A 44709-nucleotide genomic window follows, 5' to 3' on the forward strand; every position below is an offset into this window, starting at 1 on the left:
TCTCCGAATTCGGCATCGAAAGCCTTCAAAACCTCATCGCCATCCATCGCGACGGAAACAAATAGGTCCGTCCGCGTCCCTCACCGGATGGATACAATATTTCGCTCGGTGCCGGATCATATTCTGATTCCCATATGCATTTTGTATGTACTCATAACGGCTTCATATTTGTTATGCATGTCATGAAGTTATAAAACGTATGGACTGACTCTCGTTGGCCCGTCGGAAAGGGAATGAGCGCAGCCCACTGGCACAGTTCGCTTCGATGTGCGCTGCCCAGACGTAGCTTCGATAGGAGCGAGCACCTGAGCCCTAGATGGTGGGAAAAAATGCGGATCCACCCAGCCTTGCACCACCCAGCTACGGAATGGCAAGTCGGCCCGCGAGGAAGCCCGCACACTCTGCAGTGCAATGCCGCCTGGCCCCAGAAGGATAGAGGTCGGCCGGACGCCGAGACAATCCGCCATAAGACCGCACGGAGCCGAAGTGATATCTGATGGGACGGTATTCGAAACGGCGCTTTCGCGCCTTTGCTCTGATCGGACAGCGATCGAGTCGGTCCCGGTGCACCTGGGCTCATGGCGCGGTGAAGTTGTTCGCATGGTGACACCTACACAGGCGACTCTCTTGGAACAAGCAAAGGAAGAGCGCACTTTCGGTTTTTCCGAGGCGATGGAGTCGAAGGGGCTAGCAGCCCGCAAAATCTCCGAGGAGCGCAGAGCGCCGCCGCTCAGCGCAGTCCACGAGATAGAATCCTATTTCGAACGTCTCCCGTGTTTCGACCGTGCCGAGTTGCAAGGGCTGTTGCGCGATATCCGCAGCGACGATTCTGCCTTGCAGGATATACTCCGAAAGGTCCGCTGGCGGTTCGCTGACCCCTCTTGTGCCTATGCGGAACTCGATCTAGCGGCGCGAGAGTTGCGACGCGAGGGCCTCGACAAGCTTGCCGTACGGACGGATGGTGCCAAGGCCCAACTCATGGCCGAGCAGGGGGTGGCTGTTCGTGCCGGCCTCAATATTTCCGTTGCAGCGTCTGAACTAGCGGCGGGAGATCAAGGACTCGCTGCAGAGCTGCGTGATTTCTATCGGGCCACGGTCTCCAGCGATCCAGGACCGTTCCAGGTTTACAGGGAGATTCTCAGAAAGTCTGGAGTCGAGGGCTTTGCATGGCGTGTCGCCTTTCTTACGCGTGCGCTCGGCGAGGACATCGCCTCTGCTGGCCCGTCGGTCGAGCCCGCTCGGCTATATGAGATCCTCAGCGGATTATCGGCGCTGCGGGTGCTGGATACTGTGCACGAATCCTGCGAAAAGATGGTCGAACGGATGCGGCGGCGAAATATCATCAATATCACCGCTGCAGGCGTGATGTGGCACTTATTACCGTTAGTCGAAGATCCCGTTCCTGGTCCGTCGAAGGTCATCCCCTTTCTGGAACGGTTAGGAATCCCTCCCGTTCACCTTGATTTGCAGATTGCCGCACTGTGCGACTGTCGAAATCTTCTCGCGATGATTCCGGTCGGGGTCTACCGCGACTTGGAGGCAAGAGAATCGACGTTGCGGGCAGTAGAGGAAGCGATGGACATCCGCATTGAACAGGAAGAGAGTGCATGAGCGCCCTCGCTTCTATTCAGGCTTTTTGCTCGGCGATGGGACTTCCTCCGCAGGCGCCCCCATTAACGCTGCGTTTTGAACGATCGGGCGATCTCCACATCGAGTGTCGCGATGGCTCTGTCGTAATGTACATAACGCGCCCCTTGCCGCTTCACCGCCAAGGGATCGCCGCGGCAGCTCTCAAGGCGGTACACCCGGATCGTGCGCTTCCGCACATGGTGAACGTCGCCTTTTATGGCGAGGCGTTGTTGGTCCTGCTCATCAGCATTGCTGAGAATCGCATCGATCTTCCAACTCTAGAAACCGGAGCGCAGGTTCTCGTGCGGCTCGTCGACGAAATTGATGCCGCAGCGCGGTGATATATGATTAGAATCGATTCCGGTAGCTTGAATTATTCTGCTCCAACCGTCTCTGGATCGGCGGAACTGCGCCGAACAGGCCTCATAGTCGATGCTCGGTCGGCTTTGCAATTCGATCAGCTATACGACGCTCCCACCGTCGATGACCTGATGATGGCCGCCTTCGCGCCTCCGATCGCCAATCCCGGAATTCTCGAGTCGCCGACTTACGCCGTGACGCTCAAAGCCGCACATGCATCGCTGGCCGATTTGGCTGCGCAAACGGGAGACCCTGATCGTGCCGTGCTCCGGGATGCGCTCTCGGTACTCGATCGGGCGCAATTCGACCGTTTTCTTTTCGACGACGCCTGCCGTGCTTTGATGCGAGGATAAACCTGAATGATTGAACCGTTTATCAGTGCCGACAAGCGCGATGCGCTATCGGTGCTAGCGTATCTCTACATTAAGTTTGGCCTTCTTCACGATGCAGCCAAGCTCCTACTCGCTCTCGAGCATCTCGACTCTGCATGGGGCTGGGCACGACATGCACGCTGTCTGGCATTGCTGCGAGCGGGAGACTGCGAGGAGGCCGCTGCCGAGGCGGGTCGGCTTCTTCTGCACGCGCTGAATGATGAGGAGCGATTCCGGATATTGCAGGTGCGGGTCAAGGCTTATTGGAAACTCGGCCTCAGATCCGAGGCGAGAGCCTGTCAGCGAATGGTCACAATACTGCTGACACAGGCGGCCGTGCCGGGTGCGTCGCGGGGAAGGACATCGTGAATTTTCTCAACAAGGTCCTGGCAGTTGCGACGGGCCGGAACGACATTATTCTGGCGGGGCTATTGGTTGCCATCATTTTTATGATGATCATTCCGCTGCCGGCCGTCCTGATGGATGTGCTGCAGGCTATCAACCTTGGGATTTCCGCGCTGCTGCTGATGGTGGCGGTCTATATTAAGTCACCCCTCGCGTTCGTCTCCTTCCCGTCGGTGCTTTTGCTGACGACGCTCTTTCGGTTGTCCCTCGGTATCGCTGCGACACGCATGATCTTACTGCACTCAGACGCCGGCCAAATCATCAAGACTTTCGGCGATTTCGTGGTGGCTGGGAATCTCGTGGTGGGCGCAGTTACTTTCTTGATCATCACCATCGTGCAGTTCGTCGTCATAACGAAGGGGTCCGAGCGCGTGGCTGAAGTCGCCGCACGCTTCTCCCTGGATGCGATGCCAGGCAAGCAAATGAGCATCGACGGCGACCTGCGTGCCGGCGCCATCGATATTCAAGAAGCCCGTCGCCGCCGCATCGCCATCGAGCGCGAGAGCCAATTGTACGCCGCGATGGACGGTGCAATGAAGTTCGTCAAAGGTGACGCAATCGCAGGTGTGATCAGCATCTTCGTGAACATCATGGGCGGCATTGCGATTGGTGCCCTGCAAAAGGGCATGGGCTTGTACGAAGCGCTCGAGATTTACACCATCCTGACCATCGGCGACGGGCTCGTCGGTCAGATTCCGGCTCTCTTCACCTCAATCACGGCAGGATTCATCGTCACGAGGATAAGCGACAGGGAAAAGGGCTCAGATCTCGGCAGTGAGATTGGAGACGAAGTCAAAGCCCAGCCACGTGCCCTGATCGCAGGATCCGTCATCCTAATTCTGTTCTCTTTGGTACCTGGCTTTCCTTCGGCAATTTTCGTGATATTGGCAGTATTGGCTGGAGGCGGCGGCTGGTTATTGCAGCGCAGGCGGCCGCTTTCAGCGCCATCGATTTCCTACTCGGTCGCCGGCGTCAGGGCGCCGGTGACGGCGTCGGACGGGCCGGCTGAACGGAGCGGCGAAGGCTGCGATGCCATCACGCTCACGGTTCCTCTGATGCTCGACATTGGTCGAGACGTTCAGGGCATCGTCCGGCCAGACTGGCTGAACAAGGAGTTGGCCGCTGTGCGGCAGGCGCTTCTTCTCGATCTTGGCGTTCCCTTTCCAGGCATTAATCTGCGTGTCAGCGACAGCAACAAGGATGGCGCTTACACGATCATGGTAAATGAAATTCCATGTGGTGAAGGATCGTTACGGGCGCAGCACATTCTGGCTCGTGATATGCCCGAGAACCTCGACCTTGTGGGCATTCCGTATGTTCTCGATAAGCCATTCCTGCCTCAGATCGAGACCACGTGGGTGGACATCAAACATCGCGAGTCGTTGCAAGCCGCCAGTATCCCATTTTTTGAACCGGTTCAGATCCTCAGCTACCACATTGGACACGTCCTGCGTCGGCAAGCAGATGAGTTTATCGGAATCCAGGAAACAAAAATTCTGCTGAATCAAGTGGAAGGATCTTTCCCGGAACTCGTAAAGGAGGTGCTGCGGACCGTTCCTCTGCAGACCATTTCTGAGATCTTGAAGCGACTGGTTTCCGAGGAGGTCTCGCTGCGCAACATGCGCGCTATCCTAACCGCGCTGGTCGAATGGGGACCGAAGGAAAAAGACACAGTTCTGCTCACTGAGCATGTGCGCTGTGCATTGAAAAGGCAAATCTGTTTCCGGCATTCTGTCGGCAGGACCCTGTTGCCCGCCTACATTCTTATGCCGGAAGTGGAAGATAAGGTGCGTAATGCTATCCGGCAGACTTCCGCGGGCAGTTATCTCGCCCTCGACCCTGGCATCACTCGGCAAATCATTGATAAGGTGCGGGATGCGATAGGCGATGTCGGCCAGCAACCGCATAAGCCAGTGCTACTGACCTCTATCGACATCCGCCGATACTTGCGCAAGATCATCGAAGTCGATCTCTACGGGCTACCCGTGCTCTCCTATCAGGAACTTGCCCCCGATATCTCCGTACAGCCGCTGGCAAGGATATCGCTGTCGTGAGAGGTACGAACATGGAATATGTTGGTCTGGCTAGCGATGATGCCAAGCTGAGCCTACGCGTGCTGTCCGGTCCCAACCGGGGTGCAGAGACCCCGCTCGAGGAAGGCGTCTGGCTGATCGGTGCCAGTTATACCGATGACCTCACCTTCGCTGATCCGGAACTGGCTGCCACACATCTTCGCATTACCGTCGAGGCGGGACGCATCCATATTATTGCGCTCGCAGCGGGGGTGCGCATCGGGACCAAAGATCTCCCCGTAGGGAACTTGACGGTGCTCGATCGGCTAACACCGGTACAGGTCGGGCGGACGATTTTTGTGATCGGGCCGGCCGGGAGCAGCTTTCCCGAGGCGGACTCCATAGGAAACGGGGAGCCGGACACTTCCGCGCCGCTTGCCCCTCCCGAGCTGGCGTCGGCCTTGATCGGCCGACGGATCCATCTCATGGCAGGTTCGATACCGCGGCGATTACGGCTCGGGGCGGTAGCTTGCACGCTCCTGATTATGCCCTTCGTCGTGTTTTGGGCCGCCATAGGGCGAGTTCCCCCCTCCGCCTCAGGAACGTCTCCGGCCACTGACCCGATGAGGATCGTGCGACAAATCATTCACGAATTGAATGGCGCTCGAAACGTCAACATTACCTGGGTTGATGACAAACTCGTCATCCAAGGAGACTTCCGAGGCGGAGACGATGCTGAACTACGAGTCGCCCTGAACAACGCTGGCCTTGAGGCGGAAGTGATATCCAAACCACCGACCACTCTATCGGCTTCGCAGCTCATCGACCTCGTGACGACGGTCATAAGCGGCTTCGGAATCGAGGGCAGCGTCCGCGTGATCGGCGCCGGAGAGATCACGATAACAGGATATGGACCCAGCGATGCGAAGGTCGAAGCAGCGCTTCATCGACTGCAGCAGGATATTCCGGGGATAACCGAAATTGAAAACGCGATCGTGACACCCGACGGCGCTCGCGTTTTTCTAGAGACCGCGATGACGGCCCAGCTGCGGCGCTCCATTCACGTCTTGACGAAGGCAGACGGCGTTCTCGTTTCGGGGGCTCTGGCTCCGACTGCTTTTGAAGCGTGGCAGAATGTCGCTTCTCGATTTCAGGAGAGGTTCGCACCCTACATCCCGCTCGAGACGCAGTTCACGCCGGTCATATTGCCGGCGCCCAGAGGCGTACACCTTGGCCGAACGCCGTTCATCGTCATTGAGAATGGAACGCGCCTGAAGATTGGCGACAGTCTCGGGAGCTTGGGCCAAATCGTTGACATAGACCGAGGCGGAATTTCTGTGCGCATCGGCGGGGATGAGATGCATGTTCCTTATCCGAGCAAGCCAAAATGGACGGTGGAGGAGGAAAACGGGTGAGCGAAGCCATAGCCATGTTTGACTTTCAGAGACAGTTGCAAAGGGATTTCGACGGCGCAAAGAGATCCGCCCTAGAGAAGGAATTCGATACCTGCCGGCAATTGTTGAAACGTGAAATGGATGCTGGCGTTTCGAAACAGGAATTCGAAGTTTTGGCGGCGATAGTGGACGCGATAGGCGCGGCGACAGAGGTGATCAATACAATATGAATGGTGGTACCGTAATAAAGAAATACCGATACCTTGGAGATAACTATGTCGCCTATTTCTGGCCATAACCTTACCGTCAGCAGTATCAGTAGCAGTCTCGGTAATGCTACTGTTGAAGCAGAAAGAAGTCTTAACAGCCTCATGGCATCCATGGAACCGGACAACCCGACCGATCTTATTAGAATTCAATCCCTCGCTCAGCAATGGAGCCTGAGCCTGACTTTGGAATCCGGCGTTATCAAATTGCTTTACGACGCTCTCAAGGGAGTGTCCCAGAAAATAAGCTGAACATTTGGTAGATTGCACCATCTTGCCACTTTTCTGGCCTGGGTTGCAGCAGTACTTCATTGATGCATTCTCAGGTTGGCGCCCGGATTGCGCAGATCGTCTTGCGCTAGACCGGCTTTTTTGGGCTCCGCGCCCACGGCAACCGGTCAAAAGATCCGATGAGGAGGCGTGGACAGCGACCTGCGCTCTGGCAAAGCGAGTTGCAAAAGTAAACCATCTTTACGCTGGAGGACTAGCATCAATGAACGCCAGGAACACGCGCGGGCGACAAAGTCTTCGTGGATTATTCCGGCAAGAAGATACCGATCGTTGATCGACACACTGGCGAGATCCGCGAGGCGGAGATCTTCGTGGCGGTCCTGGGAGCATCCAGCTTCACATATGCCAAAGCGACCTGGACGCAAACACTTCCCGACTGGATCGGTGCTCATGTCAGGATGTTTCGTTTCTTTGATGGCGTTCCCCGACTGATCGTTCCCGACATTTCAAGTCGGGCGTTAGCTGCGCCAGCTTTTACGATCCCGAGATCAACCGCAGCTACGGCATGATGGAACGTTGAAGCCACGAAGGGGGAAATTTCCTGCGCTTAAGTGGCCGAGAGCGCAGGCAAGCCATGGCTAACATCTCGACCCGCGTCTTCGATGGCAGCGGCGGCGAAGCCCAATACATATGAGTTGCCACCTGCCGTGATGTCGAGAGATCGTCACTTATTTGTTTCGCCGAGATGTCTGCGCTACTCTGACGGGCAATTCTTTCGAGTGTCTGCGGTGCGCCGCCGGCTGCACCCGTGGTTTCTCTGAGCGAATAACCCTCGCGGCCGTGGTTCTGACCTCGGCAAGGAACTCCGAGGGTCGGAGGTCTCGTATTCGCGATCGGATTCAGCACTTGCTGACAACTGCCTGCTCGACATGTTTCACTGAATAATTGAAGCCCTGCCGAGGCTTTGCAAGTCTTGGGCGCATTGGCGCACCCGCCGCCCGCTCTCATCTGCTGCGCGCTTCGGCCTGTGGACAGCAGACAGCGAAGCCTCCGCGGCCGCGAAAATCTCGCGACGGCGGCTCGATTCCGGGACCGGGCCGCCATTTTGGGGAGGTGTTCCGTGCAGGTACCTGGCGTGGATCACGCCATGCATCTCCTGACCGCATCATTGCCAACGCCCTCCTACAGCCCGGCCGAGCCTCCCGACCGCCGCATCGATGATGACGATCCCCTGGAAGAATAGTCTCTTTTGAAGAGTGTGACGGTCTGCGCCGTCTTTCCGTGTTTCAACCTATGCCGTGGCCTCCTGCCGCACACGGCGAAGCGGTCATTGTACCGTGCAACACCAACTGGAAATACGACAGGCGGATCACAATAATCAGGTCTGGGCTAAAGATTTTTCGCGCAAACCCCGAAAAAAGAAACCACAGCTCTTGGTCTTCACGCCGCCGCTTGGACTTAGTTGGAGAGGTCATCAGTCCGGCCGTTCCGAAGCGGCCCAGTTCCCACTCTTTGATCCGGCATCGTCGCCGAGATGTCGACGGGCGCGTTGTAGAGCGTGACTTTTCGTCGGCTCGTGGTCGAGTAGCTCAGCCATTCGGCTTTCGCCCTCACAGATCCGCGCGGGCGGATTTCCCGCAACCGGCTCTTCCCGCGGGTAACCCGCGTCATATGTTGCCCCGCCGCCAGCCGACAGCGCGGCAAGGATTGAGAGCGACGAAGCTTCGCTAACGCCTACATTTCTCCGGTATTCAGACGCTCCAGGCGGAACTTCGCATTGCGAAGTTCATGTCCGGCTTCGAAACGTCGATGGCTCCCCATGGGTGTGGTCGCCATGAAGTCGCGCTCCAGTTCGGCTATGCGCGCGGGCACCTGCCAGGCCTCGCCCTGACGCAACGCTTAGATCCATTCACGCCCGCGCTTCGGTCTTCCTGCCAACACCCAAAGACCTTGTGGGGCTATGCCACCGAGACCCTAATTTCCGGCAAGCCGAAAGGTTCTAAATTTGACAAGTCCAGTCGCATCGGCATCGCCGTCGGCGTTGGCGGCTTGACGCGCGCATCGACAACCGCAAATCGCGTGATGCGTTCGACGGCCAGCCACGCGCGCTGCACAAGCACGTGGTGGAAATCACCGGCCGCCCGGTTGGCGGCGTTTGCCCCTTCGGCCTCGCCTCGCCACTGCCGGTCTATTGCGATGTGTCGCTGCGCGCCTACGATCACGTGGTGCCGGGGGCCGGCGCAACCAATGCACAGTAAGAACCGGCGCCAAATGATGCGACACTGCTAAGAGGCGGACCTGCGGCGGATACAATAATCGAGTGACAACGATGGGCTGCCAAAGCGCAGTGACAGGCCGTTAAGCGCCCGGCAGCGTACCCTTCGCTGACATCTGGATGACATCGAGCAGGATGGCCAGCCCGACGCCGCACGCGGTCAGGATGAGGCCCGCCATGAAGATGCGGTTGGCGCGTTCGTAGATAGGTCGGCGCAGCGAACTCATGTCGAGCAGCTTGGACAGGGCCCGCATCTGCAACGCGATGCCGACCAGAATCGGCACAACGGCGAACAGGTCGTAGAGCCGCCATGGCACGGGGTTTGCCGCCCAATGCGTGACGAAGCCGAGCGAAAAAGCAAGCAGGATGCCCACCACGGTGATTGTGCCGTTGCGGAAAATCGTCTCGATCAGCTCTTCCTTCGGATCGTGCTCGTCCAAGCGTCCCTCCCCTCCCTCAGCCGTAAGAGGGCTTTGCACAGTGTGAGACTAAGCTCTCGGGAAAGCCTGTACATCGCCACCAATTAGTCAAGAGAGCTTCTGGCAAAGCGAACAGGTAGCTGTGCAGGGAATTAGCGGAACTGGGCGGTGAAACGCCGTTGACTTTGGCACAGACTGAAACCGGCGACCGAGGCCTTGTGCCCTATCGCCTCATATGGGGCGCTCCTCGTTGTAGTATCTCCGACAATCCTCCAACTTTTCGAACTCTTTTGGCCTGACTTGCGCCAGTTACCAGCATGATGCCATCGCAACGAGCTGGGGACGGAAGCATTGCCTGCACTTTGGGATCATGCCAGGCATTGCCTTCTCAAAGAGGTCGCGATCGTCTCCTACCAGTAATGGTCCCAATCATTCTTGATTGCGACTTTCCGTAGTCAGCTCCGGCCATTATTTCCCTAAGATCTGCGATGCAGGTCGAGGCGTTGTCGCCGTTTCGGCGGGTAAGATAGGCAAGACGACATCGGGTACCTTTCCGGTCAGCGAGTTAAGGAAGGCAACGAGCAGGTCGACTTCTTCGACCTTCAATTCTTCGCCGAGCTGGGTAGTCCCCATGATGGCCACGGCCTGTTTCAGATCCCAAACCTTGCCCGAATGAAAGTATGGCGCGGTGAGTGCCACGTTGCGCAGCGGCGCCACGCGGAAAACATAGCTATCGTCGGCTGAATTGGTGACGGCAAAGCGGCCCTTGTCTTTTTCCGGCCGTACCTCGGCGCTGGGCTTTTCAATAAGCCCGAATGCGTAATAGGCCTCCCCGCCAACGTTGATGCCGGCATGGCAGGACGAGCACCCTTTCTCCATGAAAAGCGCCAGGCCCTGTTTCTGTTCGGAAGTCATGGCGGCGTCATCGCCATTGAGGAAAGCATCGAAGGGGGCCGGCGTTACCAGTGTCGCCTCAAAGGCTTCAACTGCCTTGGCTAAGTTGTCGAAGGTGACGCGATCGGCCTCACCTGGGAAAGCTGCATTGAACCAATCGACATATTGCGGCATCGACTTGACCGTCGCGATGACTTGACCCGGTGTGTTGGCCATTTCGACACCGGCTTGGACCGGTCCCTTGGCCTGAGCCTTCAGGTCTTCGGCGCGACCATCCCAGAACTGAGCGATGTTGAAGACAGCGTTCAGCACCGTCGGCGCGTTGCGCGCTCCCTTTTGCCAACCATGGCCGATCGAGGTTTCAAGATTGTCGTCGCCCCCGGTGGCCAAGTTGTGGCACGAGTTGCACGACAAAACGCCTGACGCCGAGACGCGCGGATCGAAGAACAGTGCCTTGCCGAGGGCGATCTTTTCCGGTGTGATCGGGTTGTTGGCGACTGCCGGCGTGGTGGATGGCAAAGCCTTGAAAGTGCCCAATGCCGTTTCTCTGAGGTCGGCGGGGATCGGTTCGGCAGCAAAAGCGGTGGCGGTCGGCAAGGCGACAGCCACCGCAGTGAATAACATTTTCATAAAGGATCTCCGAGCGTTGTGCACCGAAGCCATTGTGGGATATGCGCTTCGTGGACGCCCTGCGCTAGATCAACGGCGGGAGAGGCCCGGGCCTGACGGCCAGACTTTATCGGGCTTGTGATCGAATGGCGGAAACCGCCACCCAGGCTGTGACCAACGCACCGATTGTGGATCCCAACACGGGGCCGGCGCCATCGCAATTTGCTCGCGCTGACGGCCGGGTTGACTCCTTGGGGGTGGCGACGACCACCATGACAATGTCAAAGCGGAAAGGCATCGCGGAGACTTTGAGGGTCGAAGCCATGTATCCGATGACGTACGAAGCCTTCAGCGGCGCGAAATAGCTTCGGCTTTTTCATTTTGCAGAATTCAAACGGAGGCGATCGAGACTCAAAGCCAACTCCGACCAAGTTACGGGACAGCCAACACCGAGCGGATCAACGTGCATGACGGTGGGATGCGGCGCTATAGACCGCGATGCTGGGTGAACATCGCAATAATCCTGTGGAGACAATTGTTGCGTTCAGCGGCAACCCCCACTATGAAGCGACGCTTCGCCGATATGTTCCAGCCGCCCGGAGATTTTCATGACAGAAGAAGCCGACAAAAACATCGACAGCCTCATCGAGCTCACCGCCGATGTCGTCTCAGCCTATGTCTCCAACAATCCGGTTCCGGTGGGGGACCTCCCTGCTCTGATCGGCCAAGTGCATGCGGCTCTGAAAGGCACGGCTGGAAGCGTCCCCGCAGAAGAGCCACTTGTCGTCAAGCCTGCAGTCCCGATCAAGAAGTCGGTGACACCGGACTACATCATCTCCCTTGAGGACGGGAAGAAATTCAAATCGCTAAAGCGCCATTTGTCGACCCACTACGGGCTGACGCCGGACGAATATCGCGCGAAATGGGGCCTGCCGGCGGATTATCCCATGGTCGCCCCGAACTACGCCGCAGCGCGCTCGGCATTGGCCAAGACGATGGGGCTCGGCCGCAAACCGAAGGAGCCGGAAACGCCGGCGCCGGCGAAGCGGACCCGCAACAAGGTCGCGGCTTGATCTCGGCAACCGAGTTCGTTTTGGAGTGCGCTGCTGCCATTGGCGTGATCTGCGCGGAATATGAAAGGCGGGGAGCAACCCCGCCTTGTCTTTGCAGACAGCCTGGTCTCAGGAATTCGCGACGGCTTGCAGCAGTCTGCCGACCGATTCTCCGGTCAAGCCATGTTCTCGCCCACACTTGTCGAGCGGGTCAGCCCACCCTGCCGCGTGCTTCCGGCTCTTGCGGGACGCAGCCGAAAAATCAGCCAGCTTTGCTGAGGTTGCCAGCGGATGACTTGCCAGTGCGACGGTCCTGTTCGATCTCATAGTTGATCGTCTGACCGTCATTGAGGGTCGAAAGGCCCGCGCGTTCGACAGCGGAAATGTGGACGAAAACATCCTGACCGCCATTGTCGGGCTGGATAAATCCAAATCCCTTGCTGCTGTTAAACCACTTCACTGTTCCGGTCGCCATATGCGTATTCCTTTGTAACAATTGCAACGTGGGCCATTTGCCCAGTCCGATTCATAGCTGAGACTGGCAAAGCAAAAACGAAAAAATTGCAGGACGCGGCGCGGCTCGATCTGCTGATGGTGGCTCGTGCCACTGGGTCAATGCCGGGTGGTTGACGTCGGCACCTTAGTGCATACCCTGGCGAGGGCTTGAAGGAGTTCGGGATTGGATTGTTTCGAAAGGATCGAGGCGTTGATCGATGCGGCCAGCGCGGATGCGATCGATAGGGCGCGCGTTTTGCTGGACCAGTTCGATGATAAGTCACAAACAATCGCCCAGGCGATCGACGACTTCCTGCTTGATTTGATGACCCTGGTATTTGTTTTAGAAAACACCCCAGAGATGTTCCATTATCCGGCGCGGCGGTTGGCACATTTGAAATTGACCAGGGTCAGGCTGTTATTGGCATCATAGCCTTGAGCTTAGAGCCGGCCCCGGTTAGAAGGCTCGATCTGTTCGGCGGCTCACCCAGCGCGCAAAAACTGCCTGCATCGCTTCTGCAAAATTCCGTCGCCCTTCGGCCAGCGGCGGCTGCAACTGCTCACCTTTCCAGCATTTGCCGCTCCGATCGGAAAAGAAAACGGTCAACGCCACACGGACTTCAGTGAATAGCGCACTCGGCATGGCGCCCACGAGAGCACCTCCCGTCGCTGCCTTGTTTTGTTGGTTTTTCAAAACGGCAATGCGCTCTTTGTCGGCTTGGTGCACGGCCCAGCGTCTAGTCGGGAGGTGTACACACATTGCCTCGCGATCTCGAATAGCTTTGGACAACTCTGACAAGCACGCTTCCCAGGTCAGACCCGGCGATGCGACGCTCTAGCCAGGTGCCCTTGAGCCTACTTGACGTCGGCCTGGCAAGCTCCCCTCGCCTCTCCGCCACCTCAACTGCGAATAGCCTGGCGGCCAGCTCTTTCCACCGGCCACGCTCCTGACCCGCTGCTCGCTCAGCGTTGCCCTGGACTGCCTGTCGAGGAAAGCGTTCCGAATCGTTTTCGTTCCTCAGTGCCGCCGCCAATTCGAGAAGCTTCCTATCCTCCGCCGCGGCAGCGCGCTCAATCGTTTTCCGCACGAGCAAGATATTGTCGCAAACGCTTCGCGTTCGGGGGTGTCCGATGTCCGACAATGTCGAATACGCAACATAGCAGAGTCCGATTAATCACACTGCCGAAAGGCTTTTCTAGTTTGGCATGGCACTTGCGCTGTCATCCGCAAACGCCTCACGGACCAAGGAGAAGCCGTCCCATGATCACGTCATCGAAAAATACTGCGAGGGGTTTCCCGGATGCATCCAAAGACGAGGCTCGAGCAAGGCCTGGCAACACGAAGACGGTTGCTTATCAGGCTCGGCGCTGCGCGACGATCCACCTTCTCGCGCAAGAGGAGACGGGGGCGCAGAGCCTTCAAAATGAGGAACAAATGACTTTGCCTCGACCCCTGCCGAGGCCACCACAACCGGAGCCATCCACCAAACCTCCGTCTCGGTGGCTGAGGGCATTAATTGCGACCGCCTTGGTCTTCGCGACGACCGCTCCGGTTCTGGCCGCCAACGACGACCGCATGGTGAGAAATTTCCTGCTCGACAACGGCATGGAGGTGGTCGTCATCCCCGATCACCGCGCGCCGATCGTCACCCATATGGTGTGGTACAAGGTCGGCAGCGCCGATGAGCCGCCGGGCAAATCCGGCATCGCGCATTTCTTCGAGCATTTGATGTTCAAGGCCACGGCAAATCACGGTGCCGGCGAGCTGAACCGCGCGGTGTCCGAGATCGGCGGCTCGCACAACGCCTTCACCTCTTACGACTATACCGCCTTCTATGAGACGGTGGCGCCTTCCGCGTTGGAGCAGATGATGGGCTTCGAGGCCGACCGTATGCGCAACCTCAGCCTCACCGACGACGATATCAAGACCGAGCGCGACGTCATCCTGGAGGAGCGCCGCTCGCGCATCGACAACGATCCGCGGGCGGTGCTGGACGAGGCGGTCGACGCCACGCTCTGGCAGAACCAGCCCTACCGAATACCTGTCATCGGCTGGATGCAGGAGATGGAGAAGCTGAACCGCACCGACGCCGTCGCCTTCTACAACAAATATTATAACCCCAACAACGCCGTGCTGGTGGTGGCCGGGGACGTCGCGCCGGAGACGGTAAAGGCGCTGGCCGAGAAGACCTATGGGAAGCTACCGCGTGGACCCGAGCTGCTGCCGCGAGTCCGGCCGGTCGAGCCGGAGCAGAACACCAGGCGCACGGTGACGCTGACCGACGCGCGCGTGTCGGTGCCGAACTTTTCGACGCATTGGGTTGTGCCGTCCTATCGCACCGCTGAGCGCGGCGAGGCCGAGGCGCTCGACCTCCTGGCCGAAATCCTCGGCGGCGGCAGCCGCAGCCGGCTCTACCAGCAGCTCGTGGTCAAGCTGGGCATCGCCGCCGAGGCTGGCGCCTGGTTTCAGGGCACCATGCTCGACGCCACCAATTTCACCGTCTACGGCGCGCCGCGCGGCGACGCCAAGCTCGCCGACCTTGAGGCTGCGGTCGATGCCGAGGTGGCCCGCATCGCCAAGGACGGCGTCACCAATGACGAACTGGACAAGGCTAAGGACCGCCATGTCCGATCGGTAATCTTCGCCCGCGACAACCAGGACGAACTCGCCAGCATGTATGGCTCCACGCTTGCCACCGGCGGCACCGCAAACGACGTCGAGGAATGGCAGGACCGCATCCGCGAGGTCACCCCCGATCATGTCAAAGCGGTTGCCGCCCGCTATCTCGGGTCCGACCATTCGACCACCGGCTATCTCTTGCCCAAGACGGAGAATTGATGTGACGATGAACCAACACCGTGCCGCCTTTGCACAAGCCCTGCCTTTTCCGCGTTCAGCGGCGCAAGGCAGCGTCGCGCGCCTCGCCACCCCACTGCCCATCGTCCTCCTCGCCATCCTCTTCCTCGTCCTGCCGGCGCTCAGGGCCCATGCGGCGATGAATATCCAGGAGGTGAAATCTGAAAAGGGCATCATCGCCTGGCTGGTGGAGGACCATACGGTGCCGATCATCACCATCCGCTTCGCTTTCGACGGCGGCTCTACCCAGGACCCGGTCGGCAAGGAGGGGCTGGCGAACCTGATGACCGGCCTGTTCGACGAAGGCGCCGGCGGTCTCGACAGCGATGCCTTCCAGGTGAAGCTTGACGACGCCGGCGCCGAGATGAGCTTCGACGCGGGGCGTGACGGCATCTATGGCTCGATACGCCTGCTTTCCAAGCGCCAGGACGCCGCTTTCGATCTGGTCAAGCTCGCGGTGAACAGGCCTCGCTTCGACAAGGAGCCGGTCGACCGCATCCGCGCCCAGGTGCTCTCCGGTATCATCGCGAATGAGCGCGACCCCGAGGCGATCGCTCAGCGCAAATGGCTGCGCGCGATCTATGGCACCCATCCCTATTCCCGGCCGGACGAAGGGAACATAGTGAGCCTCGCCGGAATCACGTCGGCCGATCTCGGCGCCTTCCACAAGGCCACTTTCGCTCGCGACGGGCTCCATGTTGCCGTGGTCGGTGACATTGACGCAAAGAGGCTGAGTGAAAAGCTCGACCAGCTGTTCGGCGATTTGCACGAGAAGCAGACGCTCTCCCCCGTTGCCGATGTCGCCGCGAAACTCGGACAGCAGGTGGAGGTAAACTACGAGCTTCCGCAGACCTCGCTGCGATTGGCTTTTCCCGGCATCGGGCGCAGCGACCCGGAATTCTATGCCGCGCAGCTGATAAACGATATACTCGGAGGCTCGCCATTTACCTCACGTCTTTTCCAGGAAGTGCGCGAAAAGCGCGGCCTTGCCTATGGCGTCGGCTCTAATCTGGCCGGTTACGAGCATTCTCATGCGCTGCTGGTTACGACGGCGACACGCTCGGACCGCGCCGCCGAGACGCTGAGCATCGTGCGTCAGGTGGTGAAGGATATGGCGGAGAAGGGACCGACGAAGGCCGAGCTCGAGGCGAGCAAGAAGCATCTGATCGGCGCCTATGCTATCAACGATCTGGATTCCTCCAGCTCGATTGCAGCCACGCTCGTCGGATTGCAGCTCGACAATCTCGGCACCGACTACATCCAGCGCCGCTCCGCTCTCATCTATCAGGTGACGCTTGACCAGGCCAAGGCTGCGGCGAAGAAGCTGCTTTCGGCCGAGCCCGCCATTATGGTCGTTGGCCCGCCGCTGGGGAGCAAAGGATAAGCCAAGGAGCCTAATTGTCTTCCTCGTGCCCTTGAGGCCTTTTCGCGTGGGGAGCGAAGTCCGGTTCGGTGGCTAGTGAGGTTTTTTAAAGGCCCGCGGAGCGGTTTTCGCGGGCCTTGAGAGGCATTTGCCGGTTCAGGCGGTCGATCCGCCTAATTGTGGCGCGCTCCTTCTCACCCTAACCTTTCTTCAGGCGGCTAGAGAACGGGGATCGTGGCCCGCAGACTGGGCGTAGGCCGCCAGCATCCACTGCGTCTGGATGGCCAAGCCGATGTCCATTGTTCATTCGTTCGACTAATGGAACCGCGAGCCATCTTTCGGAGAATTCAAAGTGTTCTCCCTCTCCCGTTGGGTACGGTGGTCTACCAGCTGCCCGGCCGAGGCCCTAAGGAACCCGGACGTCGCGGAATACATCGCAGCCTGCTACATACACTCGCTGTGTTGAAGAGGAATCCGGTATTGCCCCTTTGCCTGCCGATGATCCGCCACCTGAAAGCCCCCGAGCTGTTTGGACCCATTGATCGCCTGCCGGTACTTGGCACGCGAGTTAGCAAGCGGACATTCGAGGTCCTCAACCCGTCGACCGGCGAAGTGCTGGCGGAGCTTCCCGACATGGGTGACGAGGAGACGCGCGCTGCGATCGACAAGGCCTATGTCGCGCAGCCTGGATGGGCAGGATTGACCGCACGTGAGCGCAGCGACGTTCTGTGGCGTTGGCATCAGTTGATCATCGACCATGCCGACGATCTCGCCGCAATCCTCACGGCGGAGATGGGCAAGCCGCTTGCCGAAGCCAAATCGGAGGTATCGCATGCTGCGGCGTACCTGCAGTGGTACGCCGAGGAGGCCAATCGCATCTATGGCGAGACCATCTCCGCACCATCGACGGACCGTCGGATGATGGTGATCAAGCAACCGCTCGGCGTCGTCGGGACGATAACACCATGGAACTTTCCAGCCTCCATGGTGGCACGCAAGATCTCGCCAGCCTTGGCCGCGGGCTGCACCATTGTCCTCAAGCCCGCTGAACAGACACCGCTCGTGGCTGGCGCAATGTTCGCCCTCGCTCATCAGGCTGGCTTTCCCGAAGGCGTCGTCAACCTGATCTATGCATCCGAAGGTGATGCGGTTGGCCGTGAACTCTGCGCCAATCCCAAGGTCCGCAAGATCAGCTTCACCGGGTCGACCGAGGTTGGCCGGCTGCTGATGCGCCAGTGCTCGGACCAGATCAAGAAGGTCAGCCTCGAGCTCGGCGGCAATGCACCTTTCATCGTCTTCGACGACGCCGATATCGACGCTGCGGTCGAGGGTGCGATCCAGGCGAAGTTCCGCAACGCCGGCCAGACTTGCGTTTCGGCGAACCGCCTTTACGTCCAATCGAGCGTTCACGACGAGTTCGTCGAGAAATTCGTGGAGAAAGTCCGGCGTTTATGGGTTGGTGACGGCTTCGCTCCCGGAGTGGACATCGGGCCGCTCATCGACAAGCATGCTCTGGCCAAGATCGAGTCCCATACCGCAGATGCCGTCGAAAAAGGCGGCACAATTCGATGCGGGGGCAATCGCATCGGCAAGGATGGCACGTTTTTCGAACCGACGGTCCTCACCGAAATTTCCAGCGTGATGGCGGTTGCGCAGGAAGAGACTTTCGGGCCGCTGGCGCCGATCATTCGCTTCGACGATGCGGATCAGGTCGTGCGTGAGGCCAACGACACGATCTACGGCCTCGCCGCCTATTTCTTTGCCTCAAACCTGAAGCGTGTCTGGCGTGTCGCCGAGGCCTTGGAATATGGCATGGTTGGCATCAACACCGGACGCATGTCCTCGGAAGCGGCACCCTTCGGCGGGATAAAACAGTCCGGTATTGGGCGGGAGGGTTCCCGCCATGGCCTCGAGGACTACCTCGAAATGAAATATCTCTGCATGGGCGGGATCTGAAGAACCTGCTTCAGGGCTCGCAGATGGGGCAATTGCACGAGCGATCTCCGAATACGGGAACGAAGTATCGTTGCTCGACGCGGTGCCGGCGTGCGGCTCCGCACCCGTGCAGACACAATCCTGAAGTACTACCCTGGCTGGTTGTATTTCTCGACGAGACGAGCGCCTGCATTGTCGACGAAGAGGGCGCGCATGTGACGGAGGACGAGCTTGCGAGCGATCAGGCGTTCCTTGCCGAGAAGGCCTCGAGGTTTCGAGTTGCAGTTAGGTAAGTGGTCCAGCAAGGTCCCTTGTTTGCAGTGGCGCGCCGCGTGGGCCGGTACATCAGCGGCTTCACCGGTCCGCCCGTGGCGGCGAACCCACTGCTCGATCGACTGAAGCTTCTGGGGGCGGCCTGATCTTGATCCGCAGACGATTGCCGGTAGCCTACGGCATCGCGTGGCTCGCCTGCGTCCGGCAGGGCGAACGCTACTTGACCGATGCTTGCGCGACATCAGCTCAGATTGGCATCGGGCGATCCTTGGGGTTGCGCCTGGAATAGGAGGCAGCGATCGGGACATTATGGTCGAGACCCGCGGTTGGATGTGGGGAACATCTGGCGCGAAGCAAAACGGCTGGATGATGAACGGATTGCGATCCCAAGGCCGCAGTCCCAGATACGTTGCGTGCCCCGCTCCGGGAGGTTCGTCCACAGCAATACTTGGCCGATGAACTCTTTGGCACTGTCGTGCGAGGATATCATCGCTTCCGCCGCCACCGGTGGGATCACTTGCTTTGAAGGCCTTTGTGGATAATGCGGAGCCGCTGGGGAAACTCGAGCTCGGCGGCCAGAAACTCAGCAAGGACGATATCCTCAAGATCCTAGATGCCAAGGGCGCGGCGCAGGCGGTGCAGGCCTTGCTGGAGAACGCGGAGGCGCTGGCGAAGCTGGAGTTCTCCGATTGGGGTCGGTGAGGTCAGGCTTTCCCGTCTTTTCCGAACGATGTCGCCCCGTTGGTCACTCGCTTCTCTTCGCGGTCCGCGCCGGACCGGCCGCATGATGGGCTAGGAGAGCGAGGCCTCTCAATCTGTTGAACGAGCCTGGGAGGGTCCATCCAGGATCTAGACTGCCAACGAGATCGCTTGCCCATCGTCCCCTTAGGAGCGATCCGGATCACCCCTCGGGTAATCACTGTATGTTCCTTTTCGTTTATCTGTGTCGTATCTCATGCCACGCGGGGCCGCCGGGACTGACGCTGCTGGATCGAAACTGTGAAGGTATCACAGCGCCAGCGCCCGCTTGAGGTCGTCGTGCTCGAAGGCGCTGGCCATGCGGTTTATCTCGGCCGAGCGGGCGCCGACTGCCTGGGCGGCATCCCGCCATGTCGCGGTCACGGCCGCGACTCCTTTGATAATCGCACGGGCTTGCGCCAGCGTGAGCGCAAAAAACTCCGACGCAGCCTCCAAAAGATCGAGCGAACAGGTGCCCTCCTCGAGATCAGGTCGTGAGCACCCGCGCCTTGAGATCGGTCGGGATGGGATTGAGGTCGTATGCCGGTGAGAGTGACCATCCCGCCTTTCCCAGCCACAGGAAGCCGTGATTGCGCAGGTGATCGTCGACATTGGAGATCAGCACGTTGAAAACGACACGCCGATAGAGGGCATGGGCGTCCGTCTTTCCCTGTGCGCCGTGTTGCGCAAGGGCATCGACGATCTCCGGATAGCTGCCACGCTCGCCATCCTTGGCGCCCATCATCGCCATTGCCGATAGGAACGGGATGCGGATCGCACCATCACGATCGAAATGCCGCGACAGCATGACCGCGTTTCCGGCGACATCGATCAGCTCGTGCAGGGAGTGGCGATACCTGCCTGACCGGCCAGCCGTAGCGCGATCTCCTCCCAGGTCTCCATGCTGTAGTCGTCGGTCTCCTTCGGAAACTTGGCGATGGAGAGGCGACCATGTTGGTCGATGACCGACGCCTTCGGCCGGCCGAGGAGGAGCCAGGGGCAAAGATGAGCTGCATGTCTTCGTCCGTTTCCTCGTCACGAAGAATTCGCCCGGTGATTTGGAGCAGCCGGCCAAGCTCGATCAGGGCGGGAACGCCATCGCGGGTCGGTGCCTGAAAAACCTCGTCGCCAACCCAGCGCAAGCGGAGTGCGCCAAGGCGGGTCTCGTCGGCGACGCCAAGCAGATAGTCGCTTTCCGTGAGGGTGCGAACGGCGCGTCCTTCGCGTTCCGCCTGGCGGCGCTCGGCGCGCTGCATAAGGCGGCGACCCCAAGTATCTGGCGCCGAGTCGCTGATGGACCTGAAAGTCGCAGGACCGGCAGAAGGAGCGAAGGCCCCGCGGGTCAGAGCAAGAGCTGGCTCCAGCGAGAAGCGGTCCGGCTCCTCAAGCCTTGCGCCGTCATACTCGAAAAAGGATGGTCTCCGAGCCTCGGACGCGATTGCTCCTCTCGCCATTCCGATCGGGTGTATGCGACCGTCCAGATCGATATGCACCTCGAAGTCAGTCATCGCGCGATGATCCGGCTGGCCGCCTGAGATGGACGTGCTTAGGCAGATCGGCGCTGGCCAGCGCCTGTCCGACGCTGTCGTTTCTGATGTCGGCGACTTGACTCAGGCCCTCTAGCAGGCCGAGCGCCTGCAGGACGCCGGCATAAATGCCGATGCTGACGTTGTTGTCCCCGGCTTCGACCCTTTGGAGTGTCGAGCGAGACGTGAAGGCGCGGTCGGCCACGACCGCCATCGGCAGCCGTCGCCGTCGACGCGCATCGTGAATGTCCGCCCCAAGCTTACGCAGGGCGCGCCGCACTGGAGGGTTGTGTGGGGTTGGTATTTTGACACCTTCGCACTACAAAACGGCCAAATATGTAGCACGAAGGTTACAATTTTTCTAACCCCGTCAAGGGCGCCGCCCCAGCAGGGAGCGAAGGTTTGATCGTACCGCCGTCGCGACGGCATCGACCGGGAGATTCTGAACGTCAGCGATCGCGGCGACAGTGGTTTTCACGTCAGCGGGCTCGCTGGGACAAATATCAATTTGAGTGAAGGGGCCATCTGCCTCAGGATCCGATCGATCGGGAATTCGGTGACGAGGGCGCCCCCGATTCGAGCGGGGTATCTCAGCAGCGACGGACAATTAGCAGCCGAGCGTCGCGTTTGATTGGGCGCAGGAGTTGTCGTCGTGGATCTGTTCATGCGGCGATGGACATGGAGATCTCGCGCCAGCTCACGGACGGCGCCGACGCGATCATCCCGTCGAACAGACGCCGGCTTCGGTCGCTCAAGACGGCGAACAAAAGCTCTTCGACGACGAGTTCCTCGCCCCTGGGCGCTGAGTCTATCCGGCGCTTCTTAATGCCGTCGGCAATCCCACTCGAGACGGTTGGAGATTGCCTTCCCATGTTCCATTCGCCGCAATCCTCATCAGCCGAACATTGCCGCCGCCCAACTTCAACTCCTGAACACCAGGGGCACATACACCCTGAAACCGAATGCCCGGCAGGAGCCTGAGCTCGCTGCCGGGCCGGGTACGCCTTGGGAGGTGGCGTAAGTCAGCGGTTTTTCGGGGCCATGAGACGACTTCTCCTCAGTCCGAACGCCTTTTGCCGTAGACCTTGCATGTACCGTGCCAGAGCAAAAAAGCATTTAAAAACAACTGATGGATCAGATTATGCTGCGTTGCGTATCCGACATTGTCGGGTATCGGACAACGCTGAACGTGGCTGAATGGCGCATGAATCAGTTTCCCCGGGGGGATTTTGTCCGCTATTCCTTGAGACAGCGCCGGGCAACCGGGACCCACTGCACGCCAGGCACACCCTGATCGATTGCGACGGCTCTCGCAATCGAGTGCGACGTCTAGTTCGAGCGCGCTGTCAGTCGATGCTGGGACGGCGCGTAGCGCTGTCAAACTTTCCCGCGTATCATCATTGCGCGTCTGTCTGTGCCCGCCGATCCTACAAGACTGAGGCTCAACTTCGAGTACCTTGCAAGCTTGTCGATCATAGTGGCGCCTTACACGCCACGTTCCAGCGCACTGCGGTAAGTCCGGTCAACGCCGGCCTCATGGGCCAACGCGTCATGTGATAGCCTCTTTGTCTGTCGATGCTGTCGCAGATTGCGGGCAAAGACTTCTCGAATCTGCATATATGAGAGGCCAGCTCCTGTAGAGCATCTCACCACGGAGTATTCTAACCGGCACGGGTGGAAGCTCAGAATTGTGAGGGTAAGAACCCATGTCACGTAACCCGCGTGTGGTCGACGACGTCCTCTGGCAGAGGCCTCGCGAAGCTACGACAGGGAGCATTTCAGAATCTACCTGCGGATCCTGGACGCCTGCGCCGACAATGCCAGCGAAGAGGAAATGGTCGATCTCATTCTCGGCATCGACCCGGCCCCTGAACCCGGCCCCTGAACCGGTAGCGCCCGCAAGGCGCTTCGGAGCCATATCGACCGGGCGAACTGGATGGTGACGACCGGCTACAAGGAACTGTTCGCCTGACGCACAGCGCGGACTGTCACCTAAAATCTCTGTATCCGCCATGCATGAGCGCGCGGCCACGAGAGACGGCGCGGCCAATGCGGTCGCGCAGGTGATCGCGAGGATCCCTCCAATCGGCGTGGACGCGCCGTTGACCGATCAGAGCTTCAGCGAGCTCGCGATGTGGCGCTCCGGCGAGCGATCCGTCGAGCGCACGAAGAACGAAGGTCAAAAGGGGGGCGCGTTTTTCCGGCGGAAACAAGCGAGCGGGCAGTTGTTGACCCAGACTGAGGGCATTGAGGCACTCGATCGCCCTCAGGCGAGGCTTCGAAAGCATCGCGGGCCAGATCGCCTCGGTACGCAGGCAAACTGGGTCCAGGATGTCCGCGCCCGAGACGGCGAGCTGGAGGGTATGCTCCACATTGCCAAGGAGCACATTTTGGCTCTTGTCGGGCGCAAGCAGGACTGTCGCACGACATGGCAATGCCGCCAGGTCGAACGGCGATGTTGCCGAGGATGCAGACAGCTGTTCGGCAATGACCGGCAGCACATTTACGCACCGGCGCTCACACCAGAATACGACCGAATTGCGCCCGTAAGACTCGGCGAAACAGAACACCCCAGAGCGACAGATCGCCGCCGACGCGATCACGTCGATAAAGGCTTCGCGAGACAGAGTATTGGCCTGCTGGCGCGCGGCGAGCAGTTCACGCTGGAATGCTAGATCGCGGCGTAAGAACTCCCCGGCCCACTCGCGCAGCGTCAGACGAGCGGTGAATCGTACGATCTTTCATCCCGCCAGTCAGCCCGATCAGCCCAGTCAAAAGAACTGTAGGCATGACTGTGGCTCCCCTGCCCGCTTGGAGGACGTCGAAACATCATGCCATTTGGCAAACCACCGGCGCCGAAAGCACCGGACGTCAAAGGCGCCGTTTTGTCGAACCGTGTGCCATTGGCACTGTCGAGAACAGAAGACGCACGCAACCAGCGACCAGACCGTCGAAACCGCGCAGCAACAGCCAGCGCGGTGTGAGCGGGTCAAAGGAGTCGATTTCATAGCCGCTATCGACTTCTGCGACCCGTTCCAGACGTTCCTCGAAGACGCGGTAGCGCGGACGGTGGATTGCACGCCGTTTGTTGGCACAGTTGTCGTAGCGCCGGGCGCAATAAGCTGGGTCATCGAAGGCCTCCTCGGGGAAATTTCCCCGCCATTGGAGGCGAACCTTCACACTATGGCAGCCTGTGCAGTTGCACAGGTGAAGCCGACTTATCAGGGAATCGAAAAAAACCGAACCGGCGAGACGCGCAATCGCCTGTTTGGTGGGGCTCACGCCGAGCTTCTCTGCGGGCAGTATCGAGATGGAGCGCGGCTGTGCGCCGCTTGACCCCAGGATGCAGCCGATTTCCCAGGCAGACTTGCCCCGCACTGCCCATTGTCGCGGGCACATCAATCCGCGCAGCGTCAGCGACACACCGTACACCCTGGTCTCTCGCCGAGATACTCCACCGAGCCGGAGCACCCGGTCTCCTGAACCTTCGTACCTTGCATATCGGATGACGGCCCGACTGCAGGCCAAGTTGTCGTGAGGATCAATCGCATGCGTCCGTTCGAACGCAGCTTGCTGGCGCGATCGATATAAACTTCAAATGCGTCAAGCGGACGGTAGCCTAGAATGCTGGCAGACTTGCACAACCATCAGGTCGGCCGGCCGGTGCCCCGGTTCCCTTTTTCTCGGGTCTTCGACTCTTTTCGTTGGCGGTGTTGATCAGACGCGCAGCCGGTCTTTTCGCTCAGATCGTCCGTCAACTCATGGGTATCTGCTGATCGAAGCCGGGTACGTGAAGCGTCTTGGAGCAAAGATGTTGCGTCCCAACCAAGTTCGCTGTGAACTTCACTGCTTGAGTTTTGCAGGGTGTCCTGCGAGCTCGCGCACGAGATCGATCAGGCGCTTACGGTTGCAGTCATTGTCGGATCTCCGACGATGTCGGACATGAGACACAACGCTATCAGAGTGATCGCATTGTTCTGAACGATTTTCCTAGTTGGCACGACACATGCAGTCCTATCCGCAAACGCCCTGCCGCGCCGCACCGACTGAGAAGAACTCATCCCATGATCACGCTTTTCGAACGTGCGGTCGCCGCCGCTAACACTGGGCGTTCCCGAGCCGACGGAAGCCTTTGCGCTTTCATTCCTAGGGTTGTCCGTACATGACCGCATTCGATGTCCGTCCAACTCTGAATGCTCCCGACGATGATCCCTATCTTTGGCTTGAAGATATAGAAGGCGAACGGGCACTTGCCTGGACCGCCAGCCAGTCGGCCAGGACCCTGGAGAACTTCGGTGGAACGCAGTTCGAGCGCGACCGCGCGCCCCTGACAGCGATTTTCGACCATCCCGACAAGATTCCCCTGATCACGCGCCGCGGTCAGTACCTCTACAATTTCTGGCAAGATGCCCGTAACCCGCGCGGACTGTGGCGCCGGACCACCCTTGCCGCCTACATGAAGGCGGATCCCCAATGGGAGGTACTGCTCGATCTGGACGCCCTCGCCGTTAGTCACGGAGAGGACTGGATCTGGGGCGGCGCGTCGATCGAGCCTGAGAGACGGGAAAAAGCCGTTCTGCGCGGGTCGCGCGGCGGCAGCGACGCGGTCGTGCATCGCGAATTCGATCTTGGGACTCTGAGCTTTGTCGCCGACGGTTTCAATCTCGCCGAGGCCAAGGGCGGCATTAGTTGGCTCGACCCTGACACGCTTCTGCTTTCCAGTGCGCTTGGTGATGGCATGGCCACCCGCTCCGGCTACGCGCGCACCGTGCGGCTGTGGAAGCGTGGCGCGGATCCGCTCACCGCGCCGGTAATCTTCGAGACCGGCTCCGAATCCCTCAGCGTGTCTGGCTATCTGGACCGCACCGTCGAGAGCAAGCGCCTTTGGTTCATCGAAAAGCCGGCCTACTTCGAGAAGATAGTCCGCATTGGCAATAGAAGCGGGCCCAAGGTTGAGATCGACCTTCCTCGGGACGCCTGGTGGAATGGCTTCGATGACTGGCTGGCGGTAAAGCCGCGCAAGCCCTGGACGGTTGGAGGGACTACCTATGCCGCCGACGCGCTGATCGGCATCTCGCTTTCCTCTTTCATGGCCGGCGAGCGCGGCTTTGTCGCCCTGTTTGAACCAGGCGAGAGGCGCTCCCTGCAGTCATTTTTCTGGAACAACGGGGAGCTCATCATCTCCTACCTGGTGAACCTCGTTCCGCGTTTCGAGACGTTCACTCCGCGCCGGCAGGAATGGACGCGCCGAGCCCTGGACACCGTGCCCGGCCGCGGGACTGTTAACCTTTGGTCACTCGATGCGCAACTTCACGAGACGAATGGAGAGATCCTGGTTTGGGCTCAGGATCCGATCACGCCGCCGCAGCTTCTCCTGTTCGACCTCGATGCCGCGCCGCCTCTCAGCGCTTCAGTGATCCTGAAGCGCAACCCGGAAAATTTCGACGCATCCGGGCTGATGGTCACGCGTCACGAGGCGGTCTCGATTGATGGTGAGATGATCCCCTATACGCAGGTCGGTCCGGCGAACGGGACCGGGGATGCCCCGGTTCATCTCACCGCCTACGGCGGGTTCGGCATATCGCGCCTGCCCCACTACAACTCCTCGCTAGGCAAGCTGTGGCTCGAACGCGGCGGCACGTGCGTAGTGGCAAACATCCGGGGCGGCGGCGAGTTTGGCACCCGTTGGCACGAGGCCGGGCGCAGGGAGGGCAAGCGCCTCACCCACGACGATTTCGCCGCCGTTGCCGCCGACCTGGTGCGGAGGGGCATTACGCGGCCGAGGCGGATTGCCGCCGAGGGCGGCTCAAATGGCGGCCTCCTGATCGCCAATATCCTTACCCGCTATCCCGAGCGTTTCGGCGCGCTGTTCTGCACAGTTCCGCTTATCGACATGCGCCGCTACACCAGGCTCTTGGCGGGCGCGAGCTGGATTGACGAATATGGCGATCCCGACAAGCCGGAAGATTGGACTTTCCTGAAGGAAATCTCCGCCTATCACGCCGCGATGCCGGGACAGCCCTATCCGCCGATCCTGCTCGCCACCACGAAGCGGGACGACCGCGTCCATCCGGGCCACGCGCGTAAGATGGCCGCAAAGCTGCAGGCTCTGGGCTATCCCGCTTACTTCTACGGGCCCGGCGCAGGCGGGCACGGCTACGGCAAGGACAATCGGGAGCGGGCAGCATTCATTGCCCTTGGCACCAATTTCCTTCGCAGTGCCATCGGCTGGCAAGACGATCGCGTTCGATAGGTAGGCGCAACCCAGACAAAGGCAATGTTTCAATAAAGTCAGCACAGGTCGGTGATTGCGGGAAAGCGCAAACACAGTCTCAGGCAAGAGGAGCATGGGCATCCGTCACTTCAAGTAATTCTGGCAGTATTCGTAAATAGCAAAGTGCGTCATTTCTGAAGATAAAGGAGAGAGAATATCATGGCGAGAAAGCGAATGGGCGTGGCGCGGGGAGTAACAGCCGCCGTCGTCTTCATCGTGGTGGGACAGCAGGCCGTCGCGGCGGATCTTGCGCAAGCCGCAAGCGTCCCGGAGATAGGAGCCTCGGTCACCGAAGCGCCAAGCCCCTGGCAGATCCGCCTGCGTGGGTTGGGGGTCATCACTAAGGATTCGGGCTACGTCAATGCGGTGCCCGGCTCCGGTCTTTCCTATTCGGACACCGTGATCCCGGAACTCGATATCACCTATTTCTTCACGGACAACATCGCCACCGAACTCGTACTCGGCACCACCTATGCCAACATCGACGGCCAAGGAACGATCGGCGGGTTGGGCAACGTCGGCAAGGTTTGGCTGCTGCCGCCCACGCTCACATTGCAGTATCATTTTACCGATTTCGGCGCCTTCAAGCCCTATGTCGGTGGCGGCGTAAACTACACGATCTTCTATAACCAGGATGTCGGCAGTGCCGATGCTCTCAATGTTAAGAACACGTTCGGCGCCGCGCTGCAGGTCGGGTTCGACTACATGGTGGATCGGCACTGGGGCGTCAACTTCGACGTGAAGAAGCTCTTCCTCAAGCCAGACTTCGACGTCACGGTGGACGGCGCGAAGCTGACGGGGAAGGCCGAGCTCGATCCCTGGTTGATTGGCGCAGGTGTCACCTACCGCTTCTGAAACGAAAGGCGAAAGCGGCTTGCTGACAGCCGATCTGAAATGAAGGGCGCCTTGTGCGCCCTTTTTGCCCTCGGCCCTGCACAGGCGAATCGACCCGGATCATTCGAACAGGCAGCCTTGTTGCCCGTGGGCTGGGAGGTGCCGGAAAACAGGGGAACGTTCTGATCAAATTTATCGATGACCATCCGACGCATAGCAGCCGCTGGTGGGGGCCGTTGTCGAGAGGGCGGCCCCCGCTTCCGCCGGACCAGGAAGAATACCTATGGTCAACGCGGCCTCGACTAACGCCTGAAATGGAAGTGCTTATACCCACCTTGAGCAGGATGGCTTTGCCGTTGTTTATGGAATGCTGCGGCTGGCACTCCTTGCCGACATCAGTCTCCCGGACGTCAACAGGTATGGCCGCTATGACCGCGAAATACCGCGAGGGCGGCGATCTCCAGGCGCGCAGGCGCCATTCAGCGGCAGCCCGAGTTCGCGGATGGTTAGTTCGGGCACCCCGGATCGCGAACATTGCTTCTATTTTTGCGGCGGTCTGATCAAATCGCAGGGATCGACGTTCAGTGCGGCCGCCAACCGCCCGAGCACGCTTACGCTCGCAGAAACACGGGCGCGTTCGATCGAGCCCACGTAGCGCATGCTAAGCTCAGCGCGCGCAGCTAGCTCTCCTTGCTTCAGTTCCTGCTCATGGCGCAAACGACGCATATTGATGGCCATGATCTCTTTGAGATCCACAGCGAGATAGGGACCTGAACGGGAACTATCGTTCTAGGAATGATCGTTCCTATTCGCTATAGAGGACCGGTCGACAGAGCCCTTTGTGCGGATCACCACCGGACCGCCCTACATGCGCTGGAAACCCGAAAAGATTTAAAGTTCGTCATGAAGCCGGAAATCATAGAAGAAGTCCCCTGGTCGGACGGCCTCACGGCCTACGACAAAGAGCATTTCACGACCTATATGCAGTTGCTCGATGCCTCCGCCGACGACGCGAGCGAAGAAGAAATGGCGCATCTGATCCTCGGCATTGATCCGGCACGCGAACCGGAGCGCGCCCGGAAGGCTCTTCGCAGTCATCTCGACCGTGCGAACTGGATGGTCACGACCGGCTACAAGGATTTGTTCGCCAGCTGACGAAACGGGCAATGCGTTCCGACGCGCTTTCAAGCAAGGAAGTCCCTGTACCCGCCATTCATGAGCGCATGGCCGCGGTGAATGGCGCGGCGGATGCGGTTACGCAGATTGTCGCGAGGATCTTTCCAGTCGGCCTGGACCGGCGGCTGGCCGATCAGCGCTTCCACGATTTCCCGGTGCGAAGCCCCCGCAAGCGAACCGTCGAGCGCCTGAAGGACGAAGCGGAGGCGGCGACCGCGCGCTTCCGGCGGAAACAAGGTCGTTGGCAGTCGTCCGTGCGCGGTAAGACTGTTGAGACACTCAAGTGTCCACAGCCGATGCTTCAACTGCCTGGTGGGCCAGATTGCGTCGAGATGAAGTCGGACGGGCAGCAAAAACGCTAGCGCCAGACACGACAAGCTGGAGATGCCGGTCGGCACACCGCAACAGAACATGTTGGCGGCCGTCGTCCGACAGCAGGACCGCTGCACTGCATGGCAGCGGCCTCAGGTCGAAAGGCGGCGTCGCCGACGATGAGGACACCTGTTCCGCGGCAACCGGCAAAACGTATGCCGGCGTGGACACCAGAATACAGCTGCATCACGCCTGAGAGAGTCGGCGAAACAGAACGCCCCAACGGGTCAGGTCGACGCGCGAGGCAATGATGTCGAGCGATGTCCGATTTTCCCGCCATTCGGCCCGCTCCAGTGCATGAGCCAAATCATGCCGGAATGCCGGACTGCGTCGCAAGAACTCCCAGGCCCAGTCTTTCCGGGTCAGATGAGCGGTGTAGTCGTACGAGGTCTTATCCCACCAATCCGGCCAGTCGGCGGCGCTGCCTTCTGCCCAGCTCATGACCCAGGCCTGCCTGCAGCACGGAAGCAACGACCAGACATCACGCGGCCCTGCAGGCCACCGGCGCCCACAGCACCGGCCCATGAAAACCGCCGTTCCGTCGAACGGCATCCAGCCTCTCGGTGGAGACGTCGAGCTATCCGGCCACGGCGCGGGTGGTGCCGATCGTGTGGGGTTCGCCGATCCGCGCAAGCGGCCAGCCGGCGCGGCGAAGGATGCGCTCCATGCGCAGATCGGTGACGGTGACAATTCGGCTGAGACAGCGCGACAGGCCGAACTCGATCATGCCGGCGAAGAGCTCGTAAGTGCCGACAGCAATTCCGCCGGTACCCTTCGGGGCGGATGAAGAAACATTGAGCGCAAAGTGGCTGCTTTCCCAGACGCTCGGTTCCTCGGGCGCCGTCTTCCCCTCCAACAGCACCGGAAAAGTGTCGCGAAGCATCGTCGGCCCGGTCGACGGAAGCAGGCGGACGCATCCATCGACACGACCATCGGAATGCGGCTTGAGCGCACCAAAAGGAATCGGTCTCGTACTAGCCATTCGTCCGCAGGTCCCAGTCGAGCCGCTCCTTGAAAACGCGGTATCGCAGACGATGCATTGCGTGCAGTTCGTCGGCAAAGTCGCCGTACCAATCGGGTGCGATAAGCTGCATCATGAGGGCCTCCGGGCAGAAATAACCCTGCCATTGGAGGCGAATGCGCCAGCCGAAACAGCCCGTGCACATACACAGGGGACCAAAGACGAATCAGTTTCTCAGAGAATGGAGAATCGTGAGGAGGCCAGCAGCGCTACGGCCTGATTTTTGGTGCGCACGCCGAGCTTCTTCTTGGCATTGTCCAGGTGGAAGGCGGCGGTGCGCGGCCTGATGCCCAAGATGCAGGCGATATCCCAGGCGGACTTGCCGCGGGCCGCCCACTGCAGGCACTCATATTCACGGGGCGTCAGCGAAACGCCGTCAACCATTCGAGTGCCGGACAGCTTTCGGCGAACGTAGATGTGAAAGCAGGTCGCCATGAGCTGAAGAGCCTGTTCATATCGCTCGGCGATGCGCAGGAACGCCGGATTGGGCTCATCAGCGGCAAAAGTAACCGCGGCAATGCAGCCGCGGCGATCGACAATCGGAATCGTCAAACCACAGCGGATGCTGAACTCGGCCGCTTCGTCGAACAGCCTCTGCTGAACCTGCGATGTCGCAAAGCCGCGCATATCCGATCCCCACCGAAACGGGCATCCGCCACAACGTGCACGAATAATGACCGGATCGACTTTCTGATACCGATTTTGCAGATAGTGCGCGGTCCAGCGAGCCGGATAGTTCGAGATCAGCTTGGGCTTGCCTGAACGTTGCGGTGGCAAGGACAAATAGGCAAAGGTGATCAGCTCCAGTCCTGCGGCCGCACCAGCCATGGCTTCGCGGAAATCCGCCTCATCGACACTTTCCGACAGCTGTTCCAGGAATGTCTCAAAGACGAGTTGCATGTCCTTCGTTATGCCTTGAACTCAATGATCGATTTCTCTGCTGTGCGCCGCCCCGACGTGTAGTCGCGACGATCAGCTGCATGAGCGCAGCCAATCAGCTGCTTGCTGCGGCGAACCGGTCGGCACCGATGGCCAAGGCTGCCTTCCGGATTGATAAGGACGCCCTCCGCTTGTGCATTCGGCGAATGGACCCCGGGATGTTCCTGCAACACAGCGGCCCGGGGTCAAAGGCTTGATGCGGTGCGCTCTGTCCCCCGCGCACCGGAAGCCTCATACAGGCCGAGGCCGCTGCGTAGGGAAGACGTCGAAGCTCGATGTGCAATTCGAGTGTGCGGATCACCCTCTTTCTCAATTCGTCGATCGCTGATGCGCTGCAAGTACTCCCATGGAGCTTGAAATATCACCCTGCCGGTGGGGAGGAACACCGGCAGGGCGCGCCGCGCAAAAGTCGCGGCCGCGTGGCGACCGGACAGCGGCGGCAGACTATGCATTTGCGCTCGATAGCCGCTTCTTCATTTCTGAACGCGTCATAGGGAAAGCCACGATCGACGCCGTTGCAGTGATCGATCATATCCCTATGGCCTCATATGCGCCGGCGATCTGTCGAATGGACGCGACGTAGGCGGCCGTTCTGTAGTCGCCGAGTTCCGGCTGCTCCTCAAGGAGGTCGGCGATACGTGCCCAAGTGCTGCGCATGACGTCCTCGAGGCCGGACCGAACCAGATCAATCTCGGCGCCTCCCTCTAGGAATTCGTCGCGCATGTCGGCGGGAAACGGCTTGCCTGTCATCCGCTCCAGCGCTGTGGCGATCGTCTGGTTGCGCCGCTCCCGCCGCCGCCTTTCCATCAACCCGAATGGGATATGGGTCAGGTTCTTCACCCATTCGAAATAGCTCACGACCACGCCGCCCGCGTTGACGTAGAGATCGGGAAGGATTGTCCCGCCTCGGGAGCGCAGTATTTGATCGGCCTGAAAGGTCACAGGGCCATTCGCGGCTTCGACGATGAGATGCGCCTTGATGCGCTCGGCATTGTCAATGTGAATGGCATTCTCCATAGCCGCGGGGATGAGGATGTCGCATGCTTCCTCGATGCCCGTCATGTCGCCCGCGAAGGACTTGGCACCGTCAAAACCGAGAATACTGCCGGTGCGCATGTGATGCTGCTTCAGCGCCTCAACGGGAAGGCCCTCTGGGTTGGCGATATATCCATCGCGTTCGGCAATGACTACGACGCGCGCGCCATCTTCTTCTGAGAGGAATTTGGCGGCGTGATAACCCACATTGCCAAACCCCTGAACGACCACAGTTGCCGGGTTCAGATCCCGCCGTCCCACAATGCCGGGCGTACGCGGATCGCGAAGATAACTTTGAATGGCGAACTGCACGCCGCGGCCTGTCGCCTCCGTGCGTCCGGCGATTCCGCCTTTGGACAGCGGCTTTCCCGTCACGCAAGCGCGCGCGTTGATGACATCGGTGGGGTTGGCACGGCGGAATTCGTCCATCATCCAGGCCATTTCCCGCTCGCTCGTGCCTACGTCCGGGGCCGGCACGTTGAGGCCGGGCCCGATCAGACCACGTTTGTTCAGCTCCTGAGTGAACCGGCGGGTGATCCGCTCGAGTTCTTGGGGTGTCCATTCGCGTGGATCAATCTTTAGCGCTCCTTTCGACCCTCCGAAAGGCACATCGACCAGCGAGCATTTGAGCGTCATAAGGGCTGCAAGCGCTTCCACCTCTTCAGCATCGGCATCAGGCGTAAAGCGGATACCGCCCTTTACCGGCTCGCAATGTTCGCTGTGCACCGAGCGCCAGCCGACAAAGCTGTACATGCGGCCGCGCAGCCTGACGCCAAAGCGTACTGTATAGGTCGAGTTGCATTGAACGATCCGCTCGGCAAGCCCCTCGGGAAGCTCGAGGAAGGACATCGCGTGACGGAAGTTCTTGTCGACGCTCTGCAGAAAACTGGTGGTGGAGGCTAGCATCGCTCACCTCCCGAGGCCGTGCTGCCCGCGCGGGCGCCGAAGCCGACGGGTGACGGGGTCTTCACGATTGCCGCTCGATGATCATCGCCAGGCCCGCACGAAGCTCGCAGCTGTCTTTGCACACATCCATATCTCCTTTTTTGGACGCTCTAGGGAGTTGCAGGTCAAATCTCGACAAGCGGGGTAGAAGCCCACCGATCAATCGGCTCAATTCGTCGCTTCCACGCACATCGCCACGCCCATGCCCCCGCCGATGCAGAGCGTCGCTAGGCCCTTCTTGGCGCCGCGGCGTCGCATCTCAAAGACCAGCGTGTTGAAGACGCGGGCGCCGAAAGCGCCGATCGGGTGGCCGATGGCGATCGCGCCGCCGTTCACGTTCACGATAGTGGGATCCCAGCCCAGGCCCTTGTTGACGGCGCAGGCCTGCGCCGCGAAGGCCTCGTTGGCTTCGACTAGGTCGAGGTCGCCAACAGACCAACCGGCCTTCTCCAGGGCCCTCTTCGAGGCCGGGATCGGGCCGGTTCCCATGATCGCCGGATCGACGCCGGCGGTTGCCCATGAGGCGATACGAACCAGCGGGGTGATACCACGCCGGGCAGCCTCGGCTTCCGTCATCAGCAGCGCGCCGGCAGCGCCGTCATTGATGCCGGAGGCATTGGCGGCGGTGACCGTGCCTTCTTTGTCGAAGGCGGGCTTGAGCTTGGTCATGGCATCAAGCGTGGCGCCGTGGCGGATATATTCGTCCTGATCGACGATGGTGTCGCCCTTCTTGCCCTTGATGGTGACGGCAACGATTTCGTCCTTAAACTTGCCGGCCTTCTGCGCCGCTTCGGCTTTGTTCTGCGAGGCCAGCGCGAACTGATCCTGGTCGTCACGGGTGATTTGGAACTGGCGGGCGACGTTCTCGGCGGTGCTGCCCATGTGGTAGCCGTTGAAGGCATCCCACAGGCCATCCTTGATCATGGTGTCGATCATCTTGTAGTCGCCCATTTTCACCCCGGCGCGCAGATGCTGGGCGTGCGGCGAAAGCGACATCGATTCTTGGCCGCCGGCAATGATCACCCTGACATCGCCGGTGGCGATCTGCTGCATGCCGAGCGCGATGGCGCGCAGGCCCGAACCGCAAACCTGATTGAGGCCCCAGGCGGTGGTCTCCTTAGCCAGGCCGGCATTGATCGAGGCCTGGCGAGCCGGGTTCTGCCCCTGCCCTGCGGTCAGCACCTGGCCGAGGATGACCTCGTCGACCTCAGCCGCTTCGACGCCAGCGCGCGACAGCAATTCCTTAATGACCACGGCGCCGAGTTCATGCGCCGGAGTGGCAGCGAAGGCGCCGCTGAAGGACCCGACCGGCGTGCGGGCGGCGCTGGCGACGACGATTGAAGTTTTGCTCACGATGGCTTCCTGTGTTTTTAGAACTGAGCCCTGGCTGTGGCGGGGACGGATCAAGCTCAGTTGACGATTGTTGCTTCAGTGGCCCCATGCAGTTCGGCGCCGGTTACTCCTTCGGCGAGTTCCACCACCTTGAGCCCGCCCTCAACGACGTCGAGCACGCCAAGATTTGTGATGATCCGATCGACCACGCGCTTGCCGGTCAGCGGCAGGGTGCAAGCCTTCAGCACCTTCGATTCCCCGGCCTTATTGGTGTGGTCCATGACCACGACTACCCGCTTCACGCCGGCGACGAGATCCATCGCGCCGCCCATTCCTTTGACGAGCTTGCCCGGAACTATCCAGTTGGCGAGGTCGCCGTTCTCGGCCACCTCCATCGCCCCGAGGATCGCCATGGCGATCTTCCCGCCGCGTATCATCGCAAAGCTCTGCGCCGAGTCGAAGAACGCCGAATGCGGCAATGCGGTAACCGTTTGCTTCCCGGCGTTGATGAGATCTGCATCAACCTCGTTTTCGGTTGGAAACGGGCCGATACCGAGCAGACCGTTCTCCGATTGCAGCATCACCCGGACGTCTTCGGGAATGTGATTGGCAACAAAGGTTGGAATGCCGATGCCAAGATTGACATACATGCCGTCCTGAAGTTCGCGGGCGGCCCGCACCGCCATCTGGTCCCGATCCCACGCCATTAATTTGTCCCTCCCTCAGACCGCTGCGCGCATTGTGCGCTGTTCGATGCGCTTCTCGTGAGCGCCTTGGATTAGGCGGTGCACGTAAATGCCGGGCAGGTGGATCTGGTCGGCATCCAGGCTGCCGACCGGTACGATCTCCTCGACCTCGACGACGCAGATCCTGCCGCACGTGGCGGCTGGCGGATTGAAGTTGCGCGCCGTCTTGCGAAAAACGAGATTGCCGGAGGTGTCCGCCTTCCACGCCTTCACAATGGACAGGTCTGCGACGATGCCCGTCTCAAGCACATAGGCTTCGCCGTTGAAGGACTTGCACTCCTTGCCCTCGGCGACCGTGCCCACGCCGGTTTTCGTATAAAAGCCGGCAATGCCGGCGCCGCCAGCGCGCATGCGCTCGGCCAGCGTCCCCTGAGGGCTGAACTCGATCTCCAATTCGCCGTTGAAGTACTGGCGCATGAACTCGGCGTTCTCGCCGACATAGGACGAGATCATCTTCTTGATCTGCTTCGTCGCCAGCAGCATACCCAGCCCAAAGTCGTCGACGCCGCAATTGTTCGACGCGATCGTCAGTCCCTTGGTGCCCGCCTCCCGGATCGCGCTGATCAACAGCTCCGGAATGCCGCAAAGACCGAACCCTCCTGCAGCAATGAACATCCCGTCAAACAATACACCTTCCAGCGCCGAGCCCGAATCGCTATAGATTTTGTTCATGTAGCTCGCCCAAGGATTAGTCGGTACTTCATTGTTGATGATGCGGTCCGTCTTATGCGCGGTCGCTCCAGATCAACAGGTGTTGGTTGCGTTTTTGCCGAGTTGCCTCGCAAACTATGCTCACGTGACACTCTAGTCGGAATGGCTGCCGGCGTGCGAGCAACGAGAGTTATTCCAAGGGCCGAAGATTTATGATCGAAGGCCACTCTCCTCAGATGATTATCGCGCCGTCGATTTGGCATCGGTAGGCATCTCGAAATCTCCGGATCACCGCTGGGCCGCACGAGAAGCGGCACGAGCACGCCGCGCGCGCGGACGGACGGAAGCATGGCGGAGACATCCGGCGCAGAAGGGCTTCCGGCGATCTGCATGGACGCCCGCCGTGCCAAGGCCGCGCTCGACATGGCGCACCGAACAAAACGAATGGCAACGACGCTGATGGCTCGGCCCATCTGGGCTCGGCTTCTACCGCGAAGTCCGGGTAAACGGCTATGACAGCATGCTGGTCCGCACGCTGGTGGCTGCGCGGACCAGACTGGTCAGGATACGACCGATCTCTCCAACCAGATCCGCGGGCTCATGAAGACGTTCGGTCTGAGCAAAGGCGGAAAGTTTGAAGACAACGTCCAGCGGCCTGGTTGCCGGTCGGGAAGCGCTTGCCCTTATTATGCTGCCGGTTCTCGAAGGCTGGCGTAGTGTGCGCACCCGCGCCGCCGAGCTTGGGCGGCAGCGATCGCCAGCGCCCGGCTGAGCGAGGCTTGCCAGCTGGACACCTCGATTTACCGCCCTTTTGGCCTGAACGAGTAGCGAGGACCGGGGCAGGTTGATGAGTTCGGGCGTTCGAGGGGGGATCAACTCGGCCGGTGGCTGCCGATTTCACCGATTTCGCCGTCATGTGGGGGCAGTTCGCCCCTCGTGCCAGATGTAGCCCATTTGAGGCGAGATTGGCCATGCCGATCTTTGTCCTGGCCGGTGCGATACCGATGGTCCGCCGCACGAAGAGGCCCCTGCGGGACTTCTGCTGCGCGAAGAAGTGTTCGACGAAGGCGCGGAGTTTTGAGCGCCGGCCATTGGCCCGTGCCATCGCCTCGCTCATCGGCCGGCCTTTCGGCTTCTTGTGGTGAATGTCGGAGAAGTAGCCGTGCTTCTCCAGCCGCGAAGGCGCCTAGCCCCGGCCGGGGCGATCGGCAGCTGTGTTGATAGCGGGGTCCTGCTTATTGCGCGGAAATATGGAGTCCGATTCCGCGATCGTTGACAGCCATCGTCGTGGCTGGACCGGCGGTGATCCTCCGCTACGCGCTGGGCGGGGTTATCATGGGCATGCTGCGCGAGCTGGCTATGGCCATTCCCGGCATCAGTCCTTCCCGGAGTTCTCGCGCATCGGGCCTTGGCCACTGGGCGAGGTTCCTGAGCGGCCGGCTGTATTTGTATTTCTGGGTGGTGTGGTCGCGATCGAGGCCATTGCCTAGGCCGTGATCCTCCCGTCGTGGATCAGGGTTCCCGTTTGGCTGATCGGCGTCGTGCTGATGGCGCTGCTAACCGTCAACCTGATGTCGACCAAGTCATAAGGCGAATTCGAATTCTGATTCTCATCGGATCAAGGTTGCCGGGATCGTCGCCTTCATCGCTATTGCCGGAAGTATGCCTGCGGGATCAATGGCGGCTTGGGACCTACCTTCGGCAACCTTACCGTACATGGCGTCTTTGCGCCGGAAGGCTCGACGGGGGTGCTCCCGCGATGACAAGCGTGATCTTCGCCTTGGTTAGGGCCGAGATCGTGACGATCGCCTCTGGGTGAAGGCTCATGGCTGATCCTTCTTGCTGACTGAGAACCAGATATCTGCGCCCGAGTACATCGCCGTGCAACTCGCTGCCAAAGCGCCGTTCGAATTCGCCGACAGTGTCTGAGGTGAGGTCGACGAGCCAGAGTTGGTGGGCGCCTGCGAATATGCGAGGCGCCGTGCAGCCCGCGCGCTCCCCGGCCGGAAGCTGTCGCGGTGGAGCTTGCTGGGATCATAACAGTCGAAGGCTGGGCATAACAAATCCTGGCTATCAGGTTGCATATGGCCGAGGCTAAAACTCATTATGCAAATCACGAGGGGCGGAGTTAAATGACCGACAATCGCGACATTTTAAAGATGAGTATCGCTGCTGCCCCGGTCCCATTTCTCCCGGGACCGGGGAAGGCTCAATCCACGGTCTCTCATATGGACGCCAGCCACGACTGGCTGCCCGATCCGATGAGACCCGATGCGCCGATGATTCCACGGACGGGGTGGGATCTTTCGCCATACAACCGCTGGACCTTTCAGCATGTTCGCGAGTGGACGCCCACCGCCTCGATCTGGCGCGGTTCGGGCCCCGTCCAGCCGCTTCCGCAGCGGCCTACCGACATCGATGGCATCACGTTCGAGGTCGAAGGACGGCGCCACACCATTCGCGAGTTTTTGAACCACAGCTATACTGACGGGTTCCTCGTTCTGCACCGCGGCGAAGTCGTCGCTGAAAAGTACATGAACGGCCTGGAGCCGCACACTCCTCACCTCGCCATGTCTGTCACCAAATGTATTACGGGGACTTTGTTCGGCATACTCGTCGGCAAGGGACTCATTGACCCGGACAGACTGGTGACACAGTATCTGCCGGAACTCGAAGCGACCGCCTATCGTGGCGCCAAGGTGCAGCATGTGCTGGACATGACGGCAGGCGTGAAGGTCGCGGGACCGTATACCGAGCCATATACGCCGGGACACATGTTCCAGCTGGCGGCTGGCTGGTGGCCGCTCGAATACGCCAAATACCCAGATTATCCTAAGAACACTTGGCAGGCCGTCCTTAGGTTGACTGAGCAGGAGGCACCTCATGGCTCGCGCTTCTCATATCGCTCGCCCGAGAACAACGTGCTGGGCTTTATCATGCAGCGGGTTACCGGCAAGATGATTCCGGAGCTTTTCAGCAGCGAGCTATGGGCGCCGATGGGGGCGGAGGAAGACGCCTATATCACCGTCGACCGTGGCGGCTTTCCCTGCACGGATGGCGGCTTCAATGCGACTCTTCGTGATTATGCCCGGTTCGCGCTACTGCACCTGCGCGGCGGAAAGCTGAACGGGAAGCAGATCGTCCCGTCGGAATGGATCGAGGAGACGCGAACAGCTGATGACCATCTGTTCCAGATACACGGGGAAGAACCTGGTGCTTACCACAACTGTTTCACGATCCATGACCCGAAACGGCGCGACTATAGCCATGGTGGCCATGGCGGCCAGCTGATTTACATGGACCCGGAAGCCGATTTTGCTGTCGTAAAGCTGTCGTGCCAGCCCCACCAATATTGGCAAATCACCTCATGGTCGGTGCGGGCAGATACGAAATTTAAACAAGCCGCCGAAGCGGCATTGTCTTCTGCAGCGAAAGCGGAGCTGGCTCATACTGTCGAAGCGCAGAAAATGACTCGTCCGGCGATCTGCGCCATCAGGGATGCCCTGGCCAGCAGCTGAGTGGCTGGAGCTGAGTGGCTGGCCGGTGCGTGACAAACGGATCGTCTGCATTAATCCCCTCAGCTGTCTGTTCACGATCGTAAACGAGGGTTGGATCGAGAACGACAACTGGTTTTTCCGCTCGTGAGCTGTCGATCGGTACCTGGTAACCATCCGGTCTGGGCCGCGGCAGACGCGCGATCTGTGCTAGATTGGGCGGATGGAGATCGACGCGGACAAGATCGATGATGCGGTCTTGGCGCTGCTTTGGCTGACGCTGCACAATGAGCGATGCGCCTGGAAGAGCTTCGATTGGGATGTGACGGATCGTCTGCATCGGAAGGGGCTGATTGCAGACCCTGTGAACAAGGCGAAGTCCTTGTGACGGACGAAGGTCTTCAGCGGTCGGAGGAACTGTTCCGCGCGCTGTTGACGCGGCCGAGGCCATAAGGATCTGGCGAGGCTGCCAATTCCACGGAAGCAGTTCTTGAAGCCGGTTCTGCGGCGTATCGGCGATGCGGGCGAGGACGTCGGCCAGCCAGGCCTGCGGCTCGACGTCGTTGAGTTTCGCCGTCATGATCAGCGTCGCCATGGCCGCCGCCCGGGCAGCGCCGCGTTCGGAGCCGGCGAACAGCCACGACTTTCGACCGAGGGCAAAACCGCGCAGCGCCCGTTCGGCGGCATTGTTCGTAAGACAAATCCGGCCGTCCTCGATGAAGCGGGCAAAGCCGCCCCACCGCCGGAGCATATAATCGATCGGCTTGGCGACAGAGGCCGAGCGCGACAGGCGGGAGCACTCGTCCCGCAGCCATTCTTCGAGCTTCGTTAACAGTGGGGCACTTCTTTCCTTGCGTGCCGCCAGCCGCTGTTGAGCATGCAGGCCGTTGATGCCGCGCTCGATGTCGAACAGCGCGTCGATGCGCTTCACCGCCTCCAACGCCACCGGTGAGATCGACGGCGCCTTCTTTCCGCGCCGCGCATTGGCGGCAATGTCGGCCAGCTCGAAGAACTGGCGTCGCGCATGGGCCCAGCACAGCGCCGGCGTGATTGGTCCCTGAGCCCGCGACGGATCGTAAAGCGTGTTGTACCCGCTATAGGCGTCGGCCTGCAGGATGCCGGTGAAGTCTTGCAGACGGCGCTCGGGGTGATCCTGTCGTCGATCGCGCGAAGCGTAGTAGAGCGCGGCCGGCGGCGAGGTTCCGCCAAACGGCCGGTCGTCACGGATATAAGTCCATATGTGGCCCGTGGCCGTCTTGCCCTTGGCCAGGATGGGCACGGTGGTGTCGTCGCCATGCAGCCGCTCTGCGGCAAGCACATGGGGTTCTCGATCAGCGCATGCAACGGCTGCAGCACCAACGTGCAGGCGCCGACCTGGTCGGCCAGCGTCGACACGCTCAGATCGATGCCCTCGCGGGCATATCGTTCGCTCTGCCGGTTCAGCAGCTGATGCTGACCGAACTTCTCGAACAGGATCATCGCCAAAAGGTTCGGGCCGGCGAAGCCCCGCGGGGTTACGTGGAAGGGCGCCGGCGGCTGCGCGATCTTCTCGCATTCCCGGCACGAGAACTTTTCGCGCACCGTCTGGATCACCTTCCACTGGCGCGGGATCACTTCCAGCGTCTCCGTGACGTCCTCGCCCAGCTTCGACAGTTTCGCCGAACCGCAGCAGGGACAGCTTTCGGGCGCGGCGATGACGACGCGCTCGCGCGGCAGGTGCTCTGGGAACGGCTTGCGCGACGGCCGCTTGCGCTCGAACGATTTGACCAACTGCGTCTGCGCCGCAGCTTTCTCGGCCGCCAGCTCGTCCTCTGTCGCGGCCGCCTCAAGGTCCTCCAACTGCAGTTCCATCTGCGCCAGGAGCCGTTCCTTGCGCTCCGAGCGGCTGCCGTAGAGTTCGCGCCGCAGCTTCTCGATCTCCAGCTTGAGGTATGCGATCAACGCTTCTGTCGAGGAGCTCACCGCTTAAGCACGCGCCGCAACGGCCTCCGCCTCCATGCGCGCGGCCCGCTCGGCGAGGATCATCGCATGGGCGCTAGCAAGATCGGACGGAAGCGAATCAAGGGCGGATTTCACAGGCGTGAGCGAATCACATCCTCCCCCCGATCGCAAAGACAAAACCGTTATCCCATCGATGTCGGGCGCCAGGTTTCCTGCGGATTTCGCCAGTCGATCCCGGAGAGCAGATAAGCGAGTTGGGCTGTCGAGATCGTCACCGCGCCGTCGGCCGGCGATGGCCACAAAAAGCGTCCCCGCTCCAGTCGTTTGGTGAACAGGCACGCCCCCTGGCCGTCGTGCCAGATAACCTTCAAAAGATCACCCCTGCGGCCGCGGAAGCAGAACACATGGCCGCTCAAGGGATCGCGCTTGAGTACCTCCTGGACCTGCAGCGCCAGCGACGGAAAGCCCTTCCTCATGTCGGTGTGACCAGTGGCCAGTCACACCCGAACGCCAGTCGGGACCGGAATCATCCCTGGCGCGCCAGAACCCGCAGAACACGGGCAAGAGCGTTGACATCGACCTGATTGTCGACCCGCACGAGATAACCATCAGAGAACACGATTTCGATCCGCCCCGCACCCGGCGCAGGAGCACTGGTCATCCTTGGCGGCGAAGATTCTGTCGCTGCCGCGGCGCCGTCGACGACTTCAACCGGCAGAAAGGCGCCGGCCGCACGAGCGCGTCTCACCCCAAGGGCGCGACGCCAGCGATAAATCAGCGACCGATCGAGATCATGGCGGCGCGCCACCTCGGTCACCGTGGCCCCGGGCTCCAGCGTTTCTGAGACAAGCTGCTCCTTCAGCGCCGTCGACCAACTCCGACGCCGACCCGTCCCACTCACAATCTCCATCCGATGAATGGACACGTGGCTATCCTCGCTGCTTGCATCGTGGTCATTGAAATCAACCACGACAACAGCGCTTCACCTCCTCACAAACAAGGCGGTCCTCACCGGGTGCTAACGGTACCTGGCAAAGAAAGATGAAATTGAAATGAGGTTAAGTGAATACGTAGAATACGATGCCACCGGGTTGGCTTCTCTCGTGAAGGCCGGTGAAATAGATTCCATAGAACTGACGCGGTTAGCCCGCGAGGCTAACGACGAAGTCAATCCGCGTGTCAACGCTGTCATCGAGTTCTACGCAGATGCTGAGACCATTGCTAGCGTGGACACTGGACTCTTCAATGGTGTGCCATTCCTTCGCAAGGATTTCGGAGCCACTGAAGCTGGCCGCCTCCAGGAACAAGGAAGCCGGCTGTTCAAGAGCTATCGCCCCAACACCGACAGCTATTTCTTTCGTCGTGCCCGGAATGCTGGGCTCCGGACTGTCGGAAGAACAACAACACCAGAGCTTGCGGCATCAAACACCACTCCACCGGAGGTATTTCACCCACTTATCCAAGTCGTCCAGCGCTCCATCACAGCCGCACGGTTGGCGGCAATCCAGTCGGGGTCCATTTTGACTACTTTTGACAGATTGTCGGGCGCGGTGACAAGCGTTGACGCAAGGTCCGGATCAAGGCGCGCCCGCGGCTGACACATGCGCGCGCACTCGGTGCTATCGAACATCTGCACCAGATGCGCCGAAGACGAAAGTGCGGCCAGGTGGTCGAAGAAGGCTTCGAATACACCCGCCTTGCTCAGCCGGTCGAACCGTTTCCACACTCTGTTCCAATTGCCGAAACGCTCCGGCAGCGCCCGCCAGGTGATGTTGTGGACCAAGAAATAATGCAGAGCCTCCAGGGACAGTCGGTCGTTCCGGCCCTTGGCTCCGCGTTGTGGCAGCGAGGCCCGGAAGACCTCAAGCGCCACCGCCCAATCCGCTTCCGTAATCTTTGTGGACATCGCCCGCCTCCAGAATCGGTCGGCAATCCGTGAATCAGACCGGATCCTCTGGCGGACCCTAAAACCTATACCTCGAGACAATTCGTCCCCACGCAGCCGATCGTCGCCCATCCGCATGGCGGCATTTATAGTCTGATCCACCCGACCATCTCCGCAGAAGAGTGGACGGAGAAGGTTTGCCAAGGTTGCCACATGCCCGTATTCAATATCACCGGGCAACCTTCGGTATCCTTGCCTCTGGCGCAAAGCGCCGACGGGCTGCCGATCGGCCTTCAGATCGTCGGCCGTTTTTGGCGAAGAGGCCACGCTGGTCCGTCTCGCACGCGATCTGAAGGAAGCTAGACCATGGCGGGATCGGCGGCCAACGGCTCGAGCAGCGAACAACTGACTTAGCACGCGATGAGCATCGTGATCTTTCATGTCCCGCGCACAGCTTTTTTGTGCGACCTCAGCGGAACAAGAATGCAAAACAGTCCGGAAGTCCCGCCGGCCTCGCGTCGAGGTTAACGTTTTCCCGCAATCCGCGCGTTCTGGTTCACCAGTCTCGGCCCGCTCCGCACCACAATTAGGCGCCGACTAACGCTCTCCGGTCATAACCAATAGGGTTAGATCATAACAGCACGGGCTTGTGCTCGACTTCCCTGTGTCTAACATAACCACATAAAACGGCAGAGACCGTTCGGATCGGGATCGGCGTGAACCCTTGGTGGACGTCAGCCCGATGTGAGTTTAAGCAACAAACCAGAGTGGGAACACAATGAAGGGTGAAAGTGTCACCGTCCGCAATATCGCGAAACGCTACGGATCGGTCACTGCGGTCGAGGGTGTTTCCGTCGATGTGAAAGCGGGAGAGTTTCTCTCGCTCCTGGGGCCCTCGGGTTCCGGCAAAACGACCCTCTTGATGATGATCGCGGGCTTTGAGCTGCCGACTGCGGGGCT

41 protein-coding genes and 8 pseudogenes are annotated in these 44709 nt (G+C 60.1%); 26 read left to right on the forward strand and 23 right to left on the reverse strand.

Annotated elements, in window-relative coordinates; genetic code table 11:
• The first annotated feature begins 627 nt into the window (after positions 1-627).
• The 11 genes and pseudogenes from sctW to HNQ71_RS33110 form a co-directional block, all read left to right on the forward strand.
• Positions 628-1611, forward strand: a complete 984-nt coding sequence (sctW, locus tag HNQ71_RS33065) for a type III secretion system gatekeeper subunit SctW (protein ID WP_184878795.1) — start codon at positions 628-630, stop codon at positions 1609-1611.
• Positions 1608-1970: a type III secretion system chaperone family protein gene (locus HNQ71_RS33070; protein ID WP_184878798.1), complete on the forward strand. Its 363-nt coding sequence runs from the start codon at positions 1608-1610 to the stop codon at positions 1968-1970. Before sctW ends, HNQ71_RS33070 begins: the two co-directional genes overlap by 4 nt.
• Positions 1971-1973: 3 nt before the next feature.
• Positions 1974-2342, forward strand: a complete 369-nt coding sequence (sctX, locus tag HNQ71_RS35770; protein WP_343068314.1) for a type III secretion apparatus assembly protein SctX — start codon at positions 1974-1976, stop codon at positions 2340-2342.
• Positions 2343-2348: 6 nt separating this feature from the next.
• Positions 2349-2729: a hypothetical protein gene (locus HNQ71_RS33080; protein WP_184878804.1), complete on the forward strand. Its 381-nt coding sequence runs from the start codon at positions 2349-2351 to the stop codon at positions 2727-2729.
• The gene (sctV, locus tag HNQ71_RS33085) at positions 2726-4819 is read left to right on the forward strand and encodes a type III secretion system export apparatus subunit SctV (RefSeq protein ID WP_184878819.1); all 2094 of its coding nucleotides are present in this window, start codon (positions 2726-2728) and stop codon (positions 4817-4819) included. The genes HNQ71_RS33080 and sctV overlap by 4 nt, the downstream gene beginning before the upstream one ends.
• An 11-nt stretch (positions 4820-4830) precedes the next feature.
• On the forward strand, positions 4831-6192 hold the full coding sequence (gene sctD, locus HNQ71_RS33090; protein ID WP_184878835.1) for a type III secretion system inner membrane ring subunit SctD: 1362 nt from the start codon (positions 4831-4833) through the stop codon (positions 6190-6192).
• Positions 6189-6401 (forward strand): EscE/YscE/SsaE family type III secretion system needle protein co-chaperone, encoded by a 213-nt coding sequence (locus tag HNQ71_RS33095; protein ID WP_184878838.1) that lies wholly within the window; start codon positions 6189-6191, stop codon positions 6399-6401. The genes sctD and HNQ71_RS33095 overlap by 4 nt, the downstream gene beginning before the upstream one ends.
• A 45-nt stretch (positions 6402-6446) precedes the next feature.
• The gene (locus HNQ71_RS33100) at positions 6447-6689 is read left to right on the forward strand and encodes an EscF/YscF/HrpA family type III secretion system needle major subunit (RefSeq protein WP_184878840.1); all 243 of its coding nucleotides are present in this window, start codon (positions 6447-6449) and stop codon (positions 6687-6689) included.
• Between the two features lie 257 nt (positions 6690-6946).
• Positions 6947-7230, forward strand: a pseudogene (locus tag HNQ71_RS33105) (IS21 family transposase); the annotation flags it as partial.
• Positions 7231-7788: 558 nt separating this feature from the next.
• Positions 7789-7911 carry a hypothetical protein gene (locus HNQ71_RS35600; RefSeq protein ID WP_281391492.1) on the forward strand — a complete coding sequence of 41 codons (123 nt, stop codon included), beginning with the start codon at positions 7789-7791 and terminating at the stop codon, positions 7909-7911.
• Positions 7912-8713: 802 nt separating this feature from the next.
• A pseudogene (locus tag HNQ71_RS33110) lies at positions 8714-8920 on the forward strand (YbaK/EbsC family protein); the annotation flags it as partial.
• A 106-nt stretch (positions 8921-9026) separates the two neighbouring features.
• Here HNQ71_RS33110 and HNQ71_RS33115 read toward each other — a convergent pair.
• Both HNQ71_RS33115 and HNQ71_RS33120 read right to left on the reverse strand, forming a co-directional pair.
• Positions 9027-9383, reverse strand: a complete 357-nt coding sequence (locus HNQ71_RS33115; protein ID WP_184878843.1) for a hypothetical protein — start codon at positions 9381-9383, stop codon at positions 9027-9029.
• 447 nt (positions 9384-9830) lie between these two features.
• A complete protein-coding gene (locus HNQ71_RS33120) occupies positions 9831-10886 on the reverse strand; it encodes a cytochrome-c peroxidase (RefSeq protein WP_184878846.1) in 1056 nt (351 codons plus the stop codon).
• Positions 10887-11473: 587 nt separating this feature from the next.
• Here HNQ71_RS33120 and HNQ71_RS33125 point away from each other — a divergent pair.
• Complete coding sequence (locus tag HNQ71_RS33125) at positions 11474-11938, forward strand: Ros/MucR family transcriptional regulator (RefSeq protein ID WP_184878849.1); 465 nt, start codon at positions 11474-11476, stop codon at positions 11936-11938.
• 241 nt (positions 11939-12179) lie between these two features.
• On the opposite strand, the gene HNQ71_RS33130 is transcribed toward HNQ71_RS33125, so the two are convergent.
• Positions 12180-12392, reverse strand: coding sequence for a cold-shock protein (locus HNQ71_RS33130; RefSeq protein WP_184878852.1), 213 nt, complete (start codon positions 12390-12392; stop codon positions 12180-12182).
• A 204-nt stretch (positions 12393-12596) separates the two neighbouring features.
• Here HNQ71_RS33130 and HNQ71_RS33135 point away from each other — a divergent pair, with 204 nt between their 5' ends.
• Positions 12597-12845 (forward strand): hypothetical protein, encoded by a 249-nt coding sequence (locus tag HNQ71_RS33135; RefSeq protein WP_184878855.1) that lies wholly within the window; start codon positions 12597-12599, stop codon positions 12843-12845.
• A gap of 24 nt (positions 12846-12869) precedes the next feature.
• On the opposite strand, the gene HNQ71_RS33140 is transcribed toward HNQ71_RS33135, so the two are convergent.
• A complete protein-coding gene (locus HNQ71_RS33140) occupies positions 12870-13139 on the reverse strand; it encodes a hypothetical protein (RefSeq protein WP_184878858.1) in 270 nt (89 codons plus the stop codon).
• 708 nt (positions 13140-13847) lie between these two features.
• Here HNQ71_RS33140 and HNQ71_RS33145 point away from each other — a divergent pair.
• From HNQ71_RS33145 to HNQ71_RS33160, 4 genes are all read left to right on the forward strand, one after another.
• Positions 13848-15251, forward strand: coding sequence for a M16 family metallopeptidase (locus HNQ71_RS33145; protein ID WP_184878861.1), 1404 nt, complete (start codon positions 13848-13850; stop codon positions 15249-15251).
• Between the two features lie 7 nt (positions 15252-15258).
• Entirely contained in the window at positions 15259-16653 is a 1395-nt protein-coding gene (locus HNQ71_RS33150) for a M16 family metallopeptidase (protein ID WP_184878926.1), read from the forward strand.
• Positions 16654-17130: 477 nt separating this feature from the next.
• Positions 17131-18588, forward strand: coding sequence for an NAD-dependent succinate-semialdehyde dehydrogenase (locus HNQ71_RS33155; RefSeq protein WP_425492302.1), 1458 nt, complete (start codon positions 17131-17133; stop codon positions 18586-18588).
• A gap of 774 nt (positions 18589-19362) precedes the next feature.
• A complete protein-coding gene (locus tag HNQ71_RS33160) occupies positions 19363-19542 on the forward strand; it encodes a hypothetical protein (RefSeq protein ID WP_184878867.1) in 180 nt (59 codons plus the stop codon).
• Positions 19543-19848: 306 nt separating this feature from the next.
• Here HNQ71_RS33160 and HNQ71_RS33165 read toward each other — a convergent pair.
• The 5 genes and pseudogenes from HNQ71_RS33165 to HNQ71_RS33180 all read right to left on the reverse strand — a co-directional run bounded on the left by HNQ71_RS33165 (position 19849) and on the right by HNQ71_RS33180 (position 24527).
• Positions 19849-21086 (reverse strand): annotated as a pseudogene (locus HNQ71_RS33165) (type II toxin-antitoxin system HipA family toxin).
• On the reverse strand, positions 21079-21408 hold the full coding sequence (locus HNQ71_RS33170) for a helix-turn-helix domain-containing protein (protein ID WP_184878929.1): 330 nt from the start codon (positions 21406-21408) through the stop codon (positions 21079-21081). The pseudogene HNQ71_RS33165 and the gene HNQ71_RS33170 overlap by 8 nt, the downstream one beginning before the upstream one ends.
• A gap of 1184 nt (positions 21409-22592) precedes the next feature.
• Positions 22593-22721, reverse strand: a pseudogene (locus HNQ71_RS35300) (helix-turn-helix domain-containing protein); the annotation flags it as partial.
• 371 nt (positions 22722-23092) lie between these two features.
• Entirely contained in the window at positions 23093-23392 is a 300-nt protein-coding gene (locus tag HNQ71_RS35305) for a DNA -binding domain-containing protein (protein WP_246462402.1), read from the reverse strand.
• Between the two features lie 583 nt (positions 23393-23975).
• A complete protein-coding gene (locus HNQ71_RS33180; protein WP_184878871.1) occupies positions 23976-24527 on the reverse strand; it encodes an acyl-homoserine-lactone synthase in 552 nt (183 codons plus the stop codon).
• Positions 24528-25266: 739 nt separating this feature from the next.
• Here HNQ71_RS33180 and HNQ71_RS33185 point away from each other — a divergent pair.
• Both HNQ71_RS33185 and HNQ71_RS33190 read left to right on the forward strand, forming a co-directional pair.
• The gene (locus HNQ71_RS33185) at positions 25267-27357 is read left to right on the forward strand and encodes a prolyl oligopeptidase family serine peptidase (protein WP_184878874.1); all 2091 of its coding nucleotides are present in this window, start codon (positions 25267-25269) and stop codon (positions 27355-27357) included.
• Between the two features lie 180 nt (positions 27358-27537).
• The gene (locus HNQ71_RS33190) at positions 27538-28233 is read left to right on the forward strand and encodes an OmpW/AlkL family protein (protein ID WP_184878876.1); all 696 of its coding nucleotides are present in this window, start codon (positions 27538-27540) and stop codon (positions 28231-28233) included.
• Positions 28234-28752: 519 nt separating this feature from the next.
• Here the strand turns inward: HNQ71_RS33190 and HNQ71_RS33195 are convergent.
• Positions 28753-28968: a helix-turn-helix domain-containing protein gene (locus tag HNQ71_RS33195; RefSeq protein ID WP_184878879.1), complete on the reverse strand. Its 216-nt coding sequence runs from the start codon at positions 28966-28968 to the stop codon at positions 28753-28755.
• A 147-nt stretch (positions 28969-29115) separates the two neighbouring features.
• Between HNQ71_RS33195 and HNQ71_RS33200 the strand changes: the two genes are divergently transcribed.
• A complete protein-coding gene (locus tag HNQ71_RS33200) occupies positions 29116-29367 on the forward strand; it encodes a DNA -binding domain-containing protein (protein ID WP_184878882.1) in 252 nt (83 codons plus the stop codon).
• Between the two features lie 29 nt (positions 29368-29396).
• Here the strand turns inward: HNQ71_RS33200 and HNQ71_RS33205 are convergent, their stop codons facing one another.
• From HNQ71_RS33205 to HNQ71_RS33240, 9 genes are all read right to left on the reverse strand, one after another.
• The gene (locus tag HNQ71_RS33205) at positions 29397-29801 is read right to left on the reverse strand and encodes a DUF2285 domain-containing protein (protein WP_184878885.1); all 405 of its coding nucleotides are present in this window, start codon (positions 29799-29801) and stop codon (positions 29397-29399) included.
• A 145-nt stretch (positions 29802-29946) separates the two neighbouring features.
• The gene (locus HNQ71_RS33210; protein WP_184878888.1) at positions 29947-30201 is read right to left on the reverse strand and encodes a transcriptional regulator domain-containing protein; all 255 of its coding nucleotides are present in this window, start codon (positions 30199-30201) and stop codon (positions 29947-29949) included.
• A 136-nt stretch (positions 30202-30337) separates the two neighbouring features.
• On the reverse strand, positions 30338-30643 hold the full coding sequence (locus HNQ71_RS36000; RefSeq protein WP_425492299.1) for an acyl-homoserine-lactone synthase: 306 nt from the start codon (positions 30641-30643) through the stop codon (positions 30338-30340).
• A gap of 91 nt (positions 30644-30734) precedes the next feature.
• A complete protein-coding gene (locus tag HNQ71_RS36005; protein WP_425492300.1) occupies positions 30735-30857 on the reverse strand; it encodes a hypothetical protein in 123 nt (40 codons plus the stop codon).
• A gap of 98 nt (positions 30858-30955) precedes the next feature.
• On the reverse strand, positions 30956-31681 hold the full coding sequence (locus tag HNQ71_RS33220) for a LuxR family transcriptional regulator (RefSeq protein WP_184878891.1): 726 nt from the start codon (positions 31679-31681) through the stop codon (positions 30956-30958).
• A gap of 567 nt (positions 31682-32248) precedes the next feature.
• A complete protein-coding gene (locus HNQ71_RS33225; RefSeq protein WP_184878894.1) occupies positions 32249-33661 on the reverse strand; it encodes a Glu/Leu/Phe/Val family dehydrogenase in 1413 nt (470 codons plus the stop codon).
• Between the two features lie 207 nt (positions 33662-33868).
• On the reverse strand, positions 33869-35056 hold the full coding sequence (locus HNQ71_RS33230; protein ID WP_184878935.1) for an acetyl-CoA C-acyltransferase: 1188 nt from the start codon (positions 35054-35056) through the stop codon (positions 33869-33871).
• 53 nt (positions 35057-35109) lie between these two features.
• Positions 35110-35739, reverse strand: a complete 630-nt coding sequence (locus HNQ71_RS33235; RefSeq protein ID WP_184878897.1) for a 3-oxoacid CoA-transferase subunit B — start codon at positions 35737-35739, stop codon at positions 35110-35112.
• Between the two features lie 15 nt (positions 35740-35754).
• Positions 35755-36450 (reverse strand): CoA transferase subunit A, encoded by a 696-nt coding sequence (locus HNQ71_RS33240; protein ID WP_184878900.1) that lies wholly within the window; start codon positions 36448-36450, stop codon positions 35755-35757.
• 345 nt (positions 36451-36795) lie between these two features.
• On the opposite strand from HNQ71_RS33240, the pseudogene HNQ71_RS33245 reads away from it, so the two are divergent.
• From HNQ71_RS33245 to HNQ71_RS33255, 3 genes and pseudogenes are all read left to right on the forward strand, one after another.
• Positions 36796-37215, forward strand: a pseudogene (locus HNQ71_RS33245) (transposase); the annotation flags it as partial.
• Positions 37216-38561: 1346 nt separating this feature from the next.
• A complete protein-coding gene (locus HNQ71_RS33250; protein WP_184878903.1) occupies positions 38562-39947 on the forward strand; it encodes a serine hydrolase domain-containing protein in 1386 nt (461 codons plus the stop codon).
• Positions 39948-40146: 199 nt separating this feature from the next.
• Positions 40147-40376, forward strand: a pseudogene (locus HNQ71_RS33255) (DUF6429 family protein).
• Between the two features lie 13 nt (positions 40377-40389).
• Here HNQ71_RS33255 and tnpC read toward each other — a convergent pair.
• The 3 genes and pseudogenes from tnpC to tnpA all read right to left on the reverse strand — a co-directional run.
• Positions 40390-41948 (reverse strand): annotated as a pseudogene (tnpC, locus tag HNQ71_RS33260) (IS66 family transposase); the annotation flags it as partial.
• 98 nt (positions 41949-42046) lie between these two features.
• Complete coding sequence (tnpB, locus tag HNQ71_RS33265) at positions 42047-42340, reverse strand: IS66 family insertion sequence element accessory protein TnpB (protein WP_246462377.1); 294 nt, start codon at positions 42338-42340, stop codon at positions 42047-42049.
• A 50-nt stretch (positions 42341-42390) separates the two neighbouring features.
• Positions 42391-42834, reverse strand: coding sequence for an IS66-like element accessory protein TnpA (gene tnpA / locus HNQ71_RS33270; RefSeq protein WP_343068316.1), 444 nt, complete (start codon positions 42832-42834; stop codon positions 42391-42393).
• An 82-nt stretch (positions 42835-42916) separates the two neighbouring features.
• Here tnpA and HNQ71_RS35315 point away from each other — a divergent pair.
• A pseudogene (locus HNQ71_RS35315) lies at positions 42917-43258 on the forward strand (amidase); the annotation flags it as partial.
• A gap of 53 nt (positions 43259-43311) precedes the next feature.
• Here HNQ71_RS35315 and HNQ71_RS35320 read toward each other — a convergent pair.
• A complete protein-coding gene (locus tag HNQ71_RS35320) occupies positions 43312-43770 on the reverse strand; it encodes a transposase (protein ID WP_246462380.1) in 459 nt (152 codons plus the stop codon).
• A gap of 192 nt (positions 43771-43962) precedes the next feature.
• Between HNQ71_RS35320 and HNQ71_RS35325 the strand changes: the two genes are divergently transcribed.
• Together HNQ71_RS35325 and HNQ71_RS33285 are read left to right on the forward strand one after the other, a co-directional pair.
• Positions 43963-44112 (forward strand): amidase family protein, encoded by a 150-nt coding sequence (locus HNQ71_RS35325; protein ID WP_246462387.1) that lies wholly within the window; start codon positions 43963-43965, stop codon positions 44110-44112.
• A 415-nt stretch (positions 44113-44527) separates the two neighbouring features.
• Positions 44528-44709, forward strand: a 182-nt coding sequence (locus tag HNQ71_RS33285; protein ID WP_184878923.1) for an ATP-binding cassette domain-containing protein, incomplete at its 3' end; no start/stop codon positions are given.

Source organism: Mesorhizobium sangaii, assembly GCF_014207355.1.
GTDB classification, from domain to species: Bacteria; Pseudomonadota; Alphaproteobacteria; order Rhizobiales; family Rhizobiaceae; genus Mesorhizobium; species Mesorhizobium sangaii.

What these genes read in the sequence shown, in the direction of transcription:
- HNQ71_RS33190 (WP_184878876.1), top strand. Translation starts at nt 27,538, where the DNA reads ATGGCGAGAAAGCGAATGGGCGTGGCGCGGGGAGTAACAGCCGCCGTC.
- HNQ71_RS33130 (WP_184878852.1), bottom strand. Translation starts at nt 12,392, where the DNA reads ATGGCGACCGGAACAGTGAAGTGGTTTAACAGCAGCAAGGGATTTGGA.
- HNQ71_RS33145 (WP_184878861.1), top strand. Translation starts at nt 13,848, where the DNA reads ATGACTTTGCCTCGACCCCTGCCGAGGCCACCACAACCGGAGCCATCC.
- HNQ71_RS33225 (WP_184878894.1), bottom strand. Translation starts at nt 33,661, where the DNA reads ATGCTAGCCTCCACCACCAGTTTTCTGCAGAGCGTCGACAAGAACTTC.
- HNQ71_RS33080 (WP_184878804.1), top strand. Translation starts at nt 2,349, where the DNA reads ATGATTGAACCGTTTATCAGTGCCGACAAGCGCGATGCGCTATCGGTG.
- HNQ71_RS36005 (WP_425492300.1), bottom strand. Translation starts at nt 30,857, where the DNA reads ATGATGCAGCTTATCGCACCCGATTGGTACGGCGACTTTGCCGACGAA.
- HNQ71_RS33210 (WP_184878888.1), bottom strand. Translation starts at nt 30,201, where the DNA reads ATGAGCTGGGCAGAAGGCAGCGCCGCCGACTGGCCGGATTGGTGGGAT.
- sctX (WP_343068314.1), top strand. Translation starts at nt 1,974, where the DNA reads ATGATTAGAATCGATTCCGGTAGCTTGAATTATTCTGCTCCAACCGTC.
- HNQ71_RS33235 (WP_184878897.1), bottom strand. Translation starts at nt 35,739, where the DNA reads ATGGCGTGGGATCGGGACCAGATGGCGGTGCGGGCCGCCCGCGAACTT.
- HNQ71_RS33205 (WP_184878885.1), bottom strand. Translation starts at nt 29,801, where the DNA reads ATGTTCTGTTGCGGTGTGCCGACCGGCATCTCCAGCTTGTCGTGTCTG.
- HNQ71_RS33155 (WP_425492302.1), top strand. Translation starts at nt 17,131, where the DNA reads ATGATCCGCCACCTGAAAGCCCCCGAGCTGTTTGGACCCATTGATCGC.
- HNQ71_RS33220 (WP_184878891.1), bottom strand. Translation starts at nt 31,681, where the DNA reads ATGCAACTCGTCTTTGAGACATTCCTGGAACAGCTGTCGGAAAGTGTC.
- tnpB (WP_246462377.1), bottom strand. Translation starts at nt 42,340, where the DNA reads ATGAGGAAGGGCTTTCCGTCGCTGGCGCTGCAGGTCCAGGAGGTACTC.
- sctD (WP_184878835.1), top strand. Translation starts at nt 4,831, where the DNA reads ATGGAATATGTTGGTCTGGCTAGCGATGATGCCAAGCTGAGCCTACGC.
- HNQ71_RS35320 (WP_246462380.1), bottom strand. Translation starts at nt 43,770, where the DNA reads ATGTCCACAAAGATTACGGAAGCGGATTGGGCGGTGGCGCTTGAGGTC.
- HNQ71_RS33250 (WP_184878903.1), top strand. Translation starts at nt 38,562, where the DNA reads ATGACCGACAATCGCGACATTTTAAAGATGAGTATCGCTGCTGCCCCG.
- HNQ71_RS35325 (WP_246462387.1), top strand. Translation starts at nt 43,963, where the DNA reads ATGCCCGTATTCAATATCACCGGGCAACCTTCGGTATCCTTGCCTCTG.
- HNQ71_RS33185 (WP_184878874.1), top strand. Translation starts at nt 25,267, where the DNA reads ATGACCGCATTCGATGTCCGTCCAACTCTGAATGCTCCCGACGATGAT.
- HNQ71_RS33125 (WP_184878849.1), top strand. Translation starts at nt 11,474, where the DNA reads ATGACAGAAGAAGCCGACAAAAACATCGACAGCCTCATCGAGCTCACC.
- HNQ71_RS33120 (WP_184878846.1), bottom strand. Translation starts at nt 10,886, where the DNA reads ATGAAAATGTTATTCACTGCGGTGGCTGTCGCCTTGCCGACCGCCACC.
- HNQ71_RS36000 (WP_425492299.1), bottom strand. Translation starts at nt 30,643, where the DNA reads ATGCTTCGCGACACTTTTCCGGTGCTGTTGGAGGGGAAGACGGCGCCC.
- HNQ71_RS33240 (WP_184878900.1), bottom strand. Translation starts at nt 36,450, where the DNA reads ATGAACAAAATCTATAGCGATTCGGGCTCGGCGCTGGAAGGTGTATTG.
- HNQ71_RS33100 (WP_184878840.1), top strand. Translation starts at nt 6,447, where the DNA reads ATGTCGCCTATTTCTGGCCATAACCTTACCGTCAGCAGTATCAGTAGC.
- HNQ71_RS35305 (WP_246462402.1), bottom strand. Translation starts at nt 23,392, where the DNA reads ATGCTTTCGAAGCCTCGCCTGAGGGCGATCGAGTGCCTCAATGCCCTC.
- HNQ71_RS33200 (WP_184878882.1), top strand. Translation starts at nt 29,116, where the DNA reads ATGAAGCCGGAAATCATAGAAGAAGTCCCCTGGTCGGACGGCCTCACG.
- HNQ71_RS33070 (WP_184878798.1), top strand. Translation starts at nt 1,608, where the DNA reads ATGAGCGCCCTCGCTTCTATTCAGGCTTTTTGCTCGGCGATGGGACTT.
- HNQ71_RS33150 (WP_184878926.1), top strand. Translation starts at nt 15,259, where the DNA reads ATGAACCAACACCGTGCCGCCTTTGCACAAGCCCTGCCTTTTCCGCGT.